Source organism: Dactylosporangium sp. NPDC000521 (assembly GCF_042898305.1).
Taxonomy (GTDB): domain Bacteria; phylum Actinomycetota; class Actinomycetes; order Mycobacteriales; family Micromonosporaceae; genus Dactylosporangium.
This window is the reverse complement of sequence record NZ_JBIAYW010000002.1, coordinates 330,787-384,924: the sequence shown is the minus strand read 5'-3', so window position 1 is coordinate 384,924 and position 54,138 is coordinate 330,787. Positions and strand designations below refer to the sequence as shown.

General features: G+C 71.1%; 58 protein-coding genes, 1 tRNA gene and 1 pseudogene (2 of these 60 cut by a window edge). 24 read left to right on the top strand and 36 right to left on the bottom strand.

Features of this window, described 5'->3' with window-relative positions; all coding sequences use genetic code 11:
* On the bottom strand, positions 1–543 hold the 5' portion of the coding sequence (gene nucS / locus ACFY3L_RS07545; RefSeq protein WP_389319704.1) for an endonuclease NucS. The gene continues 117 nt to the left of window position 1, outside the view; 543 of the gene's 660 nt are visible here — the first part of the coding sequence; its start codon is at positions 541–543; its stop codon lies off the left edge, out of view.
* A gap of 65 nt (positions 544–608) precedes the next feature.
* On the opposite strand from nucS, the gene ACFY3L_RS07540 reads away from it, so the two are divergent.
* Positions 609–1,238 carry a DUF4126 domain-containing protein gene (locus ACFY3L_RS07540; RefSeq protein ID WP_389319702.1) on the top strand — a complete coding sequence of 210 codons (630 nt, stop codon included), beginning with the start codon at positions 609–611 and terminating at the stop codon, positions 1,236–1,238.
* A gap of 12 nt (positions 1,239–1,250) precedes the next feature.
* Here the strand turns inward: ACFY3L_RS07540 and ACFY3L_RS07535 are convergent, their stop codons facing one another.
* Genes ACFY3L_RS07535 through ACFY3L_RS07525 form a run of 3 tightly spaced genes read right to left on the bottom strand, consistent with a single transcriptional unit; the run spans position 1,251 to position 4,552 of the window.
* Positions 1,251–2,027 carry a hypothetical protein gene (locus tag ACFY3L_RS07535; protein ID WP_389319700.1) on the bottom strand — a complete coding sequence of 259 codons (777 nt, stop codon included), beginning with the start codon at positions 2,025–2,027 and terminating at the stop codon, positions 1,251–1,253.
* On the bottom strand, positions 2,024–2,512 hold the full coding sequence (locus tag ACFY3L_RS07530) for a SigE family RNA polymerase sigma factor (RefSeq protein WP_389319698.1): 489 nt from the start codon (positions 2,510–2,512) through the stop codon (positions 2,024–2,026). The genes ACFY3L_RS07535 and ACFY3L_RS07530 overlap by 4 nt, the downstream gene beginning before the upstream one ends.
* Positions 2,513–2,569: 57 nt before the next feature.
* The gene (locus tag ACFY3L_RS07525) at positions 2,570–4,552 is read right to left on the bottom strand and encodes a protein meaA (RefSeq protein ID WP_389319696.1); all 1,983 of its coding nucleotides are present in this window, start codon (positions 4,550–4,552) and stop codon (positions 2,570–2,572) included.
* An 89-nt stretch (positions 4,553–4,641) separates the two neighbouring features.
* Here ACFY3L_RS07525 and ACFY3L_RS07520 point away from each other — a divergent pair, with 89 nt between their 5' ends.
* The 3 genes from ACFY3L_RS07520 to ACFY3L_RS07510 are packed head-to-tail and all read left to right on the top strand — an operon-like array spanning position 4,642 to position 8,532.
* On the top strand, positions 4,642–5,484 hold the full coding sequence (locus tag ACFY3L_RS07520) for an ABC transporter ATP-binding protein (RefSeq protein WP_389319694.1): 843 nt from the start codon (positions 4,642–4,644) through the stop codon (positions 5,482–5,484).
* A complete protein-coding gene (locus ACFY3L_RS07515; protein WP_389319692.1) occupies positions 5,481–6,266 on the top strand; it encodes an ABC transporter permease in 786 nt (261 codons plus the stop codon). Before ACFY3L_RS07520 ends, ACFY3L_RS07515 begins: the two co-directional genes overlap by 4 nt.
* A gap of 43 nt (positions 6,267–6,309) precedes the next feature.
* Positions 6,310–8,532: an ATP-binding protein gene (locus ACFY3L_RS07510; RefSeq protein ID WP_389321115.1), complete on the top strand. Its 2,223-nt coding sequence runs from the start codon at positions 6,310–6,312 to the stop codon at positions 8,530–8,532.
* On the opposite strand, the gene ACFY3L_RS07505 is transcribed toward ACFY3L_RS07510, so the two are convergent.
* On the bottom strand, positions 8,517–9,368 hold the full coding sequence (locus ACFY3L_RS07505) for a 3-hydroxyacyl-CoA dehydrogenase family protein (RefSeq protein WP_389319690.1): 852 nt from the start codon (positions 9,366–9,368) through the stop codon (positions 8,517–8,519). The two genes, ACFY3L_RS07510 and ACFY3L_RS07505, sit on opposite strands and share 16 nt — an antisense overlap.
* Before the next feature lie 88 nt (positions 9,369–9,456).
* Here ACFY3L_RS07505 and ACFY3L_RS07500 point away from each other — a divergent pair, with 88 nt between their 5' ends.
* On the top strand, positions 9,457–9,768 hold the full coding sequence (locus ACFY3L_RS07500) for a hypothetical protein (protein ID WP_389319688.1): 312 nt from the start codon (positions 9,457–9,459) through the stop codon (positions 9,766–9,768).
* A 253-nt stretch (positions 9,769–10,021) separates the two neighbouring features.
* Here ACFY3L_RS07500 and murA read toward each other — a convergent pair whose 3' ends face one another.
* A complete protein-coding gene (murA, locus tag ACFY3L_RS07495; RefSeq protein ID WP_389321112.1) occupies positions 10,022–11,305 on the bottom strand; it encodes a UDP-N-acetylglucosamine 1-carboxyvinyltransferase in 1,284 nt (427 codons plus the stop codon).
* Between the two features lie 28 nt (positions 11,306–11,333).
* Here murA and ACFY3L_RS07490 point away from each other — a divergent pair, with 28 nt between their 5' ends.
* Positions 11,334–11,915 carry a cob(I)yrinic acid a,c-diamide adenosyltransferase gene (locus ACFY3L_RS07490; RefSeq protein ID WP_389319687.1) on the top strand — a complete coding sequence of 194 codons (582 nt, stop codon included), beginning with the start codon at positions 11,334–11,336 and terminating at the stop codon, positions 11,913–11,915.
* On the opposite strand, the gene ACFY3L_RS07485 is transcribed toward ACFY3L_RS07490, so the two are convergent.
* From ACFY3L_RS07485 to ACFY3L_RS07435, 11 genes are all read right to left on the bottom strand, one after another.
* Entirely contained in the window at positions 11,903–12,829 is a 927-nt protein-coding gene (locus ACFY3L_RS07485) for a discoidin domain-containing protein (protein WP_389321109.1), read from the bottom strand. The genes ACFY3L_RS07490 and ACFY3L_RS07485 overlap by 13 nt on opposite strands.
* 80 nt (positions 12,830–12,909) lie before the next feature.
* Positions 12,910–13,365 (bottom strand): DUF2550 domain-containing protein, encoded by a 456-nt coding sequence (locus ACFY3L_RS07480; protein ID WP_360560368.1) that lies wholly within the window; start codon positions 13,363–13,365, stop codon positions 12,910–12,912.
* 16 nt (positions 13,366–13,381) lie between these two features.
* Entirely contained in the window at positions 13,382–13,666 is a 285-nt protein-coding gene (locus tag ACFY3L_RS07475) for a F0F1 ATP synthase subunit epsilon (protein WP_360560367.1), read from the bottom strand.
* A 254-nt stretch (positions 13,667–13,920) separates the two neighbouring features.
* On the bottom strand, positions 13,921–15,348 hold the full coding sequence (gene atpD / locus ACFY3L_RS07470; RefSeq protein ID WP_389319684.1) for a F0F1 ATP synthase subunit beta: 1,428 nt from the start codon (positions 15,346–15,348) through the stop codon (positions 13,921–13,923).
* Complete coding sequence (locus ACFY3L_RS07465; RefSeq protein WP_389319682.1) at positions 15,348–16,274, bottom strand: F0F1 ATP synthase subunit gamma; 927 nt, start codon at positions 16,272–16,274, stop codon at positions 15,348–15,350. The genes atpD and ACFY3L_RS07465 overlap by 1 nt, the downstream gene beginning before the upstream one ends.
* Positions 16,275–16,277: 3 nt before the next feature.
* On the bottom strand, positions 16,278–17,915 hold the full coding sequence (atpA, locus tag ACFY3L_RS07460; RefSeq protein WP_389319680.1) for a F0F1 ATP synthase subunit alpha: 1,638 nt from the start codon (positions 17,913–17,915) through the stop codon (positions 16,278–16,280).
* Positions 17,916–17,955: 40 nt separating this feature from the next.
* Positions 17,956–18,777, bottom strand: coding sequence for a F0F1 ATP synthase subunit delta (locus ACFY3L_RS07455; protein WP_389319678.1), 822 nt, complete (start codon positions 18,775–18,777; stop codon positions 17,956–17,958).
* A complete protein-coding gene (locus tag ACFY3L_RS07450) occupies positions 18,774–19,325 on the bottom strand; it encodes a F0F1 ATP synthase subunit B (protein ID WP_389319676.1) in 552 nt (183 codons plus the stop codon). Before ACFY3L_RS07450 ends, ACFY3L_RS07455 begins: the two co-directional genes overlap by 4 nt.
* A gap of 40 nt (positions 19,326–19,365) precedes the next feature.
* A complete protein-coding gene (gene atpE, locus ACFY3L_RS07445) occupies positions 19,366–19,590 on the bottom strand; it encodes an ATP synthase F0 subunit C (RefSeq protein WP_033362324.1) in 225 nt (74 codons plus the stop codon).
* Between the two features lie 94 nt (positions 19,591–19,684).
* Entirely contained in the window at positions 19,685–20,458 is a 774-nt protein-coding gene (gene atpB, locus ACFY3L_RS07440) for a F0F1 ATP synthase subunit A (RefSeq protein ID WP_389319674.1), read from the bottom strand.
* A 34-nt stretch (positions 20,459–20,492) separates the two neighbouring features.
* The gene (locus ACFY3L_RS07435; RefSeq protein WP_360560358.1) at positions 20,493–20,708 is read right to left on the bottom strand and encodes an AtpZ/AtpI family protein; all 216 of its coding nucleotides are present in this window, start codon (positions 20,706–20,708) and stop codon (positions 20,493–20,495) included.
* Positions 20,709–20,928: 220 nt separating this feature from the next.
* Here ACFY3L_RS07435 and ACFY3L_RS07430 point away from each other — a divergent pair, with 220 nt between their 5' ends.
* On the top strand, positions 20,929–21,390 hold the full coding sequence (locus tag ACFY3L_RS07430; protein ID WP_389319672.1) for a hypothetical protein: 462 nt from the start codon (positions 20,929–20,931) through the stop codon (positions 21,388–21,390).
* Positions 21,391–21,400: 10 nt separating this feature from the next.
* On the opposite strand, the gene ACFY3L_RS07425 is transcribed toward ACFY3L_RS07430, so the two are convergent.
* Positions 21,401–21,799: a hypothetical protein gene (locus tag ACFY3L_RS07425; protein ID WP_389319671.1), complete on the bottom strand. Its 399-nt coding sequence runs from the start codon at positions 21,797–21,799 to the stop codon at positions 21,401–21,403.
* Positions 21,796–23,046 carry a serine hydroxymethyltransferase gene (gene glyA, locus ACFY3L_RS07420; protein WP_389319669.1) on the bottom strand — a complete coding sequence of 417 codons (1,251 nt, stop codon included), beginning with the start codon at positions 23,044–23,046 and terminating at the stop codon, positions 21,796–21,798. Before glyA ends, ACFY3L_RS07425 begins: the two co-directional genes overlap by 4 nt.
* Before the next feature lie 44 nt (positions 23,047–23,090).
* Here glyA and ACFY3L_RS07415 point away from each other — a divergent pair, with 44 nt between their 5' ends.
* On the top strand, positions 23,091–24,578 hold the full coding sequence (locus ACFY3L_RS07415; protein ID WP_389319667.1) for an SDR family oxidoreductase: 1,488 nt from the start codon (positions 23,091–23,093) through the stop codon (positions 24,576–24,578).
* Positions 24,579–24,670: 92 nt separating this feature from the next.
* Here ACFY3L_RS07415 and ACFY3L_RS07410 read toward each other — a convergent pair whose 3' ends face one another.
* The 3 genes from ACFY3L_RS07410 to prmC are packed head-to-tail and all read right to left on the bottom strand — an operon-like array spanning position 24,671 to position 26,762.
* A complete protein-coding gene (locus ACFY3L_RS07410) occupies positions 24,671–25,240 on the bottom strand; it encodes a phosphotyrosine protein phosphatase (protein ID WP_389319665.1) in 570 nt (189 codons plus the stop codon).
* A 6-nt stretch (positions 25,241–25,246) separates the two neighbouring features.
* Positions 25,247–25,885 carry an L-threonylcarbamoyladenylate synthase gene (locus tag ACFY3L_RS07405; RefSeq protein ID WP_389321106.1) on the bottom strand — a complete coding sequence of 213 codons (639 nt, stop codon included), beginning with the start codon at positions 25,883–25,885 and terminating at the stop codon, positions 25,247–25,249.
* 7 nt (positions 25,886–25,892) lie between these two features.
* Positions 25,893–26,762, bottom strand: coding sequence for a peptide chain release factor N(5)-glutamine methyltransferase (prmC, locus tag ACFY3L_RS07400; protein WP_389319664.1), 870 nt, complete (start codon positions 26,760–26,762; stop codon positions 25,893–25,895).
* A 55-nt stretch (positions 26,763–26,817) separates the two neighbouring features.
* Here prmC and ACFY3L_RS07395 point away from each other — a divergent pair, with 55 nt between their 5' ends.
* The gene (locus tag ACFY3L_RS07395) at positions 26,818–28,356 is read left to right on the top strand and encodes a diguanylate cyclase domain-containing protein (protein ID WP_389319662.1); all 1,539 of its coding nucleotides are present in this window, start codon (positions 26,818–26,820) and stop codon (positions 28,354–28,356) included.
* Positions 28,357–29,289: 933 nt separating this feature from the next.
* Here the strand turns inward: ACFY3L_RS07395 and ACFY3L_RS07390 are convergent.
* The 4 genes from ACFY3L_RS07390 to ACFY3L_RS07375 form a co-directional block, all read right to left on the bottom strand.
* Positions 29,290–29,550 (bottom strand): hypothetical protein, encoded by a 261-nt coding sequence (locus ACFY3L_RS07390; RefSeq protein ID WP_389319660.1) that lies wholly within the window; start codon positions 29,548–29,550, stop codon positions 29,290–29,292.
* Positions 29,551–29,625: 75 nt separating this feature from the next.
* The gene (prfA, locus tag ACFY3L_RS07385; RefSeq protein ID WP_389319658.1) at positions 29,626–30,732 is read right to left on the bottom strand and encodes a peptide chain release factor 1; all 1,107 of its coding nucleotides are present in this window, start codon (positions 30,730–30,732) and stop codon (positions 29,626–29,628) included.
* Positions 30,733–30,844: 112 nt separating this feature from the next.
* Positions 30,845–31,066 (bottom strand): 50S ribosomal protein L31, encoded by a 222-nt coding sequence (gene rpmE / locus ACFY3L_RS07380; RefSeq protein ID WP_389319656.1) that lies wholly within the window; start codon positions 31,064–31,066, stop codon positions 30,845–30,847.
* Positions 31,067–31,157: 91 nt separating this feature from the next.
* Positions 31,158–31,790: a DUF998 domain-containing protein gene (locus tag ACFY3L_RS07375; RefSeq protein ID WP_389319654.1), complete on the bottom strand. Its 633-nt coding sequence runs from the start codon at positions 31,788–31,790 to the stop codon at positions 31,158–31,160.
* On the opposite strand from ACFY3L_RS07375, the gene ACFY3L_RS07370 reads away from it, so the two are divergent.
* The 3 genes from ACFY3L_RS07370 to ACFY3L_RS07360 are packed head-to-tail and all read left to right on the top strand — an operon-like array spanning position 31,773 to position 34,294.
* A complete protein-coding gene (locus tag ACFY3L_RS07370; RefSeq protein WP_389319652.1) occupies positions 31,773–32,300 on the top strand; it encodes a sensor histidine kinase in 528 nt (175 codons plus the stop codon). The genes ACFY3L_RS07375 and ACFY3L_RS07370 overlap by 18 nt on opposite strands.
* 33 nt (positions 32,301–32,333) lie before the next feature.
* Positions 32,334–33,392, top strand: a complete 1,059-nt coding sequence (locus tag ACFY3L_RS07365) for an RNA ligase (RefSeq protein ID WP_389319650.1) — start codon at positions 32,334–32,336, stop codon at positions 33,390–33,392.
* Positions 33,392–34,294: an AAA family ATPase gene (locus ACFY3L_RS07360; RefSeq protein WP_389319649.1), complete on the top strand. Its 903-nt coding sequence runs from the start codon at positions 33,392–33,394 to the stop codon at positions 34,292–34,294. The genes ACFY3L_RS07365 and ACFY3L_RS07360 overlap by 1 nt, the downstream gene beginning before the upstream one ends.
* Here ACFY3L_RS07360 and ACFY3L_RS07355 read toward each other — a convergent pair.
* The 3 genes from ACFY3L_RS07355 to thrB all read right to left on the bottom strand — a co-directional run bounded on the left by ACFY3L_RS07355 (position 34,291) and on the right by thrB (position 38,034).
* Positions 34,291–34,482: a DUF2945 domain-containing protein gene (locus ACFY3L_RS07355; RefSeq protein ID WP_389319647.1), complete on the bottom strand. Its 192-nt coding sequence runs from the start codon at positions 34,480–34,482 to the stop codon at positions 34,291–34,293. The two genes, ACFY3L_RS07360 and ACFY3L_RS07355, sit on opposite strands and share 4 nt — an antisense overlap.
* A 60-nt stretch (positions 34,483–34,542) precedes the next feature.
* Positions 34,543–36,795, bottom strand: coding sequence for a transcription termination factor Rho (gene rho / locus ACFY3L_RS07350; RefSeq protein ID WP_389319645.1), 2,253 nt, complete (start codon positions 36,793–36,795; stop codon positions 34,543–34,545).
* 291 nt (positions 36,796–37,086) lie between these two features.
* Complete coding sequence (gene thrB, locus ACFY3L_RS07345) at positions 37,087–38,034, bottom strand: homoserine kinase (protein ID WP_389321103.1); 948 nt, start codon at positions 38,032–38,034, stop codon at positions 37,087–37,089.
* Positions 38,035–38,075: 41 nt separating this feature from the next.
* Here thrB and ACFY3L_RS07340 point away from each other — a divergent pair, with 41 nt between their 5' ends.
* The 3 genes from ACFY3L_RS07340 to ACFY3L_RS07330 are packed head-to-tail and all read left to right on the top strand — an operon-like array spanning position 38,076 to position 40,360.
* Positions 38,076–39,272, top strand: a complete 1,197-nt coding sequence (locus ACFY3L_RS07340; RefSeq protein WP_389319643.1) for an MFS transporter — start codon at positions 38,076–38,078, stop codon at positions 39,270–39,272.
* Positions 39,273–39,302: 30 nt separating this feature from the next.
* Positions 39,303–40,136 carry an SPFH domain-containing protein gene (locus ACFY3L_RS07335; protein WP_389319641.1) on the top strand — a complete coding sequence of 278 codons (834 nt, stop codon included), beginning with the start codon at positions 39,303–39,305 and terminating at the stop codon, positions 40,134–40,136.
* Between the two features lie 11 nt (positions 40,137–40,147).
* Complete coding sequence (locus ACFY3L_RS07330) at positions 40,148–40,360, top strand: hypothetical protein (protein WP_389319640.1); 213 nt, start codon at positions 40,148–40,150, stop codon at positions 40,358–40,360.
* Positions 40,361–40,568: 208 nt separating this feature from the next.
* Here ACFY3L_RS07330 and thrC read toward each other — a convergent pair whose 3' ends face one another.
* The 4 genes from thrC to argS are packed head-to-tail and all read right to left on the bottom strand — an operon-like array spanning position 40,569 to position 45,951.
* Entirely contained in the window at positions 40,569–41,618 is a 1,050-nt protein-coding gene (gene thrC / locus ACFY3L_RS07325; protein ID WP_389319638.1) for a threonine synthase, read from the bottom strand.
* A gap of 4 nt (positions 41,619–41,622) precedes the next feature.
* Positions 41,623–42,894, bottom strand: coding sequence for a homoserine dehydrogenase (locus ACFY3L_RS07320; RefSeq protein WP_389321100.1), 1,272 nt, complete (start codon positions 42,892–42,894; stop codon positions 41,623–41,625).
* 8 nt (positions 42,895–42,902) lie between these two features.
* A complete protein-coding gene (gene lysA / locus ACFY3L_RS07315) occupies positions 42,903–44,288 on the bottom strand; it encodes a diaminopimelate decarboxylase (RefSeq protein ID WP_389319637.1) in 1,386 nt (461 codons plus the stop codon).
* A gap of 4 nt (positions 44,289–44,292) precedes the next feature.
* Positions 44,293–45,951 (bottom strand): arginine--tRNA ligase, encoded by a 1,659-nt coding sequence (gene argS, locus ACFY3L_RS07310; RefSeq protein WP_389319635.1) that lies wholly within the window; start codon positions 45,949–45,951, stop codon positions 44,293–44,295.
* A 174-nt stretch (positions 45,952–46,125) separates the two neighbouring features.
* On the opposite strand from argS, the gene ACFY3L_RS07305 reads away from it, so the two are divergent.
* From ACFY3L_RS07305 to ACFY3L_RS07270, 8 genes and pseudogenes are all read left to right on the top strand, one after another.
* Entirely contained in the window at positions 46,126–47,061 is a 936-nt protein-coding gene (locus ACFY3L_RS07305; protein WP_389319633.1) for a DUF3105 domain-containing protein, read from the top strand.
* A gap of 43 nt (positions 47,062–47,104) precedes the next feature.
* Positions 47,105–47,692 (top strand): DUF305 domain-containing protein, encoded by a 588-nt coding sequence (locus ACFY3L_RS07300; RefSeq protein ID WP_389319631.1) that lies wholly within the window; start codon positions 47,105–47,107, stop codon positions 47,690–47,692.
* A 44-nt stretch (positions 47,693–47,736) separates the two neighbouring features.
* Positions 47,737–47,808 (top strand) — tRNA-Arg (locus tag ACFY3L_RS07295).
* 225 nt (positions 47,809–48,033) lie between these two features.
* The gene (locus ACFY3L_RS07290; protein WP_389319629.1) at positions 48,034–48,642 is read left to right on the top strand and encodes a hypothetical protein; all 609 of its coding nucleotides are present in this window, start codon (positions 48,034–48,036) and stop codon (positions 48,640–48,642) included.
* A 282-nt stretch (positions 48,643–48,924) separates the two neighbouring features.
* Positions 48,925–49,248 (top strand): carboxymuconolactone decarboxylase family protein, encoded by a 324-nt coding sequence (locus ACFY3L_RS07285; protein ID WP_389319627.1) that lies wholly within the window; start codon positions 48,925–48,927, stop codon positions 49,246–49,248.
* 88 nt (positions 49,249–49,336) lie between these two features.
* Positions 49,337–49,528 (top strand): annotated as a pseudogene (locus ACFY3L_RS07280) (alcohol dehydrogenase catalytic domain-containing protein); the annotation flags it as partial.
* A 27-nt stretch (positions 49,529–49,555) separates the two neighbouring features.
* Positions 49,556–49,960 carry a zinc-binding dehydrogenase gene (locus tag ACFY3L_RS07275; protein WP_389321097.1) on the top strand — a complete coding sequence of 135 codons (405 nt, stop codon included), beginning with the start codon at positions 49,556–49,558 and terminating at the stop codon, positions 49,958–49,960.
* 77 nt (positions 49,961–50,037) lie between these two features.
* A complete protein-coding gene (locus ACFY3L_RS07270) occupies positions 50,038–50,907 on the top strand; it encodes a hypothetical protein (RefSeq protein ID WP_389319625.1) in 870 nt (289 codons plus the stop codon).
* Here the strand turns inward: ACFY3L_RS07270 and ACFY3L_RS07265 are convergent.
* From ACFY3L_RS07265 to ACFY3L_RS07255, 3 genes are all read right to left on the bottom strand, one after another.
* On the bottom strand, positions 50,904–51,335 hold the full coding sequence (locus tag ACFY3L_RS07265) for a hypothetical protein (RefSeq protein ID WP_389319624.1): 432 nt from the start codon (positions 51,333–51,335) through the stop codon (positions 50,904–50,906). The two genes, ACFY3L_RS07270 and ACFY3L_RS07265, sit on opposite strands and share 4 nt — an antisense overlap.
* 13 nt (positions 51,336–51,348) lie before the next feature.
* Positions 51,349–52,503, bottom strand: a complete 1,155-nt coding sequence (locus tag ACFY3L_RS07260; RefSeq protein WP_389319623.1) for a hypothetical protein — start codon at positions 52,501–52,503, stop codon at positions 51,349–51,351.
* Positions 52,504–52,691: 188 nt separating this feature from the next.
* Positions 52,692–53,510: a MerR family transcriptional regulator gene (locus ACFY3L_RS07255; protein ID WP_389319622.1), complete on the bottom strand. Its 819-nt coding sequence runs from the start codon at positions 53,508–53,510 to the stop codon at positions 52,692–52,694.
* A 225-nt stretch (positions 53,511–53,735) separates the two neighbouring features.
* Here ACFY3L_RS07255 and ACFY3L_RS07250 point away from each other — a divergent pair, with 225 nt between their 5' ends.
* Positions 53,736–54,138: the start of a GTP-binding protein gene (locus ACFY3L_RS07250; protein ID WP_389319620.1), read on the top strand. It continues 1,565 nt past the right edge of the window; only the first 403 of its 1,968 coding nucleotides appear in the window; it begins with the start codon at positions 53,736–53,738; its stop codon lies beyond the right edge, outside the window.

Genomic DNA, 54,138 nt, shown 5'->3' with positions numbered 1-54,138 from the left:
GGCGAAGATGCCGCGGACGGGGGCCAGCAGCGGATCGCGGCCGAGAAGCTCCAGGTAGCGGGTCAGCTGCTCGACCCCGTCGATCTCGCCGCGGCGCTTGATCTCGACGGCGACGGAGGCGCCCGTGGCGTCCTTGCAGAGCAGGTCGACGGGGCCGATCGCGGTCATGTACTCGCGGCGCACCAGCGTGTAGCCCTCGCCGAGGGTCTGCGGGGCGGCCGCGAGCAGCACCTGCAGGTGCGCCTCGACGCCGTCCTTCACCAGGCCGGGATCGATGCCGAGGGTGTGTGCGCCGTCGTGCAGGATCTCCTCGACGGTGATCTGCAGCTCCTCGCCGCCCTTGTTGACCACTCTCCAGAGGCCTTCGGACTCCTCCAGGCGGCAGGGCGGAGTCATCCACATCAGTGGCTTGTAGCCACCGGTGTCGGAGTGCACCAGGACCGAGCCGTCGGACTTGACCACGATGAGGCGGATGGCGGGCGGCAGGTGGGCCGTGAGCCGGCCGATGTAGTCGACCGAGCACTTGGCGATGACGAGACGCACGCGCGACAGCCTAGCCGGGCCCGGACAACAGCGCCGAAGTGGCGGGTCGATGTCATGCTAGGGACGTGCTTGAGTCATTGACGGGGCTCGGCCTGGCCACGTCGGCCGGGCTCAACGCCTACATCCCGCTGCTCGCCATCGGCGTGCTGGCGAGATACACCGATCTCATCACGCTGCCCGGCAGCTGGTCGTGGATGGAGAACGGCTGGACGATCGCGATCATCGCCGCGCTGCTGGCGATCGAGCTCGTCGCCGACAAGGTGCCGGTGGTGGACCATGTCAACGACGTGCTGCAGACGTTCGTGCGGCCGACCGCCGGCGGGCTCGCGTTCGGCGCGGCGTCCAGCTCGGAGACGGTGACGGTGACCGATCCCGGCTCGTTCTTCAGCAGCCATCAGTGGGTGCCGCTGGTGGTGGGCGGGGCGATCTCGCTCGGCGTGCACGGCCTGAAGGCCGCGTCCAGACCGGTGATCAACGCCAGTACTGCGGGCTTCGGCGCGCCGGTGGTGAGCACGATCGAGGACATCGCGAGCGTGGCGATGTCGCTCGTCGCGATCATCCTGCCGGTGCTGGTGCTGCTGTTCATCGTGCTGCTGTTCGTGGCGTTCTGGTGGCTGATGCGACGCCGCAAGCGGCGCAAGGAGGAGAAGGCCGCGGCCAGGTGGGCCCAGTCCCAGGGCTACCGCCCGACCTGACCGCGAGCCGCCTCATTGCGCCTGGGTCACCAGGGCGGTGACGATCGGGATCAGCTGCTCGAGCTGGAGCGGCAGCTCCGGCTGGGGCAGCGGGTCCGCGGACGCACCGGTCTGGTTGGTGACCAGAATGGACACCGCCCGGCCGCCGGGCACCGTGCAGCGCAGCTCCCAGCCGGGGTGGGTCAGCCCCAGCGAGGGCCGGACCGCGGCGTCGACGCGGCCGCACAGGGGCTCGCTCTCGACCAGGCCGAGGCACGTCTCCTTGAGGCGGCTCTCGTACTGCGCGCAGCCGTCCGGGTCACTGAGGGGCATCTCGGTGCAGCCGTCGAGGCCCTGGCAGCCGGACGCGGCGTCCTGGCCGTGCGGCCAGACCGTGATCACGATCGTGCCTGCGCGTCCGGCGGAGACGATGCCGGCCCGGGCGATGGTGGTCGTGCCTCCGGAAGGGGGCAGCACGATGTGCGGCGGCGGACCCACCCACTGCGCGCCGGGCTGCAGCCAGTTGCGCATCGCGTCGTCGATGAAGTGGTCCAGGTCCGGCGGCGGCCCGCCCGACGCGGACACCGAAGGGCCGGCCGACGGGGCGACCGAGGGCCCGCCGACCTGCGTGTCCCCGCGCTGCAGCAGGAAGAGCGGCGAGACCGTCGCAAGCACCGCCAGTGCCGCGAGCCCGGTGACGCCCGCGCGGAGCAGCCGGCGCCGGCCCGTCGTGCGGCGCACGATCGCGTCGACGTCCACGGTGGACGGCGGCGGCGTGCCGATCATGTCGTCGAACAGTTGCTGTGTCATCGCTGGTCCCCCGATGCGGCGAGATTGCGCAGCGCCTCCAGGGCGCGCGCCGACTGGCTCTTGACCGTGCCGATGGAGATGCCCAGCAGATCGGCGGTCTCCTCGACGGAGCAGTTGAGGTAGAAGCGCAGCACCAGCACGGCGCGCTGGCGCGGGCCGAGCGAGCCGAGCAGGTCGTCGAGCTCGGCCCGGTCGTCGACGCGGGCGTGCGGGCTGTGCGAAGGCTCCGGCAGGCGGGCGCTGGCCCGCTCCCGCGACCAGGGCCGGCGGCGTTCGTCCAGCCAGGTGCGGGTCAGCACCCGCTGGGCGAACGCGTCCCGGTTGTCGGCGCGGCTGACCTTGCCCCAGTGCCAGTACAGCTTGCCGACCATGATCGACACGAGGTCGTCGGCGGCGTGCCAGTCGCGGCACAGCAGAAACGCGGTGCGGCGCCAGCGGTCCATCCGTGCCGCGACGAAGTCGCGGAATTCGTCGTCCTGTGCCATGGACCTCCCCCATTCTCCGCGCTACGACGGCACGAATGCGGGAAAGGTTGCACGACGTCAGGGGAGCTTGTGCGCCTCCCGGACGACGGTCACCAGCTCGTCGACGACGTCGGTGATCGCGAAGTCCTTCGGGGTGAAGACCCTGGCCACGCCGGAGGCGAGCAACGAGGCGGCGTCGGCGGGCGGGATGATGCCGCCGACCACCACCGGGAGGTCGTCCAGGCCTTCGGCGCGCAGGCCCGCCAGTACCGACGCGACCGCCGCCAGATGTGAACCTGACAGGACCGAGAGGCCGACGAGGTCGACGTCCTCCTCGACGGCCGCCGCGACGATCTGCGCCGGCGTGAGGCGGATGCCCTGGTAGACCACCTCGAAGCCGGCGTCGCGGGCGCGGACGGCAATCTGTTCGGCGCCGTTGGAGTGGCCGTCGAGGCCGGGCTTGCCGACCAGCATCCGCAGCCGGCCCGCGCCGAGCTCCTCCGCGGTGCGCCGGACCCGCTCGCGGACCGCCACCAGCGCGGAGCCGGGCGCGGCGGAGACGGCGCCGGTCAGCCCGGTGGGGGCGCGGTACTCGCCGAAGACGTCGCGCAGCACCGACGCCCACTCGCCGGTCGTGACGCCGGCGCGGACGCAGTCGAGGGTGGCCTCCATGAGGTTCCCGGTGCCGCCCGCGACCTGCCGCAGATGCTCGAGCGCGTTGTCGACGTCGGCGGGTGTACGAGCGGCGCGCCAGGCGAGCAGCGACTCCACCGCGGCGCTCTCCACCGCGGGGTCGATCTGCTCGATCGCGGCGGCGCCGGCGGCGACCAGCGGCGACGGCTCGGTCTCGGGGAAGCGGTTGACGCCGACCACGACGTCCTCGCCGCGCTCCATCCGGCCGCGCCGCTCGGCGAGCGACGCGACGAGGGCGCTCTTGAGGTAGCCGGACTCGACGGCGGCGACGACCCCGCCCATCTCCAGGACCCGGTCGAGCTCCGCGGTCGCGCCGGCGACCAGGTCGTCGACGAGGGCGGTCATGACGTGCGAGCCCTCGAACAGGTCGGGGTACTCCAGCAGGTCGGACTCGAACGCGAGGACCTGCTGCATACGCAGCGACCACTGCTGGTCCCACGGGCGGGGCAGGCCGAGGGCCTCGTTCCACGCCGGCAGCTGCACGGCGCGGGCCCGGGCGTCGCGCGACAGCATCACGCCGAGCATCTCCAGCACGATGCGCTGCACGTTGTTCTCGGGCTGCGACTCGGTGAGGCCGAGGCTGTTGACCTGCACGCCGTACCGGAACCGCTTCGCCGACTTGTCGGAAATTTCGTATCTGTCGGTGAGCAGGCGGTCCCACATCAGGCCGAAGGCCCGCATCTTCGCGGTCTCCTCGACGAAGCGGACCGACGCGTTGACGAAGAAGGAGATCCTGGCCGCGACGGCACCGAAGTCGGCCACCTGCCCCGAGTCGCGCACCGCGTCCAGCACGGCGATCGCGGTGGCGAGCGCGAACGCGACCTCCTGCACGGGCGTCGCGCCGGCCTCCTGCAGGTGGTACGAGCAGATGTTGACCGGGTTCCACTTCGGGCAGTTCGCCACGGTCCACGCGATCGTGTCGGTGGTCAGGCGCAGCGACGGCCCCGGCGGGAAGATGTGCGTGCCGCGGGACAGGTACTCCTTGACGATGTCGTTCTGGGTCGTGCCCGCCAGCGAGGAGAGCGGCACGCCCTGCTCGCGCGCCACCGTCACGTACAGGCCGAGCAGCCACATCGCGGTGGCGTTGATGGTCATCGAGGTGTTGGCGAGACCGAGGTCGATGCCGTCGAAGAGCGTGCGCATGTCGCCGAGGTGCGCGACCGGCACGCCGACCCGGCCGACCTCGCCGCGCGCCAGCTCGGCGTCGGGGTCGTAGCCGGTCTGTGTGGGCAGGTCGAACGCGACCGACAGGCCCGTCTGACCCTTGCCGAGGTTGCGCCGGAACAGCGCGTTGGACGCGGCCGCCGACGAGTGGCCGGCATAGGTGCGCATGACCCACGGGCGGTCGCGCTCGGGGAGCTTCGCCATACGTGCACCTTACTGAACGGTAATTTGGCCGGGGTCGCCTCGAGTCGGTGAAAATCCTCACCGGAGCCCTGGTGCCTATAGTGAAGGCCGTGACGGAAGCGATCACCGTGCGAGGCCTACACAAGCGGTACCGCGGACATGTCGCCGTCGACGGCGTCGACCTCGATGTGCACAGCGGTGAGGTCTTCGCGCTGCTGGGCCCCAACGGCGCGGGCAAGACGACGACGGTCGAGATCCTCGAGGGGTTCCGCCGGCGTACGAGCGGCGAGGCGACCGTGCTGGGCGTCGACCCGCACAACGCGGACGCGGCGTGGCGGCAGCGGGTCGGCGTCGTGCTGCAGAGCACCGGCGAGTTCGACGACCTGACCGTGCGCGAGGTCGTGCACCACTTCGCGCTGTACTACCGCAACGCCGACGACCCGGACGCCGTCATCGATCGGGTCGGGCTCGCCGGCAAGCGCGACGCCCGGACGCGCGTCCTGTCCGGCGGGCAGAAGCGCCGCCTCGACGTGGCGCTCGGCATCATCGGCCGGCCCGAGCTGCTGTTCCTCGACGAGCCGACCACCGGCTTCGACCCGGAGGCGCGGCGCGAGTTCTGGGGGCTGATCCGGGCGCTCGCCGCGGCCGGCACCACGATCCTGCTCACCACCCACTACCTGGACGAGGCCGAGAACCTCGCCGACCGGGTCGGTGTGCTCGTCGGCGGCAGGCTCATCGCCGTCGACACCCCCGCCCGGCTCGGCAACCGCGGCACCTCCGCCGCGACCGTCACCTGGGACGAGCCGGACGGCCCCCGCCAGGAGCAGACCGACACCCCGACCGCCGTCGTGGCCCGGCTCGCCGCGCGGTTCGGCGGCGAGGTCCCCGGCCTGACCGTGACCAGACCCAGCCTCGAGGACGTGTACCTGCGGATGATCGGCGCCGGCGAATGACCACGTTGCGGCTCGGACTGGCCCGCGGCGGGCTGGAGATCAGGCAGTTCCTGCGCAGCCGGGAGTCGGTGATCTTCACGCTCGTCTTCCCGCTGCTGCTCCTCGTCATCTTCGGCGCGGTCTTCGACGCCGAGATCGCCCCGGGCGTGTCGTTCGCGCAGTACTTCGCGGCCGGCATGCTCGCCGCCGGGCTCTTGACCACCGGGTTCCAGGCCCTCGCCATCCAGATCCCGATGGAGCGCGAGAAGGGCATCCTGAAGCGGCTGCGGGGCACGCCGATGCCGCGGACCGCGTACTTCATCGGCAAGGTCGTCATGGTCCTGGCGATCGGCACGGCGGAGGCCGTGGTGCTGCTCGCGACCGCGGTGGCCTTCTACGACCTGCCGCTGCCCTCGACGGCGGCGAAGTGGGGGACGCTCGCGTGGGTCGGGGTGCTCGGGATCAGCGCCTGCACGCTGTGCGGGATCGCGTTCTCCTCGCTCGCCCGCAGCGGCCGCGGCGCGCCCGCGATCGTGACCCCCGTCGCGCTGGTGCTGCAGTTCATCTCCGGCGTGTTCTTCCAGTACACGAGCCTCCCCGACTGGATGCGCACGATCGCGTCCCTGTTCCCGCTGAAGTGGATGACGCAGGGCATGCGCTCGGTCTTCCTGCCGGACTCGTTCGCGGCACAGGAGGTCGGCGGGTCCTGGGCACTCGGGCAAGTGGCCGTGGCGCTCGGCGCCTGGGTCGTGATCGGCCTGGTGCTGTGCGTCTTCACGTTCCGCTGGACCGACCGGGGGTAGTTTCACTCAGGGTTGCCAACCGGTTGCCGATCAGTGCGGGGTGATGGGGCGGCTCGGCACGGCGGTCCGGCATGCCGGCACGGCCGGCATCCTGGCGATCCTGCTGGTCCTCGCCCTCGGGCTGGCGGCGTCCTGGAACGCGGCCGCCTCCCTGCGGAGCAACCAGCAGGCCCGGGCAAACGCCGTCATGGACCGCGACACGTCGCTCGCCGAGGCGGCCGTGCGCACCGAGGTCCACCGGTACCTGGACTCGCTGCGCGTCGTCGCCGCGGCCGTCGGATCGCACGAGACGCTGACCTTCGACGACTTCGCCACGACCACCGCCCCGCTGCGCGACGCCGGACTGCCCGGTGCCACGTCCCTGGTCTTCGTCGTGCCCGCCGGGGACTCCCAGTTGGAGGAGGTCCAGGGGTACTGGCGGGACCGCGGCGTCACGGGGCTCGACCTGACCGCCAAGGGCAGCGGGCGGGAGCACCTGTTCGTCATCTTCTCCCGGCCGCTGGACGGGGTGCCCACGACCGCCCCCGGCACCGACCTGTCGCAGTCCGCCGAGCCGGCCGCCGCCCTCAACGAGTCCCGCCGCTCCGGCGCGCCCGCCGTGTCCGACACGTACGTCCTGCTGCGCGACCGTTCCCTGCCCATCGCGAAGCAGCAGCTCTCGTTCGCGCTCGCCGCGCCCGTGTACGGCAACCCGACGCCCGCCGGCACGAAGACGTTCAAGGGCTGGGTCGTGCTCGGCCTGCGCGGGCAGAACTTCGTCGGCGGCGTGCTGGACGCTGCCACCCAGGGCAAGGTCGACGCGGACCTGTGGGCCGACAACGGCGTCGGCCAGGACACCCGGGTCGCGTTCCTGCACCGCATCCCCGACACCGATCTGCGCCGCGAGGTGACGATCCCGATCGCGAACCGGCACTGGCGGCTCGTCCTGGCCGCCGAGTCCGGCCGGCTCGCCGGGCTGTCCGGCCCGGCCAACACCGCCCCGCTCGCGGTCGGCGCCGGCGGCACGCTGCTGACCCTGCTGGTCGTGGTCATGCTGTGGGCTCTCGCCGGCGGCCGGGCCCGCGCCGAGAACCGGGTCATCGCCGCCACCGCCGAGCTGCGCGAGGCCGAACGCACCGCCCGCCGGCAGGTCGCGCTGCTCAACGGCATCCTCGACCGGATCAGCGACGGCGTCGGCGTGGTCGACGAGCACGGCGCCTTCCTGGTCCACAACCCGGCCGCCAAGGCGATGCTCGGCTTGGACGCCGACGCCACCGGGATGGACGCCTGGCAGTCGCACTACGGCATCTACCGGCCCGACGGCCGGACCGAGTTCCCGACGGCGGACCTGCCGCTGGTGCGCGCCCTCGACGGTGAGTCGACCGACGGCATCGAGATGGTCATCCGCAACGCCGGCCGCCCCGACGGCACGCTGCTGTCCGTCAGCGGGCGGCCCCTCGACGTGGACGGACGGCGCGGCGCCATCGCCGTCTTCCACGACATCACCGAGATCCGGGAGCGCGAGGGCGATCTGACCGCCTTCGCGGGCATCGTCGCCCATGACCTGAAGAACCCGCTGACGGTCATCGCCGCCCACGCCGAGATGGCGCACGACGCCATCGCCGCGCTGCAGTCCTCGGCCCCGCTCGCCGACGGCGCCCGGGACGCGCTGGTCGCGGGTCTTCGCGACGCCGGCGCGAGCCTCGAGCGGGTCAGCGCCGGAGTGGTACGGATGCGGCGGCTGATCGACGACCTGCTCGCCTACACCACGGCCCGCGACGCGCCCCTGCGAACGCAGCCGCTCGACCTGGGCGGGCTCGTCGCCGAGGTCGTCGCCGAACGGGTCAACCACCTCGCCGTCCGCCCCGACATCTACGTCGGCCCGCTGCCGTGGGTCGACGCCGACCCGGTGCTGCTGCGGCACGTGCTGGACAACCTGATCGGCAACGCCCTCAAGTACGTCCGGCCCGGCCGCGTTCCGAAGGTCGACGTCAGCGCGTCACCGGCCGGACCGGGCTGGGTCAGGGTCGAGGTCGCGGACCGGGGCATCGGCGTGCCCGACGCCGACAAGCCCCACGTCTTCGAGTCCTTCCACCGGGCGCACACCGGCCAGGCGTACGGCGGCACCGGCCTCGGGCTGGCCATCTGCCGCCGTGTGATCGACCGGCACGGCGGCTCGATCACCGTGGTGGACAACCCCGGCGGCGGGAGCCGCTTCAGCTTCACCCTTCCGGGGGCCCCTGTCGCGCTGGAGCCCCCGGCGCAGCTCGCTCAGGCGTACTTGTAGAAGCCCTGCCCGGTCTTGCGCCCCAGATCCCCGGCGACGACCATCCGCGCCAGCAGCTCCGGCGGGAAGAACTTCGGGTCGGCGGTGTCCGTGTGGATGTTCTTCGCCGCGTGGTACAGCACGTCGACACCGGTCAGGTCGGTCGTCGCCAGCGGGCCCATCGCATGGCCGAAGCCGAGCTTGCACGCCAGGTCGAGGTCCTCGGCGCTCACCACGCCGCTCTCGACCAGCTGCACCGCCTCGACCACCAGCGCGGCGATCAGCCGCGTGGTGACGAACCCGGCGACGTCCCGGTTGACCACGATGCACGTCTTGCCGATCTCCTCGGCGAACGCCCGCGCCGTCGCCAGCGTCTCGTCGCTGGTCTTGTAGCCGCGCACCAGCTCGCACAGCTTCATGACCGGCACCGGGCTGAAGAAGTGCGTCCCGACGACCTGCTCGGGCCGCTGCGTGGCGGTCGCGATCTGTGTCACCGGGATCGCGGACGTGTTCGTCGCCAGCACCGCGTCCGCCCGGCAGATCTTGTCCAGCGTGCCGAACAGCTCCTGCTTCACGTCCAGCCGCTCGAACACCGCCTCCACCACGATGTCGGCCTCCGCCGCCGCCTCCAGGTCCGTGGTGGTGGTGATCCTCGCGAGGGCCTGCTGCACATCGCCCTCGGCGATCACGCCCTTGCTCGCGAACTTCGTCAGCGATTTCTCGATGCCGTCCACACCGCGCCGTATCGCCTCATCGGTCAGATCCCGCAGCGTCACTTCCCACCCGGCCTGCGCGGCGACCTGGGCGATGCCAGATCCCATCAGCCCTGCTCCGATGACCGCCAGTCGACCCGCCATGTGACTCCCTTTCGCATCGTTGCTACCCGCTGACCCTATCCGGCTCCAAAGGGTGATCTTCTAGTGGCAGACTGTCAGCGTGCCCCTCATGTACCTCGCAGGATGGGCGGCGTCGGCCGGCGCACTCGCCACCCTGATCCTGATCATCCGGCTGCTCCGCCTCGGCGAACGATGCCCAGGCCAATCCGGCGTCTGCATGCCGGATCCCGGCAGCGCCCCCGACTACGGCCTGCTCCGGTCGGTTTCGCTCATCGGCGACCTGGCCTTCGCCCGCGATGTCCGCGACCGCCTCCGCCGCAACGGCGTCCGCGCCACCCTCGCCACCGGGCCCGACGGCATGGTCCGCGTCCTGGTCTTCGCCGGCGAGTACGACCGCGCCCGCCTGCTCCTGGCGCAGTAGGTCCCTGCCGCGTCGGGGCCGGTGGAAATTCTCACCCGACCGCTGTTCTCCCAGCCCACGGCCGGCGCGGCGGGCCCAATGGAAATTCTCACCCGGCACCGCAGGGCCCGCGGCTGCGCCGCATCCGGTGGCCGCCCGCCGCCGTGGCTGGGGTCTGGCCCGCCATGATCCCGAATGATTGCGGTAGCCCGGGCTACCAGAACCGCACAGGATCATGCGACCCCCCGCCGCGCCGGCGGTGGGGAGTCGCAGCTCAGAAGTCGAACTGGTCGGGGGGCGCGACGGCGCGTTCGACCTCGACGCCCAGTCCGCGCAGGTCCGACTCGAAGCTCGGGTAGCCGCGGTCGATGTGGTGCACGTGGCGGATCTCGGTGATGCCGTCGGCACACAGGCCGGCGATGGCCAGGCCGGCGCCGGCGCGGATGTCGGTGGCGGTGACCGGGGCGCCGGAGAGGCGTTCGACGCCGCGGACCACCGCGTGGTGGCCGTCGGTGCGGATGTCGGCGCCGAGGCGGGACATCTCGTTGATGAACATGAAGCGGCCGTCGAAGATGTTCTCCGTGATGAGGGACGAGCCCTCGCTGACGGAGGCCAGGCCGACCGCCATGGGCAGCAGGTCGGTGGCGAAGCCGGGGAACGGCAGGGTGACCACGTCGACGGCCTGAGGGCGGTCGGTCATGCGGACCCGGAAGGAATCCGCGAAGGTGTCGACCTGGCCGCCCGCGGTGGCGACCTTGTCCAGCGCGATCTCCAGGAAGCTCGGGTCGATGCCGTGGACGGTCACGTCGCCGCGGGTCATGGCGGCGGCGAAGGCCCAGGTGCCGGCGACGATGCGGTCGCCGACGGTGCGGTGCGAGACGGGGCGCAGCTCGGGGACGCCTTCGATGACGAGGCGGGAGGAGCCGGCGCCGGAGATGTCGGCGCCCATGTCGGTGAGCATGCGGCAGATGTCGACGATCTCCGGCTCGCGGGCCGCGTTGTCGATCTCGGTGCGGCCCTTGGCGAGGACGGCGGCCATGAGCAGGTTCTCGGTGGCGCCGACGCTCGGGAAGTCGAGCCAGATGGTGGCGCCGTGGAGCTTGGGGGCGGTGGCGATGACGAAGCCGTGCTCGCCGGAGATGTCCGCGCCCATCCGGCGCAGGCCCTCCACGTGCATGTCGAGGCCGCGCGAGCCGATCGCGTCGCCGCCGGGGTGCGCGACACGGACGTGGCCGCAGCGGGCCAGCAGCGGGCCGAGGACGCAGATCGAGGCGCGCAGCCGGCGCACGAGGTCGTAGTCGGCCTCGGTGCCGAGCTGCTCGGGCACGTCGATGGTGACGCGGTCGTCGTCCTGCTCGACCTCGCAGCCGAGGCGGCGCAGCACCTCCGCCATGATGGCGATGTCGGTGATGCGGGGCACGTTGGTGAGCACCGAACGCCCGGTCGCCAGCAGCGCGGCGGCCATGAGCTTCAAGGCGGAGTTCTTGGCGCCGACCACCGACACGTCACCGGCGAGCCTGGCGCCGCCCATCACACGGATCACGTCCACGACCGCCATCGTAGGGGCATTCCGTACGGTGAAGCCCATGGCCATTCACCTCACCCGCATCTACACCAAGACCGGCGACACCGGCACGACCGGATTGGGCGACTTCTCCCGGGTGCCGAAGACCCATCCACGCATCGGCGCGTATGCCGACGTCGACGAGGCCAACGCCGCGCTCGGGGTCGCGGTCGCGATGGGTGAGCTGACCGACGAGCTGCGGGCGGTGCTGACCGTCGTGCAGAACGACCTCTTCGACGTGGGCGCCGACCTGTGCAACCCGATCACGGCGGAGCCCGAGTATCCGCCGCTGCGGGTCACCGAGGAGTACCTGACCCGCCTTGAGGCGTGGTGCGACGAGTTCAACGAGCGCCTGCCGAAGCTCGACTCGTTCATCCTCCCCGGCGGCACGCCCGGCGCGGCGCTGCTCAACGTGGCGAGGACGGTGACGCGCCGGGCCGAGCGCAGCGCGTGGGCGCTGGTGGAGCTCGACCCGGAGCACACGAACGGGCTGGCGGTGAAGTACCTGAACCGGCTGTCGGACCTGCTGTTCATCCTGGGCCGGATCGCGAACCCCGACGGCGACGTGAAGTGGGTGCCGGGGGCCAACCGTCAGGTGCCGTAGACCCCCGGCCCCTCGACGTTCCACCGCTCGGCGCCGGTCATGGCGTCGAACGCGTGGATGAAGCCGATCCGCGTCCCGGCGTGGACGAGGCCGTTGCCGACGGTCCCGCCGGTGGTGTGGCGCAGCGCGGGCTCGGTCGCCGGCGGCGTGGTCCAGCGCACCGCGCCGGACGCCACGTCGATGGCGGCGAACTGCAGGGTGCCGGCCTGACCGTAGGCGACGCCGCTGGCGACGACCGGCGCCTCGATGTTGACGCCGGCCAGTCGCAGCCGGCGCAGGGTCTCCACGTTGGCGGCGCCCAGCGTCCGCTCCCCCACGTTGACGCCCGCGTGCCCGGAGCCGCCGCCCCAGGTCGGCCACGCCGCCGGGGCGGCCGGGGGCACCACCGCCGGGTGCGCCGCGAGCTCGAACAGCGAGTAGCCGTATCGGGTGGCGCGGATCAGGCGGGTCAGGCGTACGTGCCGGGCGGCCGTCGTGGCGGCGACGGACAGCGTCTGTGTCCCGCCGGTACCAGTGGCCGCCGGCACCAGGTCGAACCAGGCGGTGCCGTTCGACGAACCCTGCAGCGCGAACGTACGGGCGTAGGCGGCCTCCCAGCACAGCACGCCCCAGCACAGCACGCCCCGGCACAGCCGCCGGGCGGCACCGAGGTCGACCTGCAGCCACCGCGGGCCGCTGAACGCGCTGGACCAGCGGGTGGCCCTGTCACCGTCGAACGTCTTCGCCGGCAGCAGGCTGCCGCTCTCGGACGGCGAGGCGGTGGCGGGCCGGTTGAGCGCGGCGCCGGTGCCCCCGCAGGTGGCAGCGGCAGAAGCAGAAGCGAGGGCCGCGACAAAGCAGAAGCAGGAGCGGGCACCGCGAACAGCACCGCCATGGAAATCACCACGGCAGCGAGCATTCTGGACATACGGGATTTTCCTACGGGTGACAGCTACTGGAGCGCTCTCAAACCGCGCCAGTTCCCCACCCGAAGAAAGAGAATCGTCAATTCTGCTTAGTTTGTGCGATACCTGTACGGCCGGGTCTCCGGGGTCGATTCACCCGGAGGCGCCGCCTCTACCCAGGACAGGAACCCGGTCAGTGCCCGCTCGGCCATCGCGATCTCGACCGGCGACTGCCGGCTGACGCACCGCACGATCACCCAGTCCGGCGGGAGCACCAGCAGCTCGGCCGGGTCCGGGGTGCGCCGGCGGTCGACGGAGAGCCCACGCCGGGACAGCACCCGGCGTGGGCCGGGCCAGAAGCTGAAGATGCGATACCACTTCAGCTCGTCGCCGGCGAAGCGGGCCAGGCCCGCGGACCAGCCCCGGCCGGGCACCATGGTGCTCAGCCGGACACCCAGCTCGATCGTGCCGCCCTGCCGGGCGATGACCACACGGCGCAGGAAGAGCAGCGCCAGAGCGGCGAGCAGGATGAGGACCCCGATGCCGATTCCCTCGACGATCCTCACCGACGCCGCCCGCCGGTCAGTGCGCGGCTTGCGCGGAGGCGGGGGTGCAGCTCTCGGCGAGCACCGTCACCCCGGTCGCCGTGACGGAGAGGAACCCGCCCGAGACGTCGAAGGCGATCTCCTGCCCACCGGAGTGCTTGATGCGCACCTGACCGGGCTCGGCCAGCTGACCGAGCAGCGGCGCGTGACCGGGAAGCACACCGAGCTCGCCCTCCGTCGTGCGCGCCATGACCATGTCGGCGTCACCGGACCAGACTTTTTCCTCGACGGCTACGAGCTCGACGTGCAGCTGCCTCGCCACGCTAGTTACTCCTCGTGTGCGCGATTGGTTTTGCCGAGTGTAGTCAATGATCCGACGCGACGAGCAGTGGGCCTCGCCACGTTGGCACAACTCCTGAATTGCCCGTGAAGTGGCGGTCCACAATCGCGCTGCAGATGGCCATCCACCACTCCAGAGCGTGACGTATGTCACGCCATCATGGCGGCCATTTCCTGAAAACCAAGCAGAAAGGGCGCCCCCCGAGAACCGGGAGGCGCCCTTTTCGTGCAGAGACGTCAGTCCTTCATGAGCTCGTGCGCGTTGCGCTCGAGGTCCTCGAGACCGCCGCACATGAAGAAGGCCTGCTCGGGGAAGTGGTCGTACTCACCCTCGGAGATCTTCTTGAACGACTCGATCGTCTCCTTGAGCGGGACGGTCGAACCGGGGACGTTGGTGAACTGCTCCGCCGCGTAGGTGTTCTGCGACAGGAACCGCTCGATGCGCCGGGCACGGCCGACCGTGACCTTGTCCTCTTCGGACAGCTCGTCCATACCGAGGATGGCGATGATGTCCTGCAGGTCCTTGTACTTCTGCAGGATCCGCTGCACCTCGCGGGCGACCGTGTAGTGCTCGATGCCGACGTACTCCGGCGCGAGGATGCGCGAGGAGGACGCCAGCGGGTCGACGGCCGGGTAGATGCCCTTGTCCGAGATCGACCGCTCGAGGTTGGTCGTCGCGTCCAGGTGGGCGAACGTGGTGGCCGGCGCCGGGTCGGTGTAGTCGTCGGCGGGCACGTAGATCGCCTGGAGCGAGGTGATGGCCTTGCCCCGGACGGAGGTGATGCGCTCCTGCAGCTGACCCATCTCGTCGGCCAGGGTCGGCTGGTAGCCCACGGCGCTCGGCATACGGCCGAGCAGCGTCGAGACCTCCGAGCCGGCCTGCGTGAACCGGAAGATGTTGTCGATGAAGAGCAGCACCTCCTGGTTCTGCACGTCACGGAAGTACTCGGCCATGGTCAGCGCGGCCAGGGCGACCCGCAGACGGGTGCCGGGCGGCTCGTCCATCTGGCCGAAGACCAGCGCGGTCTTGTCCAGAACGCCACCCTCGTCCATCTCCAGGATGAGGTCGTTGCCCTCACGGGTGCGCTCGCCGACGCCGGCGAACACCGAGGTGCCACCGAAGTTCCGGGCGACCCGGATGATCATCTCCTGGATCAGAACGGTCTTGCCGACGCCGGCACCGCCGAACAGGCCGATCTTGCCACCGCGCACGTAGGGCGCGAGCAGGTCGAGCACCTTGATGCCGGTCTCCAGCATCTCGGTCTTCGGCTCGAGCTCGGCGTACGCGGGAGCCTTGCGGTGGATCTCCCAGCGCTCGTTGATCTCGAGCTTCGACTCGTCGGCGTTGAGCACGTCGCCGAGGGCGTTGAACACGTGGCCCTTGGTCACGTCGCCGACGGGCACCGAGATGCCCTTGCCGGTGTCGATGACCTCGGCGCCGCGGACCAGGCCGTCGGTCGGCTGCATCGAGATGGCGCGCACCAGGTTGTCACCGAGGTGCTGCGCGACCTCCAGCGTCAGCTTCTTGGTGCCCTCGGAGAGGGTCACCTCGACGTTGAGCGCGTTGTAGATGTCGGGCATGGCTTCGCGCGGGAACTCGGCGTCGACGACCGGGCCGATGACCCGGACGACGCGGCCGACCGCGGTCTTCGCTGGTGCAGTCATCACACATCACTTCCCGCCGCCGCCAGCGCGTTGGCGCCGCCGACGATCTCACTGATCTCCTGGGTGATCGCCGCCTGCCGTGCGGAGTTCATCTCGCGCGTGTACCGCTTCAGCAGGTCGTCGGCGTTGTCTGAGGCGCTCTTCATGGCGCGCCGGCGGGCCGCCGACTCACTCGCCGCCGAGTCCAGCAACGCCGCGAAGATCCGCGTGTTGATGTACTTCGGCAGGAGCGCCTCGAGCAGCTCCTCGGCCTCCGGCTCGAACTCGTACGCCGGCAGCGGGCCGGTGACCTGCTGCTCCTCGACCTCCATCGGAGCGACGATGCGCGCGACGGGGGTCTGCGTCATGAGCGAGCGGAACTGGGTGTGGACCATGTACAGCTCGTCGACACCGTAGATGCCGTCCGGGCCGGGGCCGTCCACCGTGTCGTCGGCGCCGTTCACGAAGGCCTGGATCAGGGTCTCACCGATCTCCCGCGCGTTCTCGAACCGCGGCTGCTCGGAGAAACCGGTCCAGCTGCCCGCGATCTCGCGACCGCGGAACCGGTAGTACGCCACGCCCTTGCGTCCGGAGACGTAGAGCGCGACCTGCTTGCCGTCGGCGCGCAGCCGGGCGATGAGCTGCTCGGCCTGGCGGATCGCGTTGGCGTTGTAGCCGCCGCAGAGGCCCCGGTCACTGGTGACCAGCAGCACCCCGGCCCGGCGGACCGGGCTGCGCGGCACCAGCAACGGGTGGTCGACGTTGGTGTTGGTCGCCAGTGCCGTCAGCACGCCCGTGATCGCCTCGGCGTAGGGCAGCGACGCGGCGACCCGCTCCTGCGCCTTACCGATGCGGCTCGTGGCGACGAGCTCCTGCGCCTTGGTGATCTTCTTGGTCGACTTGACCGTGCGGATCCTCCGGCGCAGTGCCTGTACCTGACCGGCCATGGCTCAGCCCGACTTCCGGACCTGGCGGGTGACGGTCTCGCGAGCCTGCTCACCCTGCAGCGCCTTGGCCGGAGCTTCGTTGAGCGACGTGTCCGAGCCCTTGGCCGTGAACGTCTTCTTGAAGCTGGCGATCGCGTCGGTCAGGCCGTCGATGGTCTCCTGCGGCAGCTTCTTCGACTCCGCGATGGCGGCGATGAGCTCCTTGCGGTTGCTGCGGAGGTACTGCAGGAACTCGCTCTCGAAGCGGCGGATCTCGCTGACCGGCACGTCGTCGAGCTTGCCGGTGGTGCCGGCCCACACCGAGACGATCTGGTCCTCGACCGCGAACGGGGAGAACTGCGGCTGCTTGAGCAGCTCGACCAGGCGGGCGCCCTTGTCCAGCTGGGCCCGCGACGCCTTGTCCAGGTCGGACGCGAACGCCGAGAATGCCTCCAGCTCGCGGTACTGCGCGAGGTCCAGCCGCAGCCGGCCGGCGACGTCCTTCATGCCCTTGACCTGGGCCGAACCACCGACGCGGGACACCGAGGTGCCGACGTTGATGGCGGGGCGGACGCCCTGGTTGAACAGGTCGGACTCGAGGAAGACCTGGCCGTCGGTGATCGAGATGACGTTGGTCGGGATGTACGCCGAGATGTCGTTGGCCTTGGTCTCGATGATCGGCAGGCCGGTCATCGAGCCGCCGCCGAGCTCCTCGGACAGCTTCGCGCAGCGCTCCAGGAGCCGGGAGTGCAGGTAGAAGACGTCGCCCGGGTAGGCCTCGCGGCCCGGCGGGCGGCGCAGCAGCAGCGACACGGCGCGGTAGGCCTCGGCCTGCTTCGTCAGGTCGTCGAAGACGATCAGGACGTGCTTGCCGCCGTACATCCAGTGCTGGCCGATGGCCGAGCCGGCGTAGGGGGCCAGGTACTTGAAGCCCGCCGGGTCGGACGCCGGGGAGGCGACGATGGTGGTGTACTCCATCGCGCCCTGCTCCTCGAGGATGCCCTGGGTCGCGGCGATCGTCGAGGCCTTCTGACCGATGGCGACGTAGATGCAGCGGACCTGCTTCTTCGGGTCGCCGGACCGCCAGTTGTCGCGCTGGTTGATGATCGTGTCGAGCGCGACCGTGGTCTTGCCCGTCTTGCGGTCACCGATGATCAGCTGGCGCTGGCCCCGGCCGATGGCGGTCATGGCGTCGATCGCCTTGATGCCGGTCTGTAGGGGCTCCTTGACGGGCTGGCGGGCCATGACGTTGGGCGCCTGGAGCTCCAGCTCGCGGAAGCCCTCGTTGGCGATCTCGCCGCGGTCGTCGATCGGCTCGCCGAGCGGGTTGACCACGCGGCCCAGGAAGGCGTCGCCGACCGGGACCGAGAGCACGCGGCCGGTCCGCTTGACCTGCTGACCTTCCTCGATGCGCTCGAAGTCGCCCAGGACGACGACACCGATCTCGCGGACGTCAAGGTTGAGCGAGACGCCGAGCGTGCCGTCCTCGAACTCGAGCAGCTCGTTGGCCATCGTCGAGGGCAGGCCCTCGACCTGGGCGATACCGTCGCCGGCGTACGAGACGACGCCGACCTCCTCGCGGGAGATCCGTGAATCAACGGACGACACGTAGCGCTCGAGTGCGCCCCGAATGTCGTCCGAGGAGATGGTCAGCTCGGCCATTCCTCAACCTTCTATCTGGAAGTGAATCAAGCTTCGGGGATTAGTTGGCGAGTGCCGTCTTCGCCTCGGCGAGACGCCGCGACACCGTGCCGTCATACAGGTCCGGCCCGACCTTGACCCGCACGCCACCGAGGATGCGCGGATCGACGTCGATCTTCAGGGAGACCTCTCGACCGTACAACTCGGCGAGACGACCGGCCAGGCGCTGCTCGTCAGCCTCGGTCAGGGGGACCGCGGTCGTGACGTAGGCCACCGAATGGTCGCGCTGCTTCGCGGCCAGCTCGATGAGGCGGGTCAGCGAGCTCTCGAAACTCCGGCCGCCGAATCCGCCGGCCGCCAGCTCCGCTAGCCGGACGGTGGCCGGCTCGGCCTTGCCACCGAGCAGGTCCTGGATCAGCTGGACCCGCGCCGGCAGCGGCGACGTGGTGTCGGCGAGTGCCCCGGCGAGGCTGCTGTCGCCGGAGACGACCTGACCGAACCGGAACAGCTCGTCCTCGACGTCGCCGAGGTTGCCGGCGCGGTCGACGCCGGACAGCAGTGCGGTGACCCCGAGCAGCTCGACGCCGTCCAGGAGCGCACCGGGGCCGGACCAACGGCCCGTGACCAGGGTCGCGAGGATGTCGACGGCCTCGGCGCTGACCTTGCCCGACAGAACCGAGCGAAGGAGGGCGGCGTGGTCGTCGCCGGAGCGACCCGGGTCGGCCAGGGCCCGGCGCAGCCGCCGCTCACGCTCCAGCAGACCGGCCACCGCGAGGATGTCCTCGCCGACGGCACCGATCCGCTGAACGTCAGCGCTCGCCGCGAATGCGGCGAGCTGGTCGGCAGCGGCTCCGTAGGACTCCCGGTTGATGGTGTCCATCAACGCCGCCCTGCGGTGCCGGCAGGACTGTCACCGATCTCGTTGAGGAACCGCTCGACCGTGCCACGACGGCGAGCCTCCTCCTCGAGCGACTCCCCGACGATCCGGCCGGCGAGGTCGACCGCGAGCGAGCCGATCTCGGCGCGCAGCTGACGGACGATGGTCTGCCGCTCGGTCTGCAGGGCCTCGCGGCCGGCCGCGATGATGCGGTCGCTCTCCTCGCGGGCCTTCGCGAGGATGTCCTCACGGATGCCCGTGGCGTCGGCGCGCGCCTCGTCACGGATGCTGGCCGCCTCGGTGCGAGCCTCGGCGAGCTGCTGCTTGTACTGCTCCAGCAGCCGGTTGGCCTCGGCCTGCGCCTCCTCGGCGCGCTTGATGCCACCCTCGATCGCGTCGACCCGTGCGCGGAAGGTCTCCTCCATGCGCGGGAAGACGAACTTCATCAGCACGAAGCACAGGATGCCGAAGGCGATCAGGCCGACGACGATCTCCTGCCAGATCGGGATGATCGGGTTGTGTTGAGCTCCCTCTTCAGCCAGGAACTGCAGCATGGGAAACCTCCCGCTCTAAAGGTTGGTGGAGGCGGGTGGCTTACTTGAAGACGAAGCCGAAGGCGATGCCGAGAAGGGCGAGCGCCTCGACCACGGCGAAGCCGAGGAACATGTACGTACGGGTCAGGCCGGCCGACTCGGGCTGACGGGCGGTCGCCTGGATGTAGGACGCGAAGACGATACCGACACCGATGCCGGGGCCGATGGCGGCGAGGCCGTAGCCGATGGCGCTGAGGCTGCCGTTGACTGCTGCCAGGTGGTCCATGTGGAATTCCTCCTGAGATCTCGCGTGACGTTCACGCGGGACAACTGAAAAAAGGTGGTGCGTTCGCTATCGATTCCGAAGCGGGGGGTGCGGCTCAGTGCTCGTCGGCGAGGACGCCCGCCAGGTAGTTGGCGGTCAGCAGCGTGAAGACATAGGCCTGCAGCGCCGCGATCAGCAGCTCGAAGAAGGTGAGGCCGATGGTCATCGCCCACGACACGAGCGAGATCGGCTTGAGGAAGAAGCTCTCCGCGTTGAGCAGCGCGAAGCCGCCGAGTGTGAAGACCAGCAGCAGCATGTGCCCGGCGAACATGTTGGCGAACAGACGCAGGGCGAGCGTGACCGGCTGGAGGACGAAGGCCTGCAGGAACTCGATCGGGATCAGCAGGAACTGCATGTACCACGGGGCGGGCAGATAGACGGCGTGCTTGATGTAGCCCGCGAAACCGTGCTTCTTGAAGCCCTGGAACAGGTACAGCACATACGTGCAGATCGCCAGGCCGGCCGGGAACGCGATGTGCGCCATCGGCGAGACCTGGATGAACGGGATGATCGAGAAGATGTTGCCGACGAGGATGAAGACGAACAGCGACGCGAGGTAGGGCGCGAACCGCAGCCCCTCGTGTCCGATGACGTCCTTCGCGACGCCTTCCCGCACGAAACCGTAGATCGACTCGGCGAGCCACTGCTTCTTGGTCGGGACGATCTTGGGGTCGCGGTAGGAGACCAGGAAGTAGATGAGCACCAGCGCCACGGCCAGCCACAGGAACAGGCTGAACTTGGTCAGCCACTCCACACCGAACAGGTGGGGAGGGAAGATGTCTTCCACGCTGGGCGGGAAAGGCGTCTCCGCCAGAACCAGACCGCTCACCACGTCCCTCTCGTTTATCAATTCAACCGGCGCGTCAGGCGCCAAGGCGCTTGACGACCAGGTAGATGCCACCAGCGGCGCCGAGCACACACCCGATCGCCGTGACGATTCCTCCGGCATTGAGCCACTCGTCGATCAGCCAGCCGACGAAGCCCCATACGGCGATGCCCGAGATGAGGTATCCGACGGCGGCCCAACCTTCGTTGGCACCACTCGATCCGGACTGCTTGGGTGTCTGGTTACCGGCCATGACGCGGTGACCATATCAGCCTGCCGGGAGCACCTGTGCATCGACCCCCGCGTGCTCATCGCGCGGGGGTTGCTCTAGGGGCCGGGTGCCATCAACCGACGGCCGTCAACGTTACTACGCCGAACGCCAGGCGAACGTCAACTACACGACTGATGCGTGAGTGAATGTTGCGCACGGTCACCCCCAGACGGTTAGCTGAAGGTCAAGGATAACAATGCGTATGGGGGTAATGACCTTGCGCAACGCCGTCATCGCGTTTTTCGTCATTCTGACCGCCGTCGTGATCACCAAGACGGGCCCCGGCGACAGGCCACGGACGGCCTCGAGCGGCGGTGACGGGAGGGTCGTGTGTTCGGTTTCACCGCAGCGGCCCACGGAGAAGGGCGGCAGGATCGTCGCCGCCGCCCAGTTCCGCTGCGACCCGCCCGGCCCCGACGGGCTGACCGTCACCGTCCGGCTGCAGCGCAACGACGGCGGCACCTGGGTCACTGTGGCCCAGGACACGTTCGTCAGCAATGTGGCCAACACGACCCGCGAGCGGTCCGCCGCGGACAGGACCCGGCAGGTCGGCACCGCCTGCGCGGACGGCACCTTCCGCACCCAGGTGGAGGCCAGCGTGTATGACAACCGGCGCAGCTCCGGGCTGTCCAACACCAGCGGCGAGCGCCGCAACCCCTGCTGAAGGCGCGCTGCTAGGACGGCTCGATCTCCACGTAGGGGATCTTCGCCCGCCACACCCAGACCGCCTGGGCCGCGACCCAGATCAGCGTGCCGGCGATCACCAGCGCGCCCAGCCACGGCAGGCCGCCCCAGCCGGTCTCCGCGACGATCCACATGACGACGCCGATGATCGCGAACTTGAGGATGTACGTGCCGAGCGCCACCGGCATCAGCAGGTGCCGGGCCCGCAGGTCGGTCACCGCGATGACCAGGCTCGACACGGTGTAGCTCAGCATGACGAGGGCCACGCCGGCGAGGGCGCCGAGCGCGCCGGTGCCGCCGTCACGCCACCAGGCGAGCGGCGCGGCGGCCACGAGCAGGCCACCCATCGCGATCAACGCGGTCGGCAGGTGCTGCAGTCGCTTCCTCACAGTGGAGCAGGATACGCCGGGAACCGCCCGACCAGGTCGGTCACCCGGTCGCCGACCCGCTCACCACGGATCGCGCCGCCGATCAGCGCGGCGATCTCGGCCATCTCCGCCTCGCCCATCCCCTGCGTCGTCACCGACGGCGTGCCGACCCGCACCCCGGAGGCGGTCATCGGCTTCTCCGGGTCGTACGGGATGGCGTTCTTGTTCAGGGTGATCCCCGCGGCGTCGCAACGCTCCTCGGCGTCGCGCCCGGTGATCCCGAGCCCGCGCAGGTCGATGAGGGCCAGGTGGGTGTCGGTGCCGCCGGACACCGGCCGCATCCCCTGCGCCTCGAGCCCGGCGGCGAGCGCCCGCGCGTTGCGCACGACCTGGGCCGCGTAGTCCGCGAACGCCGGCTGTGCCGCCTCGTGCAGCGCGACCGCCTTCGCCGCGACCGCGTGCATGAGCGGCCCGCCCTGCGTGAACGGGAAGACCGCCTTGTCGATGCGCTGCGCGAGGGTCTCCCGGCACAGCAGCATGCCGCCGCGCGGGCCGCGCAGCACCTTGTGCGTCGTGCAGCTGACCACGTCGGCGTGCTCGACCGGCGACGGGATCGCCTTGCCGGCGACGAGGCCGATGAAGTGCGCCGCGTCGACCATCAGGTAGGCGCCGACCTCGTCGGCGATCGCGCGGAAGCGGGCGAAGTCGATCAGCCGCGGGTAGGCGGTAGCGCCGCAGATGATCATCGCGGGACGGTGGCTGAGGGCGAGGTCGCGCACCTCGTCGTAGTCGATCAGCTCGTCCTCGCGGCGCACCGGGTACCCGACCGTGTTGAACCACTTGCCGGAGAAGTTGACCTTGCTGCCGTGGGTGAGGTGCCCGCCGTGCGGCAGCTCCATCGCCAGGACGGTGTCGCCGGGCATGAGCAGCGCCGCGTACGCCGCGAGGTTGGCGCTCGCGCCGCTGTGCGGCTGGACGTTGGCGTGCTCGGCGCCGAACAGCGCCTTGGCCCGCTCGATCGCGAGCTCCTCGGCCCGGTCGACGGCGGCGCAGCCGCCGTAGTAGCGACGGCCGGGGTAGCCCTCCGCGTACTTGTTGGTCAGCGTCGAACCCAGCGCGGCCAGCACCGCGGGCGAGGTGAAGTTCTCGCTGGCGATGAGCTGCAGGCCGCCGCGCAGGCGGTCCAGCTCGTCGAGGACGACGTCCGCGATCTGCGGGTCCGTCTCGCGGAGCGCGTCGAAGTCCGGCCCCCAGTAGGTGTCGCCCATGAAAACGAGTCTAGGGCGCATGAGCGCAGGGTAAGCATGAAGTCATGCGATGCCTCGTGACCGGTGCGACCGGCTATGTCGGCGGCCGGCTGGTCCCCCGTCTCCTCGCCGCGGGCCACGAGGTGCGCTGCCTGACCCGCGACCCGCGGCGGCTGCGGGACGTGCCGTGGGCGGACCGGGTCGAGATCGTGCAGGGCGACCTGGTGGAGGAGCAGGACGAGCGCCTCACCGACGCCATGCGCGACGTCGACGTCGTCTACTACCTGGTCCACGCGCTCGGGCAGGCGGCGTTCGAGGACGTCGACCGGCTCAGCGCGCTCAACCTCGCCGTCGCCGCGGTCGACGCCGGCGTGCAGCGGATCGTCTACCTGGGCGGACCGGTGCCGGACGACGGGACCGTCTCGCCGCATCTGCGCTCGCGCGGCGAGGTCGCCGACATCTTCCTGCGCAGCGGCGTGCCGACCGTCGTGCTGCGCGCGGCCGTCATCATCGGCTCCGGCTCGGCGTCGTTCGAGATGCTGCGGTACCTCACCGAACGGCTGCCAGTCATGGTCACCCCCCGCTGGGTGCACAACCGGATCCAGCCGATCGCGATCCGCGACGTCCTGCGCTACCTCGTCGCCGCCGCGACCGTCTTCCCCGTGCCGCTCAACCGGGCGTTCGACATCGGCGGGCCCGACGTGCTCACCTACGCCGAGATGATGCGCCGGTACGCCGTCGTCGCCGGCCTCCCGCCACGGGTCGTGCTGCCGGTCCGGGCGCTCACCCCGTGGCTGTCGTCGCATTGGGTCGGCCTGGTCACGCCGGTGCCCAACCGGATCGCCCGCCCACTCGTCGGCAGCCTCATCCATGAGGCGGTCTGCCGCGAGCACGACATCGCCGCGTTCGTGCCCGACCCGCACGACGGGCTCACCGGCTTCGACCTCGCCGTCCGGCTCGCGCTGCGCAAGATCCGCGACGCGGACGTGGAGACCCGCTGGGCCAACGCGGCCCTCCCGGGCGCGCCGAGCGACCCGCTGCCGTCGGATCCCGCGTGGTCTGGCGGCACGGTGTACCGCGACGACCGCAGCCGGATCGTCGAGGCCTCGCCGGACCAGCTGTGGCGCGTCATCGAGGCGATCGGCGGGCAGAACGGCTGGCACTCCTTCCCGCTCGCCTGGTCGGTCCGCGGCTGGCTGGACCGGCTCGTGGGCGGGGTGGGGCTGCGCCGCGGCCGCCGCGACCCGCACCGCCTCTACGTCGGCGAGGCCCTGGACTTCTGGCGGGTGGAGGAGATCGTGCCGGGCGAGCTGCTGCGGCTGCGCGCCGAGATGAAGCTTCCCGGGCAGGCCTGGCTCGAGATGCGCGCGGCGCTCGATCAGCGTGGGCGGCTGGTGTACGAGCAGCGCGCCGTCTTTCTGCCGCGCGGCCTGGCCGGCCACCTGTACTGGCTCAGCGTCGCGCCCTTCCACGCGATCGTCTTCGGCGGCATGGCCCGCAACATCGCCCGCTCCGCCGAACGCCTCCCCGCGCCGGCGACGGTCAGCGGCTGATCCGCAGCGCAGGCTCGGCGGCCGAGCAGGGCCGGGCCGGGCCGAGTCAGCGGCCGAGCAGGGCCTGGGCCAGCGGCCGAGCAGGGCCTGGATCAGCGGCCGAGCAGGGCCGCCGCGAGAGGGCGGGTCAGCGCCTGGACCTGGTCGGCGACGATGCCGAAGAAGTCGTCGGGGCGGCCCCACGGGTCGGCGAGGTCGTCCTCGTCGCGCACCGTGTCACGCGCCTTGTCCACCAGGTCGACCAGCGCGACGCCCCGGTCGTACACGTCGCCGGTCGCGGGCAGGTCCGCCGCGACCGTCGGCAACAGGCGCGCGAACTGGCCCCACACGAACGTCCGGGGCGCCGCGTCCGGTCGGAGGGACACCACGAAGTCGACCTGTTCGGCCGTCGCGGTCAGTACCAGATCCGAGGCGTCGACATGCTCGGCCAGGAGCTTGCGGGCGCGGAAGCCCGCGGTGTCGCCGCCCCGGGCGATCACCTGCCTGGCCGCCTGCGGGTCCATCGACTCGCCCGCGTGCCATCCGCCGGTGCCCGCGCCGTGGACGTAGATCAGGTCAGGTGACGCGCCGAGGGCGGCGAGGTCGGCGACGAGCAGCCGCTCCGCCATCGGCGACCGGCAGATGTTGCCCATGCACACGCACAGGACGCTGAACGGCGCCATGTGGTCTCAGTCCTCCAGGCCGATCAGGGTCGGCACGACCTCGCGCAGCTTCTCGATCGGGATCGCGCCGGCCCGCAGCACCCGGTGCTCGCTGTTGGTCACCGAGATGATCGTGCTGGCGACCGGCTCGGGGCACGGGCCGCCCTCCAGGTAGACGCTCACCGAGTAGCCCAGCTGGTCGCGGGCCTCGGCCGCGGTCTCCGCCGCCGGCTGGCCCTGCTTGTTGGCCGACGAGACCGCCATCGGTCCGGTTTCGCGCAGCACCTCCAGCGCGATCGGGTGCAGCGGCATGCGCACCGCGACCGTGCCGTCGCCGCCGCCCAGGTCCCACTGCAGGCTCGGCGCGTGCTCCACGACGATCGTCAGGGCGCCCGGCCAGAACGCGTCGACGAGGTCCCGCGCCGCCTGCGGCAGCCCGAAGACGAGCCCGTCGAGGGTGTGCCGGGAGCCGACGAGCACCGGCACCGGCGCGGTGCTGCCCTTGGCGTTGTTGAGCGCGGTGACCGACCAGGACTTGAACGCGTCGGCGCCGATGCCGTAGACCGTGTCGGTCGGCATGACGACCAGGTCGCCGCGGCCCACCGCCTCGATCGCTGCGGCGATCCCGCGGTCGCGCTCGGCAAGCTGACTGCAGTCGTAGAGCATCACGCGGCTAGTCTGCCACTCGCCGGGCGGTGACGAAGCGCGGGCGCCCGGCGAGATCACGGTGGTCCGTCACCTCGTCGAACCGACCGGTCGCCCGGATCAGCGCCGGCAGCGACTCGCCGTGGCTGTCGTCGTGCTCGATCCCCAGCCGTCCGCCGGGGCGCAGCAGCCCGGCCGCCCGCTCGACGAGCCCCGGCATGAGCGCCAGGCCGTCGCCGCCGGCGAACACGGCGTCGTGCGGGTCGTACACCGCGACCTCCACATCGACCGCAGCGCCCTCCGGGACATAGGGCGGGTTGCTCAGCACCAGGTCGACCGTGCCGTCGAGCTCCCGCAGGGTGGCCGGATCGGTCACATCGCCCTCGACCACGTGGACGTCGGGCGCCAGGCTCGCCACGTTGCGCCGCAGCCACCGCAGCGCGGCAGGGTTCTGCTCCACGCACCACACCTCGGTGTGCGCGTCCCGCATCGCGATGGCGATGGCCCCCGACCCGCCGCAGAGGTCCACGATCGTCGTTTTCGGCGTCGGTACGAGTCGCTGCCGCGCCTTGTGTGCCCACTCCACGAGCAGCTCCGTCTCGAATCGTGGGATGAAGACCCCTTCACCGACCGCGAGTTCGTGCCCGTAGAACGGCGCCGTGCCGGTCAGGTGCTGCAACGGAACCCGCGCACTCCGCCGGCGGACGAGATCGCTGATCTGTGCGCGTTGTCCCGCATCCGGCAAGGGTGCGGTCAGCAGCCGCGACCTGGGGATGCCCAGCACGTGGGCGGCGATCAGCTCCGCGTCGACCCGCGGCGACGCCACACCCGCCCGGTCCAGCACGCGGGTGGCGGCCGCGATCACCACGGAAAGCGTGGCGGTTTCGGCATCGGGCATGTCATCTTCGGTGCTGTGCACCCCATAATCATGGGGCGCGCGAAAGGAGGGCCCGATGGCGGTGGCAGACCGCACGTCGGAACTGACCCGCGCCCGGCGCTTGATCTTCGACGACCACCTCGACGAGGCGATGACGGTCATCGACCGCATCCTGGCCGGCGACCAGCCCCCGCACGACCGCGTCGAGGCGCTCACCCTGCGCCTCATCGCCCTGATCAACATGGGCCGCGCCGAGGACTACCCGGCCGCCCTCGACGCCGGCCTCGCCGCCGCCCGTCAGGTGCAGGACCCCGCGCAATACGGTGAGCTGCAGGCCCTCGCCGCGATCGTCGCCCTGCGCGCGGGCTCGCTGGACCGCTGCGTCCGCGCGCTCGTGCACGGCTCGCGGGCCCTCGGCGCCGTCGAGCTCACCGACGAGGCCACCGCGTGGGGGTGGCACAACCTCGCGATGGCCTACTCGTACACCGGCTTCCACGAGCACGCGAACGCCGCCATGGTGAAGGCCCGCGAGGTCGCCGCCGAGGTCGGGGTCACCACCGCCAACACCGACTTCGCCACCCCGCAGATCCGCCTCCTGCACGCCGTCGAGCTGGACCACCGCGGCGACAGCGAGGGCTGCCAGCGCATCCTGCGCGACGTCGTGAGCGACCTCGAGCGCAAGCACAAGGACAACGACCTCGACAAGCTGCGCCCCATCGCCCGCGGCGCGCTCGGCTACGCGGTGCTGCGCCTGGGCACTCTCGGCATCCAGGGCCTCGTCACCGACGTCGACCCGTGGCCGCTGCTGGAGTCCGCCGGCATGTCCACCCGCGCCCGCGACCTGCGCACCCTCGGCGCCGTCTGCAAGGCCATCGCCGAGCGCCGCCCGATCGAGGCCGTCGCCCGCCTGGAGACCGCCCACGTCAGCGACGAGTCCCTGGGCGCCGCCGAGCAGCACCGCCTCCGCGCCCTGGCGCACCTGGGCACCGGCGACTACCGCTCGGCGTACCACGCCGACCGCCACGCCTTCCACGTCGCCAACGTGCAGCCCGACCGCCTCCGCGACCTCTTCGTGGAAGGCGTCGCCGCGCTCCTGGACCACGAGGACCTGGTCCGCCGCGTCGACTTCCACCGCGGCGAGGCCCAGACCGACCCCCTCACCGGCCTGCCCAACCGCCGCTACCTCGAGGAGCACGTCACCAAGCTCGTCTCCGCCGGCGGCCACGCCGTCCTGGGCGTCTGCGACCTGGACGGCTTCAAGCAGGTCAACACCCGCCACGGCCACCTCTCCGGCGACCTCGTCCTGCAACGCGTCGCCGGCGTGCTCAACCGCGTCATGCGCAAGGGCGACTTCGTGGCCCGCTACGGCGGCGACGAGTTCGTCGTCGTCCTGCCCACCACCTCGGCCGCCGAGGCCCGCGAGATCCAGCGCCGCATCGTCGCCGCCGTCGCCGCCGAGGACTGGCACGCCATCGTCCCAGGCACCCCCGTCGGCGTCACCATCGGCTGGGCCGGCCTGTCGGGCGAGGACTTCGAGTCGGTCGCCGAAGCCTTCGAAGCCGCCGACCACGCCATGCTCCGCGCCAAAACCCCCCGCCCCCGCGCCGCCAGCTGAGCGCTGTAATTCCCCCACCGCTGTCGCGGCGGGTCCCGGCGGGGATTCCCACCCGACCGCTGTGTTTCCGCCCCACCGCTGTCGCGGCGGTCCCGGCGGGGATTCTCACCCGCACCCCAATGCGCCGCTCCGCGGCGCACTGCCCGCGCCGAGGCGCGTGGCAGGGCAAGCGGCGCATGCGCGCCGCATCCGGTGGTCGGCCGCCGTGGTAGCCGGGGTCGGGGTTCCCCATGATCCCGTGGCGTTTTGGTAGCCAGAGCTACCAGAACCATTCGGGATCATGAGGTGGTGTCGAGCACCGCTTGCCGGGGCTGATGCCCGCGCTCCGCACTGCCGTCGCAAGTACGAAATTTCCGGTGTGCGACGAGGCCCGCGTGCGGCCAACGGCCCGCATTGCGGAAGCGGTCCGCAGCGACTCATCTCAGGGCTGGTCTCGCCCCCAGTGATCCCGAATGGTTTCGGTAGCCCTGACTACCAGAACCGCACGGGATCATGGATAGCAAGCGCCACGCTACCGGGCACGAGTCTGCACCTCCCGGCACCGCGACAAGCCCGAAAACCGGCGGCGGGACTGGCCGATGCTCGACGCCCGCCCGGGCTGCGGAAGCCACCCTCCTCGTGATCCCGAATGGTTTCGGTAGCCCTGGCTACCAGAACCGCACGGGATCATGGGGAGGCGGTCTGCGGAGGTCGCTGAGTGAATCTCCTGGCCGCGCAAATCCGGAATGTTCGGCATGAGATGGCTCTTCGGCTGCTGCCGGTTTGTGATGGGCGTCGGCAAGAGTGTCGGAGTGCTGACATTGCGCCGCTGGCTGCCGGATTTGTCGGACTTGCGAAGAAGATGCGGCGGCATCAACCTTGCCGGGCCGCGGGGTGCGGGGACGGGGCAGCGGTGAGTGCTGACGCCCGCGTGAGGAAAGCTGAACGCCAGGGTCAGCGGACGGCGAGCAGGATGCGGGCGTTTTCCTCGCGGATGCGGGCGCGCTCCTGGTCGGCGCAGACGGCGGCCCAGGCGTTGGCCTTGGCGGTGGGCATGCGGTCGGCGCCGAGCATCGACAGGCCCACCTTGTAGATCAGGTCGGCTGCGGTGCCGACCACGACGCGCGGGGCTGCGGACAGGTCGACGGGCGACGATGGCATGGCGTCCCTCCGGGAGGCTCGGGTCGGCAGCTTGATCACGATCGGTAAGGTCATCCGGCTCGAAACGCTACCTGACTTTAGCCTGCCCCTGCACCGTTTCCGCTGTGTGACGTCTGCGTTAGACCCGCGTCACCCTCGGCTGAGCTGGTCGTCACCCGCGAGGCGGGCCTTGCGGTCGGCGTCGGCCAGGGCGTCCAGGACGCTGTCGAGGTCGCCGGCCATGGCCAGGTCCAGGTTGTACGCCGTGTAACCGATGCGGTGGTCGGAGATGCGGTTCTGCGGGTAGTTGTAGGTGCGGATGCGCTCGGAGCGGTCGACGGTGCGCACCTGGGAGCGGCGGGCGTCGCCTGCGGCGGCGGCGGCCTGCTCCTCGGCGAGGGCGGCCAGCTTGACCTTGAGCATGCGCATCGCGCGGTCCTTGTTCTGCAGCTGGGAGCGCTCATTCTGGCAGGAGACGACGATGCCGGTCGGCAGGTGGGTGATGCGGACGGCGGAGTCGGTGGTGTTGACGCTCTGACCGCCGGGGCCCGAGGAGCGGAAGACGTCGACGCGCAGGTCGTTGGCGTCGACCTCGATCTCGCCCGCCTCCTCGATCTCGGGGGTGACGAGGACGCCGGCGGCGCTGGTGTGGATGCGGCCCTGGGACTCGGTGGCCGGCACGCGCTGGACGCGGTGGACGCCGCCCTCCCACTTGAGCCTCGACCAGACGCCGTTGCCGGCGTCGGGGATGCCGCGGGTCTTGATGGACACGGCGACGTCCTTGTAGCCGCCGAGGTCGGACTCCTGCGAGTCGAGCACCTCGGTCTGCCAGCCGTGGCGCTCGGCGTACCGCAGGTACATCCGCAGCAGGTCGCCGGCGAAGAGCGCGGACTCCTCGCCGCCCTCGCCCGCCTTGACCTCCAGGATGACGTCCTTGGCGTCGTTGGGGTCGCGCGGGGCGAGCAGCTCGGCCAGGCGCTCCTCGATGTGCGGGATGCGCGCCTCCAGCTCGTCGGCCTCGCCGCCGAACGCCGGGTCCTCGGCGGCCAGCTCGCGGGCCGCCGCGAGGTCTTCGCGGGCCGAGTCGAGCTCGCCGGAGGTCTTCGCGATCGGCGACAGCTCGGCGAAGCGCCGGCCGGTCTTGCGGGCCAGGGTCTGATCGGCGTGGATGCTCGGGTCGGCGAGCTTCTGCTCGAGCTCCTGGTATTCGGCGAGGAGCGCCTGCAGTCGCTGCCCTGAAGAGGTGTCGGTGCTCATTGTCTCGCGCCCCACAAGAGAACCCCACGAGGGGAAAAACGGCCAAGGACGAAGTCGGCGCCCGCACCGACCCCCATGTCGGACGAGGGTGGTGCGGGCGCCGGAGGCGCAGCTAGGCCTTCTTGGCCTGGACCTTCGCGTACTTCTGCTGGAACTTCGCGACCCGGCCGGCCGTGTCGAGCACACGCTGCTTGCCCGTGTAGAACGGGTGGCAGACGGAGCACGTCTCCACGTGGATCGTGCCGCCCTTGGCGGTGCTGCGGGTGGTGAACGAGTTACCGCAGGAACAGGTGACCTCGGTGGTCGCATACTGCGGGTGAATGTCAGGCTTCATGGCCGCGGGTCCTTTCGTCGTGGTCGCCGGGTCGCCGTGTGGCGTGAACCGGAACCTGGTCTGGCCGTCGGTCAAGTCTGCCATGACCGGGTCACGGCACCTCAACCGGTCTCTGCAACGCCGGCCCACCCGCCGGCATTCCCGCCGCCCGGACCCGCGCGGTGAGCGGGCCCACGGCGATGACCCAGCCGAAGAGGACCAGCACGAAGAGCCGCTGGAGCAGACCGGACGCGCCGGGGACCGCGCCGCCGACCATGGCGGCCATCGTGACGAACGACACCACGCCCACCGCGATCGACGGCCAGACGAGCCGCCGGGCGCCGTTGCGGGCGGCCGCGCGGGCAAGCGTGAACACCGCGATGATCAGCAGCAGGAACAGCAGCACCGAGACCAGGTTGTGCACGACGTGGCGCAGCGGGACGGTGCCGGCCGCCTCGGCCGCCTGGCAGGCGCCGATCCAGTCGGAGCAGGCCGGCCTGGCCAGGCCGGCGACCACCAGCAGCGCGCCGGCGACGAGGGTCAGGACGCCGGCCGTCTTCGCGGCGGCACCGCTCGGCAGCTGCCTGAACAGGCCGAGACCCGCGCCGCGGAGCTGCGGGCGCGGCTGGAGCAGCTGACCGAGAGCCGGGCCCGTCCCGCCACCGCCCAGGTCGAGGAGCGCCGGCGCCTGGAGCGTGACATCCACGACGGAGCCCAGCAGCAGCTCGTGGCGCTGGCCGTACACCTGCGGAAAGCCGAAGAGACCGCCGGCACCGACGAGGCGAGGGCGGCCATCGCGGCCTGCCGGGCCGAGCTCGGCACCTGCGTCGACGATCTGCGCGAGCTGGCCCGCGGCATCTATCCGCCGGTGCTCGCCGCGCGGGGGCTCGCGGCCGCGCTCAAGGGCAGGGCCCGCTCCGGCGCCGGCGACCTGCGCATCACCGTGCGCTCGACGGTGGACGGCCGGCGGTTCGGCCCCGCGGTGGAGCTCGCCGCGTACTTCACGGCGCTGGAGGCGCTGCAGAACGCGGCGAAGCACGCGCCCGGCGCGACCGTGACGGTCAGCCTGGACGCCACGGAGACCGCGCTCGAGCTGCGGATCGCCGACGACGGGCCGGGGTTCGTCACGCCGGCGAGCGGCGGGACGGGGCTGCTCGGGATGGCCGACCGGATCGGCGCGGCCGGCGGCACGTTCGCGATCGACTCCGCGCGGGGGGCGATCATAACCGCGCTGCTCCCGTTTACACCTGAATAAGGCGAGCACGGCTCACCTACCCTGACCCGTGCTATGAGCCTTCACATCGACGCATTGTGTGACCCGGCGCTGCTGGCCGAGATGGCCCGCGGCGGCTTCGTGCGCACGCAACGCCACCCCTCGCTGCCCCTGCTGATCCACAACTACACCGAGAAGGCGCAGTACGAGAACGTCTGGAACGCAGCCACGCTCGCGTGCCGGGGCCTCGTCGTGCACGCCGGGACCGGCATGGTCCTCGCGCGGCCGTTCACGAAGTTCTTCAACCACGGCCAGCCGGGCGTGCCCGAGATGGACTTCGACGGCCCGGTGCGCGTCACCGACAAGGCCGACGGCTCGCTGGGCATCATGTACCCGACGCCGGACGGCTGGGCGTTCGCGACCCGCGGCTCGTTCGACTCGGAGCAGGCCCGGCACGCGACGGCGCTGTTCCGCGAGCGGTACGCCGGCCGCTTCACGCCGCCTGAGGGCCTCACGGTGCTGGTGGAGATCATCTACCCGTCGAACCGGATCGTGCTCGACTACGACGGCCTCGACGACCTCGTGCTCCTCGGCGCGGTCGAGATCGCCACGGGCCGCAGCCACGGCCCGGAGGCGGTGCCCGGCTGGCCCGGCCCGGTCGTCGACACGTTCGACCACGCGACGCTCGCCGATGCGCTCGCCGCGCCGCCGCGCGACAATCGCGAGGGTCTCGTCGTGCACTTCACCGGCACCGACACCCGGTTGAAGATCAAGTATTCGGAGTACGTGCGGCTGCACCGCATCGTGACCGGGCTCAACGCGCGGGTCGTGTGGGAGGCCGCCGGCGCCGGCACGCTCGACGCGCTGCTGGAGCCGCTGCCCGACGAGTTCCACGCGTGGGCGACGAGGATCGCCGCCGGGCTGCGCGAGGAGGCGGCGGCGCTCGCGGCCGAGGTCGAGTCGGCGTACGAGGCGACCGTCGCTACGCTGCCCGACGGCTGGGGGCGCAAGGAGTTCGCGCTCGCGGTCGCGAAGCACCCGGCGCGCAGCTGCCTGTTCCTGCGCCTCGACGACAAGGACTACCGGGGCCTGCTCTGGCAGCGGGTCCGGCCCATGGTGACGGAGGAGAGCTGATGGCGTCGCTGACCATCACCCGCGGGCTGCCCGCCTCGGGCAAGACCACCTGGGCCCGGGGCCAGTCCGGGCTGGTCCGCGTGAACCGCGACGACCTCCGCGCGATGCTGCACGGCGGCCGGGTCGCCGACGAAGCGCTGCGCGGCCGGGCCGAGAAGGAGGTCACGCAGGCGCACCACGCCGCGATCGACGCGCTGCTGCTCGGCGGCGCCGACGTCGTGTGCGACGACACCAACCTGCGGTCCCGGGTCGTGCGCGAGCTGGCGGAGCTGGCGGCGAAGCACGGCGCGGCCTTCACCGTGCGCGACTTCACCGACGTGCCCGTCGACGAGTGCGTCCGGCGCGACGCGCTGCGCGAGGGCCCCGGTCACGTCGGCGAGGAAGCGATCCGGTCCATGCATCAGCGGTACCTGGCGGGCCGCGTCCTGCCCCTGCCGCTGCCGGTGCTCGACACCAGCTCCGGTGTGACGTACGAGCCGCCGCCGGACGCGCCGCGGGTGGTGCTCGTCGACATCGACGGCACGGTCGCGCTGATCAACGACCGCAGCCCGTACGACGTCAGCCAGGTCAGCTCGGACCTGCCCAACGCGCCCGTGATCGCGGCGGTCCGGGCGATGCACGCGGCGGGGCACGAGATCGTGTACTGCAGCGGCCGCACCGACGACTGCCGCGACGACACGGCGGCGTGGCTGGCCGAGCACGTCGGCGTCCCGTATGCGGGCCTGTTCATGCGCGTCACCGGCGACCAGCGCCGCGACAGCATCGTGAAGCAGGAGATCTTCGACAAGGAGATCCGCAGCCGGTATCACGTGGTCGGCGTCTTCGACGACCGCCAGCAGGTGGTCCGGATGTGGCGGGCCCTCGGCCTGACCGTCTTCCAGGTCGCGGAAGGGAACTTCTAACTCAGCGCCTCGGGCTTGTGCACGGCCTCCCGGCCGGTCTTGTCGCTCTTCACGACGAACTGCGGCTCGTCCTTGGAGGCCGCCACGGTCCGGCCGGCGGCCTCCGTGCGGCCGGTGATCTTGCGGATGACGGTGCCGTTGACGGTCCTGCCGTGCGACCGCCAGCGCACCTTGTCGCCTCGTTTCATGGTGTACGGATACCCGAAGGCCCCCGTAGGACACGTTCCTACGGGGGCCTTCGTGCCGCTTTACTCGCCCGGTGTGGTCTGGGCGATCTGCATCAGGAACTCGACGTTGGTCCGGGTCTTCTTCAACCGGTCCAGCAGCAGGTTGAGCGCCTCCTGCGAGTCGAGCGCGTGCAGCACCTTGCGCAGCTTGATGACGATCGCGAGTTCGTCGGGCGCCAGCAGGATCTCTTCCTTGCGGGTGCCGGACGGGTCGATGTCGATCGCCGGGAAGATGCGCCGGTCGGCGATCTTCCGGTCGAGCTTGAGCTCGGCGTTGCCCGTGCCCTTGAACTCCTCGAAGATGACCGTGTCACCGGTCGAGCCGGTCTCCACCAGCGCGGTGGCGATGATCGTCAGCGAGCCGCCGTTCTCGATGTTGCGGGCCGCGCCGAGGAACCGCTTCGGCGGGTAGAGCGCCGTCGAGTCGATACCACCGGACAGGATGCGGCCGCTCGCCGGCGACGCGTTGTTGTACGCGCGGCCGAGGCGGGTGATCGAGTCGAGCAGCACGACGACGTCGTGGCCCAGCTCGACGAGGCGCTTCGCCCGCTCGATCGACAGCTCGGCGACCGTGGCGTGGTCCGTCGGCGGCCGGTCGAACGTCGAGGCGATGACCTCGCCCTTCACCGACCGCTGCATGTCGGTGACCTCTTCGGGCCGCTCGTCGACCAGGACCACCATCAGGTGGCACTCCGGGTTGTTGCGGGTGATCGCGTTGGCGATCGACTGCAGCACCATCGTCTTGCCGGCCTTCGGCGGCGACACGATGAGCGCCCGCTGGCCCTTGCCGATCGGCATGACGAGGTCGATGACGCGGGTGGTGAGGATGTGCGGCTCGGTCTCCAGCCGCAGGCGGTCCTGCGGGTAGAGCGGGGTCAGCTTGTAGAACTCGGGGCGGCGCTTGGCCTCCTCCGGGTCCATCCCGTTGACCGTGTCGAGGCGCACGAGCGGGTTGTACTTGTCGCGCCGCTGCTCGCCGTCGCGGGGCTGGCGCACGGCACCGGTCACGGCGTCGCCGCGGCGCAGCCCGTAGCGCTTGACCTGCGACATCGCGACATACACGTCGTTGGAGCCGGACAGGTAGCCGGTGGTCCGCACGAACGCGTAGTTGTCGAGCACGTCGAGGATGCCGGCGACCGGCACGAGCACGTCGTCGTCGCTGACCTGCGGCTCGTTGCCACCGCGGGCGCCCGCGGCGCCGGTCGGCTGCACCTCGCCGTCGCGGTCACGGCCACGGCGGCGGTCCCGGAACCGGCTGCGGCGGCCGCGGCGGCCGGTGCCGTCGTCGTCGCCGTCCTCGTCGTTGAAGTTGCCGCGCTGGTTGCGGTCGCCACCGGCACGCTCGCCGCGCTCGCCACCGCTGCGGTCGGCGCCGCTGCGGTCGGCGCCGCTGTTGCGGTCGCCGCGCTCGGTGCGGTCGCCGCGGTCGTTGCGCTCGGCCCGTTCACCACGCTCGGCCCGCTCGGCCCGCTCGGCCCGCTCGGTGCGGTCGGTGCGGTCGCCACGGTCCGTGCGCTCGGCGCGCTCGGTCCGCTCGGTGCGGTCCGTCCGCTCGCCGCGCTCGGCGCGCTCGGTCCGGTCTCCGCGCTCGGTCCGCTCCGGGCGCTCGGTCCGCTCCGGGCGCTCGGTCCGCTCCGCACGCTCGGTCCGCTCCGGGCGCTCGGCCCGCTCGGCCGAAGCCGGGGCGGCGGTAGCGGCGGCCCGGGAGCCGCGGGTGCGGGTCGGCCGCTCGGTGGTCTCGGCGGCCGGCTCGACGGCCTTCTCCACCGCGGCCGGAGCCTGCTCGGCGGCGTGGGCGGCGGCCGCGGGCGCCTCGGTTGAGGCGGTCGCGGAGGCGGCGGCCGCGCGGGGCTCCGGCGGCCCGGCGGCCCGGGTGGCCCGGCGAGGGGAACGCGTGACGGGCGCCTCGGCCGCGCCCTGGGTGGCGGACGGCCAGTCCTGCTCCGACGGCTCGGCGGCGCGCGCCCCGGCACGCGCCCCGGCGCGGACCCGCCCAGTGACGGCGGGAGCGGCCTCGCCGGCAGTCGCGGCGGCGGCCGGGCGGGACTCGCCGGACTGACGCTCCTGGATGGCTGTCACCAGCTCACCCTTGCGCATCCGCGCGGTGCCGGAGATGCCCAACGAGGCGGCCAGGCTCTGCAGCTCGGGCAGCAGCATGCCGGACAAGCCAGTGCCAGAGCGGCGCCGACGCGTCGCCCCGGCCTCGGCGCCGTCGGCCTCGACCGCGGCGCGGTCGCTCGAGACATCCGACGTGACGTCGGTGGTGTCGCTCAATGGATTCCTTCCCTCGTTAGGCCGGGACACCCGGAGACGAGACACGGTGGCCGGGCGGCCCGGGGGCTCCCACCTCGCTGCCTGGCAGCGGTGCGGGAGGTGTTGCAGCGCTGTGCGGTGAGCCGGGCGCCACCATCTGCGGCCTGGCCCAGCCGTGCGCGCGCGACCACAGGAGACGCGGGTTGGCGGCCGGGCGTGCGCAAAGGGGTGCCACGGGAATCGGAGCACGCCGCCCCGCATGAGATCGCCGCACGGAGCGGCTGCTGTAGGACTAGAGAGTAATCAACTCGCCTAGCCAGCGGCAACAGGGTCCCGATCGGCGTGTTCCAGCGTACCCCATACCAGGTCAACACCGACGAGGGCACCCACCAGATCCACGTCGAGCGGCAAAACACGCCAGCCGGGCACCGCGGAGGGTGTCCAGTCGCCGCCGGTCAGCGCCAGGACGCTCGGTCCCGCGCCCGAGATGACGGCCGCGACGCCCTCGGCCCGCAGCGACGCGACGAGGTCCGCACTGCCAGGCATGGACGGCGCCCGATACCCCTGGTGCAGCCGGTCCTCCGTGGCCGCGAACAGGTGCGACGGATCGATGGTGATCGCATGAACAAGCAGCGCGGCCCGTCCGGCGTTGAGCGCGGCGTCAGCGTGCGGCACGGTCGCCGGCAGCGCGGCCCGCGCCACCTCGGTCAGCCCGCGCGACTCCGGCACGAAGACGAACGGGCGGACCGCAGCGGCGGGATCCACCCGTACAGCGGCGGCACCGGCAGTCTCGGTCCAGGCGATCGTCACCCCGCCCAGCAGGCACGGCGCCACGTTGTCCGGGTGTCCTTCGAGCTCGGCGGCGATGCGCAGCAGGCCCTGCTCGTCGAGCCGCTCCGCGCCGCCGCTGACCAGCGCCCGGGCGAGGACCACCCCGGCCACGATCGCGGCCGACGACGAGCCCATGCCGCGGGCCTGCGGAATGCGGTTGTTGCAGCGCAGCGCCAGCCCGGCGGGCCGCTCCCCCAGCTCGTCGAACACGCGCCGCATGGCCCGCACGACCAGGTGGGTCTCGTCGCCGGGCAGCTCGCCGGCGCCCTCGCCGATCACCTCGACAGTCACCCCGCGGCCGGTCACCCGCGCCTCGACCTCGTCGTGCAGCGACAGGGCCAACCCCAGCGCGTCGAAGCCGGGTCCCAGGTTCGCGCTCGTCGCGGGCACGCGGACGGTGACCGGAGTGGACAGCAGGGCCATGCCGATAATGAGATCACGCCCGTCCCGGCTCACCCTAGGGTGGGCCGGTGCCGCCCACACTGTCGATCCTGGTCCGTAACCGCGACTTCCGCCGTCTGTTCACCGCGGACCTGATCGGCCTCGGCGCCGACTGGTTCGTGCAGATCCCGCTGCTCACCCTGCTGCTGCAGCTGACCGGCTCCGGGCTGTGGGGCGCGCTGGTGCTGGCCGCCGACGTCGGCGTGATCGCGCTGCTGCAGCCGTACGCGGGGGTCATCGCCGACCGGTTCGACCGCCGCCGGATCCTCATCTCGGCCGAGGTCGCGATGGCCGTCGCCACGCTCGCGCTGCTGCTGGTGCGCACCGCGGCGGCCGCATGGCTGGCGGTCCTGTTCATCGGCGTCATCGCGGTGGCGAAGGCGTTCTTCGTCCCGGCCGCCTCGGCGGCCCTGCCCAACGTCGTCGACGCCGACGACCTGCCCACCGCGAACGCGCTGTCGGCCGCCGCCTGGGGCACCACGCTCGTCGTCGGCGCTTCGCTGGGCGGCATCGCGTCAGCCGTGGTCGGCCCGTACTGGTGCTTCGCCCTCTCCAGCGCCCTGTGCTTCCTCTCGGCCGTCCAGATCGTCCGCGTCCGCCGGCCGCTGCAGGTCACCGTCGCGGCGGTGAAGCCGGAGATCGGGGAGGCGCTGCGGTACATCCGCAAGCGCCCGCGGGTGGCCTCGCTGGTGACGGTCAAGGCGGCGGCCGGCCTCGGCAACGGGGTGCTGACCACCTTCCCGCTGCTCGCCGCGGCGCACGGGTTCGGCTCGACGGGCGTCGGGCTGCTCTTCGCGGCGCGCGGTCTCGGCGCGCTCGTCGGCCCGTTCGTGCTGCGGCGGGTGCTCAGCCACCCCTCGTGGCTGCTGCCGGGCATGGCGGTGTCGATGTCGCTCTTCGGGCTGATGTACCTCGCCGTCGGTGCCGCGCCCTGGTTCGCGCTGGTCCTCGCCTGCGTCACCCTCGCGCACCTGGCCGGCGGCGGCAACTGGACGATGTCCAACTACGCGCTGCAGTCCGAGGTCCCCGACGCGCTGCGGGGCCGGGTCTTCGCCACCGACGTCATGCTCGCGCTGCTGTCGGTCGCGGCGTCGCAGCTGATCGTCGGCGCGTTCATCGACCGGGTCGACCCGCGCCTGCTCGCCGCGATCTGCGGCGCCGTGACGCTCGTCTACGCGGCCGGCTGGACGGCGGTCACCCGGCGGCTCCGCCGTGCGGTATCGTAGTGATATCACTTCGATAGCTGGGAGGCTGTCATGGAGAGACGTGCGTTCCGCGTGTCCGGGTTCCTGGTCCTGCTCGTGCTGGTCGCCGCGGTCGGTGCGGCAGCCGCGGTCGACCGCACCGGCGTGCTCGTCGCCATCGTCGCCACGGTCGCCGTGCTGCTCATGACGGGCTTCACCGTCGTCAACCCGAACCAGTCGCGGGTCGTGCAGTTCTTCGGCCGCTACGTCGGCACGATCCACGCCGCCGGCTTCCACTGGACCGTCCCGCTGAGCTCGAAGCGCAGCGTCTCACTGCGGGTGCGCAACTTCGAGACCGCCCGCCTGAAGGTCTCCGACGCCGACGGCAACCCCGTCGAGATCGCCGCCGTCGTGGTGTGGCGCGTCGTCGACACGTTCAAGGCGTCCTTCGGCGTCGACGACCACATCTCCTACGTCGCCGTCCAGGCCGAGGCCGCCGTCCGGCATCTGGCGACGAGCTACCCGTACGAGACGCACGACGACGGCCGGACCTCCCTCCGCGAGGGCACCGCGGTCAGCGAGGAGCTCACGGCCGAGCTGAGCGAGCGGGCCGCCCTCGCCGGCGTCGAGGTGCTCGAGTCGCGCATCACCCACCTCGCGTACGCCCCGGAGATCGCCCAGGCCATGCTCGCCCGCCAGCAGGCCAGCGCCATCGTCGGCGCCCGCTACAAGATCGTCGAGGGCGCGGTCGGCATGGTGCAGAGCGCCCTGGAGCGCCTGAAGGAGCTGGAGGTCGTCGAGCTGGACGAGGAGCGCAAGGCCCAGATGGTGGCCAACCTGCTCGTCGTCCTCTGCGGCGACCGCAACGTCCAGCCGGTCGTGAACACCGGCTCGCTGTACAGCTGAGGATCTGGGCCGTGCCCGAACGCAAGAAGCTCCTCCTGCGCCTCGACCCCCAGGTCTACGACGCGGTCGCCCGCTGGGCCGCCGACGACCTGCGCAGCGTCAACGCGCAGATCGAGTTCGCGCTCCGCCTCGCTCTCCGCCAGGCCGGTCGCACCCCCCGCTCCGCGCCCGACCCGCCGGCGGACCCATCCACGGATCCCGGCTCCGCCGACGGCTCGCCGTGATCCGGAAGATCTTGCATACCCCTTGGGTGCACAGACTCTTCCGGATCATGGACTGTGGGTGTTCACGGCCGGGACGGCCGTGGCGGGGAAGTGGACGCGGACGGAGAGGGCCAGGGCCCGGCGTCAGCTGGGCCCCGGCCCGGAGACCGCGGGAGCAACGGTCCGCACCACCGCGGACCTTGGCCATGAAGTTGGCCATGAAGAAGGATCAGGCCAGGTCGAGGGCCTTTGCGGCGGCGAGCGGGTCCGCGGGGATCGTCGTCGGCGCCGGGGCGGTCGAGATGGCCCACTCGGGGTCCTTCAGGCCGTGGCCGGTGACGGTGCAGACGATCGTCTGGCCGTGCTCGATGAGGCCCTGGGCGCTGGCCTGGAGCAGGCCGGCCACGGAGGCGGCGCTGCCGAGCTCCACGAAGACGCCGACCGAGCGCGCCAGCAGGCGGTAGGCCTGCAGGATGTCGCGGTCGGTCACGGCCTGGATGACGCCGCCGGACTCGTCGCGGGCGTCGACGGCCTTGGTCCAGGAGGCGGGGTTGCCGATGCGGATCGCGGTGGCGATCGTCGACGGCTCGCGGACGACGGCGCCGTTGACGATCGGGGCGGCGCCCGAGGCCTGGAAGCCGAACATGCGCGGGCGGCGGGTGGCGTTGCCGGCCTCGAAGTCCTCCTGGTAGCCCATCCAGTACGCGCTGATGTTGCCGGCGTTGCCGACGGGCAGGCAGTGGATGTGCGGGGCGTCGCCCAGCCCGGCGACGATCTCGAACGAGGCGGTCTTCTGCCCCTGGAGGCGGTCCGGGTTGACCGAGTTGACCAGGGAGACCGGGAAGTCGAGTGAAAGTTTCGAGGCGAGCGCCAGGCAGTCGTCGAAGTTGCCGGAGACCTGCAGGAGGCGGGCCCCGTGCACGAGGGCCTGGGCCAGCTTGCCGAGAGCGATCTTGCCGGTCGGGACGAGGACGGCGCACGTGATGCCGGCGCGGGCGGCGTACGCGGCAGCCGAGGCCGACGTGTTGCCGGTGGAGGCGCAGATGATCGCCTTCGCGCCCTCCTCGACGGCCTTCGAGACGGCGACGGTCATGCCGCGGTCCTTGAAGGAGCCGGTCGGGTTGGCACCCTCGACCTTCAGGTACACGTCGCAGCCGGTGCGGGCGGACAGCTCCGGCGCCGGCAGCAGGGGCGTGTTGCCCTCGTGCAGCGTCACCACCGGGGTCTGCGGTCCGACCGGTAACCGGTCACGGAACTCTTCGATCAATCCACGCCACATGGCGCTACTCCCCTTCGACACGCAGGACGCTCGCCACGGCGCGAACGATGTCCAGGGCCCGCAGCTCGGCGACGGTGGCCGCGAGGGCGCGGTCCGCGGCGGCGTGCGTGACGATGACCAGCACGGCCTGGTTGCCGCGGCCCGACTGGTTGACGGTCGCGATGCTGACCCCGTGTTTGGCGAAGACGCCGGCGACGGCGGCGAGGACGCCTGCCTTGTCCGCGACGTCCAGCGAGATGTGGTAGCGGGTGAGCGCGTCGCCGATCGGACGGATCGGAAGGTCGGCGTACGCGCTTTCCGAGGCCGCGTGTGTACCGGCGAGCCGGTTGCGCGACACGGCCACCAGATCGCCGAGCACGGCGCTCGCGGTGGGCGCGCCGCCGGCGCCACGGCCGTAGAACATGAGCTGGCCGGCTGCCTCGGCCTCGACGAAGACGGCGTTGAACGCGTCGCCGACGCCGGCGAGGGGGTGGGTCCGCGGGATCATCGCCGGGTGCACGCGCACGGAGACGGCGTCGTCCAGCTTGGTGGCGATGCACAGCAGCTTGATCGTGCAGCCCATCGCCTTCGCGCTGGCCACGTCGGCGGCGGTGACCTCGGTGATGCCCTCGCGGTGCACGTCGGCGGCGGTGACCCGGGTGTGGAACGCCATCGACGCGAGGATCGCGGCCTTCGCGGCGGCGTCGAAGCCTTCGACGTCGGCGGTCGGGTCGGCCTCGGCGTACCCGAGCGCGGTCGCCTCCTCAAGCGCCTCGGCGAAGCCGGCACCGGTGCTGTCCATGGAGGACAGGATGAAGTTGGTGGTGCCGTTGACGATGCCGGTGACCCGGGTGATGCGGTCGCCGTGCAGCGAGTCGCGCAGCGGGCGCAGCAGCGGGATCGCGCCGGCGACGGACGCCTCGTAGTACAGGTCGGCGCCGGCCTCGGCGGCCGCCTTGTGCAGGGTCGCGCCGTCCTCACCGAGGAGCGCCTTGTTGGCCGTCACGACGCTCTTGCCGCCGTGCAGCGCCTCCAGCAGCCAGGTGCGGGCCGGCTCGATGCCGCCGACGACCTCGACGACCACGTCGACGTCGTCGCGCTTCACCAGGCCGAGCGCGTCGGTGGTGAACAGCGACGGGTCGATCGGCAGGTCGCGGACGCGACCGGGGCGCCGCACGGCGACCCCGACGAGCTCCAGCGGCGCGCCGATGCGGGCCGTCAGGTCCCGCTCGTGCTCATGGAGGAGCCGGACGACCTCCGCGCCGACGGTCCCGCAGCCCAGCAGCGCCACCTTCACACTCATGGTCACCCCACGTCCAGTTTGAGCAGGTCGTCCTCGGTCTCCCGGCGGACGATCACCCGCGACTCCCCGTCAACCACCGCCACGACCGGCGGACGGGGGACGTGGTTGTAGTTGCTCGCCATGCTGCGGCAGTATGCCCCCGTGCCCGGCACCGCAAGAAGATCTCCGGCCTGAACGTCGGCCGGCAGGAACTCATCCTTCACGATGATGTCCCCGGCCTCGCAATGTTTTCCCACCACGCGGGCGAGAATCGGCGGCTCGGCCGAGGCGCGGCCGGCGACCGTCGCGGAGTAGGCCGCGTCGTAGAGCGCGGTGCGGATGTTGTCGCTCATGCCGCCGTCGACGCTCACGTACGTGCGGATCCCGTCGACGTCCTTGACCGTGCCCACCTCGTAGAGGGTGAACATCGCCGGTCCGACGATCGCCCGGCCCGGCTCGATCGACAGGTGCGGCACGCTGAGGTGCAGCGCCGCGCACTCCTGCTTGACGATGCGCATCAGGTTCGTCGCGAGGTCGGCGGGCTCCGCCGGCGTGTCCTGGGTGGTGTACGCGATGCCGAACCCGCCGCCGAGGTCCAGCTCGGGCAGCTCGATGCCGTGCTGCTCGTTGATCTGTGCCTGCAGCGACAACAGCCGCCGGGCGGAGACCTCGAAGCCCGACGTGTCGAAGATCTGCGAGCCGATGTGCGAGTGCAGGCCGCGCAGCTCGAGGACGTCGTCCTTCAGGATCGTGTCGACGGCTTTCGCGGCGGCACCACCGGACAACGAGAAGCCGAACTTCTGATCCTCGTGCGCCGTGGCGATGTACTCGTGCGTGTGCGCCTCGACGCCGACGGTGACGCGGACCATCACCTTCGGCCTGGTGTTCGTGCGTTTTGCGATGGCGCTCAGACGCTCGATCTCGTCGAACGAGTCGACGATGATCCGGCCGACGCCGGCCTCCACGGCCCGCGTGAGCTCGGCGACGGACTTGTTGTTGCCGTGCAGGCCGATGCGCTCCGGCGGCATGCCGCCCCGCAGCGCCACCGCCAGCTCGCCGCCGGTGCAGACGTCGAGGGACAGGCCCTCCTCGACGAGGATCCTGACGACGTGGGTGGCGATGAACGCCTTGCCGGCGTAGAAGACCTCGGCGCCGCCGAAGGCATCCTTGAACTTGCGGCAGCGCTCACGGAAGTCGGCTTCGTCGAAGATGTACGCGGGGGTGCCGTGCTCGTTGGCGATTTTCCGGATATCTACTGATCCGACCTCAATTGCGCCGTCCTGTGTGCGTTTGACCGTTTTCGGCCAGAGCTGCGGGACGAGGGCGTTGACGTCGTCCGGGGTCCGCAGCCAGGACGGGCCGCTGGAGCCCAGCTCCCCGTGCAGCGCTCCGGCTTCATGTGCGCGCATTGCTTTACATCCGTTCCGGTGCTGAGACGCCGAGCAGGTCGAGCCCGTTGACGATGACCTGACGCGTCGCGTCGTTGAGCCACAACCGGGCCCGGTTGGTCTCGGTGATCGGCTCGTCGCCCTGCGGCAGCACCCGGCAGTTGTCGTAGAAGCGGTGGTAGGCGCCCGCAAGCTCCTCCAGATAGCGTGCCACGCGGTGCGGCTCCCGCAGCTCAGCCGCGGCCGCGACCACGGCCGGAAAGTCGCCGAGCGCCTTGAGCAGGTCGAGCTCCTTCTCGTGCACGAGCAGCGCCGGGTCGTACGTGTCGGTCCGGTGCAGCCCGAGCTCGGCGGCGTTGCGGGCGACGGACGCGGTGCGGGCTCCCACGTACTGGACGTAGAAGACCGGGTTGTCGTTCTTCTGCCGCGTGATGACCTCGATGTCCAGGGTCAGCGGCGAATCGGTCGAGGAGCGCGCGAGGGAGTACCGCGCGGCGTCGACGCCCACGACCTCGATCAGCTCGTCGAGCGTGATCAGCGTGCCGGCGCGCTTGCTCAGGCGCACCGGCTCACCGCCGCGCAGCAGGCTGACCAGCTGGCCGATCAGCACCTCGATGTTGCGCTGCGGGTCGTCGCCGGCGCACGCCGCGATCGCCTTGAGCCGCCCGATGTACCCGTGGTGGTCGGCGCCCAGCATGTAGATGCAGCGGTCGAAGCCCCGCTCGCGCTTGTTGATGTAGTACGCGGCGTCGGCGGCGAAGTAGGTCTTCTCACCGTTGGACCGGATGAGCACCCGGTCCTTGTCGTCGCCGAAGTCCGTGGTGCGCAGCCAGATCGCGCCGTCGGCCTCGAAGATGTGCCCCTGCTTGCGCAGCTCGTCGAGGGCGTGCTCGACCGCGCCGCCGTCGTGCAGGGTCTTCTCGGAGAACCAGACGTCGAAGTGCACGCCGAAGCGCTCCAGGCTGTCCTGCATCTCCTTGAGCATGGCCTTGTAGCCCTCCTGTTGGAAGGCGATCTGCTGCTCTTCTTCGGTTTTGTGCAGGATGTCCGGGTTTTCCGCGACGATCCGTTGCGCGATGTCCTGGATGTACTCGCCGGGGTAGCCGTCGGGCGGCGTCGGCCGGCCGTTCGCCGCGGCCTGCACCGACTCGCCGAACCGGGCCATCTGCACGCCGGCGTCGTTGATGTAGTGCTCGCGGGTCACGTCGGCGCCCGCCGCGGACAGGATCCGGCCGAGCGCGTCGCCGACCGCCGCCCACCGGGTGTGGCCGAGGTGGACCGGCCCGGTGGGGTTCGCCGACACGAACTCGAGATTGACCTTCTCCTTCGCGAGGGAGTCGCCGCGCCCGTACGAGCGGCCCGCCTCCACCACGATCCGCGCCAGCTCGCCGGCGGCGGCCGCGGACAACCGGACATTGAGGAACCCCGGTCCGGCGATCTCCACCGCATCGATCCCGGGAATTTCCTGCAAGTTTTTCGCGACGGCCGCGGCCAGCTCCCGTGGGCTCAGCCCGACCTTCTTGCCCAACTGCAGGGCGATATTCGACGCATAGTCACCATGCTCCGGGTTTCGCGGTCGCTCCACGCTGGTCGTCGCAGGAAGAACGGACGCGTCGAGGTCACGCTCAGTAAGTGCCGCCCTGGCGGCTTCGAGGACTGCTACGGCGAGTTCAGCGGGAGTCACCGACAAATGCTATCGGGGGTAGACTCCGGTACTTGGCGGAGGCCCGTTCTGCTGGTCACAATGCGGGACGGCCGCTCCGGCGGTGTTACGACCCCGCGTCCCGCCCGACCCCCGACCGTTGACCAGACGAGGCCCGATGAGCGAGCACCACGCTGAGCGTTGCGAGGCGACGACATGAGCATGAGCACCCAGCACGGCGGCGGCAACCGCAAGCCGTCGACCAAGCCCGTTGCCGGCGCCAAGCCGAAGCAGGGCGGCGACGAGGTCGAGGACGACCTGGAGGACGAGGCCGCTCCGGTCTCGCTCGGCAAGGAGTCGGACTCGGCGTCGACCTCCGCCTCGGGGAAGCAGAAGGCGAGCCCACGCAAGTCCGCCCCGCCGCGCAAGACGGCCCCCGCCGGCAAGCGCCCCGCGGGCCGTCCGGCGGCCAAGAAGGTCGCTCCGGTGAAGGTGAAGCAGGGCGCCGCCTGGGGCCCGATCATCCTCTTCTCCGTGGTCGGCCTGCTGGCCCTCGGCATCGTGGGCTTCGCCGTCTACCAGGTCCGTGAAAACGGCCTGACCGTCCGCGAGCGCGCCGACCGGATCGACGGCATCAAGGACTTCTACAAGATCAACAAGGAATACACCGAACAGCGCAGCCACGTGTGGGGCCCGCAGAAGTACGACCTCTCGATCGCGAACCCCCCGGTCTCCGGCAACCACAACCAGAACTGGCAGCGCTGCCTCGGCGACGTCTACGCGGCGCCGATCGCCACCGAGCACGCCCTGCACGCCCTGGAGCACGGCGCCGTCTGGATCACGTACCAGCCGAACCTGCCGGCCGACCAGGTCGAGGCCCTGGCCAAGAAGGTCAAGGGCAAGGACTACCTGCTCATGAGCCCCTACGAGGGCCAGGCCAAGCCGATCTCCCTGCAGGCGTGGGGCTACCAGCTGCAGGTCGACAAGGCCAGCGACGCCCGCATCGACGAGTTCATCAAGACCCTGCGGCAGAGCGCCAGCCTCGAGCCCGGCACCCCGTGCTCCCAGGGCGACATCATCACCGAGACCGGCACCACCCCGCGCGACCTCGGCAAAGACGGTGGCGGCACCGGCATGACCTCGGGCGGCTGACCTGTTCGCACAACTCACGGCCCGAGCACGCCTGACCCTGGGCGTGCTCGGCGCCGTTCTCCTCCTCGCCGTGGGCGTCAGCGCCGGGTTCCTCATCCCGACGCTGCGCGCCCCCGGCGACGACTCCGTGGACGCCGGCTTCGCCCGCGACATGAGCCTCCACCACACCCAGGCCGTCGAGATGGCGATGTTCGCGTACCGCCTCGGCTCCACCGACGACATCCGGACCCTCGGCTACGACATGGCCCTCAGCCAGCAGTGGCAGATCGGCCAGATGCAGACCTGGCTCACCGAGTGGCACCTGTCCACCAACTCCGACCGCGCCCCCATGGCCTGGATGCCCGACGGCAAGAACGCCCTCCAGCCAGACGGCCGCATGCCCGGCATGGCCTCCGACGACGAGCTCAAGAAGCTCAAGTCCTCCACCGGCAAGGACTTCGACGCCCTCTGGTGCCAGCTCATGCTCCGCCACCACCTGGGCGGCATCCACATGTCAGAAACCGCCGCCCAGAAGGCCTCCACCACCGAGGTCCGCGACGCCGCCGAGAAGATCCGCGTCTCCCAGCAGTACGACATCACCGCCCTGACCGAGAAACTCCAAGACCTGGGCGCGCAACCCCTCCCCTCCTGACTCAGGAGCCACAGGCGGTCTGTTATCCTTTGCGAGGCCGCAAGGCCCCCGTAGCTCAGGGGATAGAGCACCGCCCTCCGGAGGCGGGGGCGCAGGTTCGAATCCTGCCGGGGGCACACTTCTCGAAGTGGCTCTCATCAGCACAAACGAAGCCCTGGACCAGCGTGAATGCGGTCCAGGGCTTCACTCGTTCGTACGGCTGGATCCCGCCATGATCGGCCGTATACCCCGGACTTCGGGCGCGGACTCGCTTGCAGCGTGAAGCGCCTCAGCGGCGAAAGTTCGTGGAGATTCAGTGCATGGTCTCGAACTGAGCCTGGTCGGGTCGACAGGATGCCAGCATGTCGGACACCGCAACAAGCGACGGCGCTTTGCCGAAGACTGGGCCTGGCCGGTGGTGGATCTGGGCGTTTCACCTGGTCGTCGTTGCGGCGGCGGGGGGCGTGCTGTGGTCCGTGAGCTACCCGGGCAGCAACTTGTCCCTGTTCGCGAGCAGCGGCTGTGCGTCTCTGCTCGCTGGCTGTTTCTGGCTCGGCTGGACCATCCGCATCGCCGGTGCCACCGGCACGTGCAGAAGATGGTTCCCGATCGGACCGGTCATCGGCGTGCTCACCTTGGTGCTGCTCTGCACCGGCGCGCCGTTCAAGATGCGGTGGGCGGCCAGCCGGGGCGCGTTCGCCGCCATCGTCGCCGGACACCCTCTTCCGCCTCCGGGCAGCGAGTGGGAACGATTCACCGTGCCGCGCCGGTTGGGCCTCTACACCATCGTTGAAGCCGGCTGGGTGCCCGGCGGCGCGGTCTTCTACGAAGCTCACGGCGATGTCTTCTACCACGCCGGCTTCGCCTATCTGCCTGGCGGGCCGACCAGGGACGTCGAGACCGCCATGATCGAGCTGGCAAGCTTCCACCACCTCGGCGGCGGCTGGTACCGCTGGAGCGCCACCTCGTAGCGGACACCTGGCGGCAGGCAGCTGCGGGGCTGGATCGGGGCGGCGCCGTCGGCGGGGTGCAGATCGCTGTCGAGCCCCATGACAGGCACTGCGGGGTTGAGTTGCGGTCTGGGTGGTATGTGGTGGTGATGGCCTGTGGGTGCGCTCCGGCTGCGGCGCGCCGGCGGGGGCTGGTGCCGCCACGCCTGCTCGCAGCCGCACGGCCGCATCCGGGGCCAGCCTCGGACGCGAGGTCCGAGCCGCCGCAGTAGTCCTGCGGCTCACCACCGAGGAGATCTTCCTATGACTGACGAGCAGCCGTCCGGCGCGGAGAAGGCGTTCGGGGACTTCGCCCCCGCGCTTGTCGATCTCACCGACGAGGTGTTGTTCGGGCAGGTCTGGGAACGCCCCGAACTGGCCAAGCGGGACCGCAGCCTGATCACCGTGGCCAGCCTGCTGACCAGCGGCAGCACCGAGCAGCTTGTCTTCCACCTTGCTCGTGCCAAGGAGAACGGGGTCACCGAGGCTGAGCTGATCGAGGCGATCACGCACCTCGCGTTCTACGCCGGCTGGCCCAAGGCGATGTCCGCCATGGCGGTCGCCAAGCACGTCTTCCGCGACCAGTGACCGTCCGAATCACCGTCAACCGCAAGGAGTACCGCCGTGCGTCAGACAGTCCCGTACGACCCCGGCGACGTGCGCGTCGAAGCAGCCGTCGCCGATGAGCCATGAGTATGTCGGCGTCGTCGAGGGGGTCGGCAGCGACGTACGCACCGTCAAGCCCGGCCAGTTCGTTGTCGGCACGTTCTTCGCCAGTGACAACACGTGCGAGATCTGCCAGGCCGGCTACCAGACCCACTGCGTCAACCGGCAGCCCGGCTGCACCGGCTCCCAGGCCGACTACACGCGCATCCCGCTGGCCGACGGCACCCTCGTGGCGACCCCCGGCCAGCCGCCGGCCGACCTGATCCCGAGCCTGCTGACCGCCTCCGACGTGCTCGGCACCGGCTGGTTCGCCGCGGTCGCCGCCGAGGCCGGCCCCGGCAAGATCGTCGCCATCGTCGGCGACGGCGCGGTCGGCCTGCTCGGTGTGCTCGCGGCCAGGCAGCTCGGCGCCGAGCGGATCATCGCGATGAGCCGGCACGACGCCCGGCAGAAGCTCGCCCTGGAGTTCGGCGCCACCGACATCGTCGAGGAGCGCGGCGACGAGGGCGTCGTGCGAATCAAAGAGCTCACCAACGGCCTCGGCGCGCACTCGGTCATCGACGCCGTCGGCACCCAGCAGTCGATGATGCAGGCCATCCGCGCGACCCGCCCCGGCGGCCACGTCGGCGGGTAGGTCGCCGAGGCGGCGGGGCCCACGGTGGGCCGATCCTGACCGTATGCTTCGCCCGACGTCCGGCCGAGGAGCGCAGCATGTCCGACCCATCCCAGCCCTTGCCACAGCAACCTTCCTACCCGCCGGGCGCGCCTTCTCCGTTGCCGCCGCAGCAGGTGTACGAGCAGCCACAATTCGTTCAACCACAACAGCCACAATTCGCTCAACCACAACAGCCGCAATACGGGCAGACGCCGTACGGGCAGCCGCAATACGGTCAACCGCAGCAGGCGCAGTACGGGCAGCCGCAGCCCCAGTACGGACCGGCGCAGTACCATCATCCACAGTGGACACCGCCGCCCGCCAAGAACCGGACGGCGCTGATTGTCAGCATCGTCGCAGGCGTCGTCGTCCTGCTGTTCGCCGCGGCGGTGACGGTCGCGTACAGCCTCACGCGCGACGACGAGCCGGCCGCGACCGCCTCCGCGGCGAGCACGGCCGGTGGCAGCGGCGAGAAGCGGCTGCGCCTGACGGCGCCGGCCGCCGTCGGGCCGTGGAAGAAGGCGACCAGCCAGGAGCTCGCCGGCAAGATGAGCGCCGCCGGCACCGTCGGCCTCATCGACGAGCCGTTCGCGGCCCAGTACGACAACGGCGGCCTCACCGCGGTGCTCTGGGGCGGGACCGGCAAGGACATCCGCTATGACTCGGCGCAGGAGCTGTTCACGGCGTTCGTCAAGGCAGCGCTGACGATCACCCCCGGCACGCCCGGGACGACGACGCCGGTCGACCCGGGAATGATCGGCGGTCAGGCGTACTGCGTGCCGATCAAGAGCAGCGGCGCCAGCTCGTCGGCCTGCCTCTGGTACGCGGATCAGCTGGTGGTCGGGTTCGTCTTCACCGGAGGCGAACCGGACGCCGCGGGCCCTGCCGTGAAGGAGATGCTGTCGGGTCTGGTGGTCTTCGGCTAGCGGTCCGGCCCGCCGAGGTTCAGCTCGGCGGTGGCGAGCATGCGGGCGATCTCGATCCGCGGCTGCCGGAACTCCGTCGCCACGACCTGGAACGGGTCGACGACGTGGGTGGCGCCCTGCGCGTCGGTGGTGCTCAGCACGTACCGGTAGCCACGCGGCGCGTTCGGCGCCGGCCGGACCTCCCAGGCCGCGCCGAGGCGGGCCGCCATGACGCGCGCGACGAACGACACGAGGTCGGCGTGCAGGGTGACCCAGTCGTCGGTCTGGAACTCCGCCAGGGGCAGCCGGTTCACGTACACCTGCAGCAACGGCACAACGGACACCGGGTCGCGCTCCGCCTCGTCCGCCGGGGCACCGACGAGCGCGGCGACGGCGGCGAAGTTCTTCCGCGAGCCGGCGGCCCAGTCCTCCAGATCGGCGTCGGTCATGATGGGCAGCCTTTCACCGGTTGCGCAGCCGGGCGAGGAACGATCGCGGTGCCGGCCGCTGCCCCACAACGGCCGCCGGCCGCTTGACGGCGGACGAAGACCCGGACGAGGGCTTGGACGAGGACCCGGACGAGGGCGCCGTGATCAGGCCACGGGTGCGCAGCTCGGCCCAGATCCACGGCGGGCACAGCCCCCGGTAGCTGCGGAACTCCTCCAGCGGCACCCGGGTCGGCCGCAGCTCCAGCCAGCTCTCCTTGCTCAGCACGCCGCGGCACCGCTCCAAGGGCAGGGGTAAGTAGTCGTCGAAGCGCGACTTGTCCTGACTGGTGATCTTCAGTACGTCGGCGCCGCCGGCGTCCGCGCTCAGCACCAGCACCGGCCGGTCCTTGCCCTCGTCGTCGTCCTCCTCGAAGGTCACGAACGCGTTCCACACCTCGTGCGTCTTGGGCACGCGGGCGGCCGGGTCGCGGGTCGGCCGCGGGGCCACATCGGGACGGAAGCGGCGCAGCACCGCGACGGTCAGGACGGCCGCGGCGAGGGCGAGCAGCGGCAGGGTCAGCAGCATGATCGCCACCGTGGTGGTGGAGGCGGTGCGGGGGTCACCCGCGACGGGCACGTGGTTGACGGCGGCCCACGCACCGACCAGCCCGACGGCCGCGAGCACCACACCGGCCCGCACGAACAGGTGCACGACGCCGTCGATGTCCGTGAACTGCCAGACCGCGATGCACACCACCAGCGCGCCCAGGGTCACGGCGCCGCCGGTCCAGAAGTCGAAGACCCGGAAGCCGAGCGCGTAGGCGACGCACTTGGCGACGATGCAGGCCGCGAGCAGAATGCCGGCGCGAACGAAGATCTGGCTCGCGGTGTTCTCGCCGGGCGTACGGAAGCGGCGGCCGAGAACAAGAGCCACGATCGGCGACGCGACCAGCCCGGGCCAGATCGCGCCGGCGTCGCTGTGGCCGAGCAGCACGTCGGCGGGCAGACCGATGACGGCGGCCCCGCCGAACCAGGCGGCCACCACGATCGGCAGCAGCACCCAGCCGAGCGGCGTGAGGAACAGGGACCGCGACTCCCACGCGACGACGCACACCAGGCCGAACCCGATCGCCGCGGCGATGAAGAGCAGCGCCCCGGTGCCGTTGAGCAGCCCGTCAGCGACGGCCATGCACGCTCCTCCCCCACGCGGTCGGCATCAGCCTGCCATAGACCATTGTGTCGCCGGTACGGCCGGCGCGGGCCCGGCAATTCGCACCGTCGTCACCGCGCGACACTCGGCCACCGCGACCAGCCTGCCGCCCAGGCCGACAGGTGCCCACCACCGCGCGTAGTGGGCACCGCGTCCGTACAGGTGGATCAGGCGAGAGGAAAGGCGATGTCGCAGACCTCGTCCGACGGGGCGGCGGCGGCGAAGTCGGCGAAGTAGACCTCGCGGGGTGAGGAGCTGACCGGCAGGCCCTGGGCGGAGACCCACTGGGCGACCGCGTCGAAGGCGGACAGGATCTGCGGGTACCCGACCTGGGCCTTGATGATGCGGGTGTACGCCTCGCGGTGGGCGGGTTCGACGCGGACGGCGCTGTCCAGGGGGCCGGACGGGTCGACCGGCAGGCAGATCTCGACGGGGCCGTCGCTGTCCTCGTTGACCTCGCCGTGGTAGATGATGAAGCAGGGGCCGGTCATGCCGTCGCCGTGGCCGGTGGCGGCCTTGAGCAGGCGGCCGATGGCCTCGTCGATCCAGGCCGGCAGCTCCTGGGCCTTCACGTGCCGCTGTTCGGTCAGCACCGTCTGTTCGGGCACGTCGCGGATCTGCACTTCGTACATGGTGAGTCTCTCCCGATCGTCGAGCAGCCGGCTGCGCAGGTGGGTGACGAGCTCGCGGCGGACGGCCGTCGCGTGCTCCTGGGCGGCCCAGTAGTCACCGAGGAGGTCGGCCCGCGTCCGCGGGTCGGGGGCGGCGACGATCGCGGCGACGGTCGTGAGGGGCATCTCGAGGCGGCGGAGCCGGGCGATCAGCCTGGCCGTCTCCAGCTGCTCCTCGCGGTACCAGCGGTAGCCGTTGTGCTCGTCGACGGCGGCGGGCAGGAGCAGGCCCTGCCGTTCGTACAGCCGCAACGCCTTCGGGGAGAGCCACGACCGCCGTGCGAACACCCCGATGGTGAGCAGCTCCTCGTCCACCTGCGCTCCTTCCGGGCCGGGCGGACCGCCCGGCACGACTCAGGGTCGGCCTTGCCCAAGGGACAAGGTCAAGCCGCGCCGCCGGCGGCCGAAATGCCGGTGCGTCCGCCGGCCGGTTGAGCCAGTATGGGGCGAGGACCACGTCGACGACTCGAGGAGCGGACATGCGCGCAGGGATCACGTCCATCCGGAAGGGAGTCATCGACGCTGGAGGCCTGACCCTGCATGACCGTCCTCAACCTCGGCATCGTCGCGCATGTCGACGCCGGTAAGACCAGCCTGACCGAGCGGCTGCTGTTCCGCGCCGGCGTCATCGACCGGATCGGCAGCGTCGACGACGGCAGCACGCAGACCGACTCGCTCGCCCTCGAACGGCAGCGGGGCATCACCATCAAGTCCGCGGTGGCGTCGTTCCCCGTCGGCGGCGTCACGGTCAACCTGATCGACACGCCCGGCCACCCCGACTTCATCGCCGAGGTGGAACGCGCGCTCCGCGTCCTGGACGGCGCCGTCCTCGTCGTCTCCGCGGTCGAGGGCGTCCAGGCGCAGACCCGGATCCTGATGCGGACGCTGCGGCGGCTGCGCGTACCGACGCTGATCTTCGTCAACAAGATCGATCGTCGCGGGG

What these genes read in the sequence shown, in the direction of transcription:
- ACFY3L_RS07535 (WP_389319700.1), bottom strand. Translation starts at nt 2,027, where the DNA reads ATGACACAGCAACTGTTCGACGACATGATCGGCACGCCGCCGCCGTCC.
- ACFY3L_RS07530 (WP_389319698.1), bottom strand. Translation starts at nt 2,512, where the DNA reads ATGGCACAGGACGACGAATTCCGCGACTTCGTCGCGGCACGGATGGAC.
- ACFY3L_RS07525 (WP_389319696.1), bottom strand. Translation starts at nt 4,552, where the DNA reads ATGGCGAAGCTCCCCGAGCGCGACCGCCCGTGGGTCATGCGCACCTAT.
- ACFY3L_RS07515 (WP_389319692.1), top strand. Translation starts at nt 5,481, where the DNA reads ATGACCACGTTGCGGCTCGGACTGGCCCGCGGCGGGCTGGAGATCAGG.
- ACFY3L_RS07510 (WP_389321115.1), top strand. Translation starts at nt 6,310, where the DNA reads ATGGGGCGGCTCGGCACGGCGGTCCGGCATGCCGGCACGGCCGGCATC.
- ACFY3L_RS07505 (WP_389319690.1), bottom strand. Translation starts at nt 9,368, where the DNA reads ATGGCGGGTCGACTGGCGGTCATCGGAGCAGGGCTGATGGGATCTGGC.
- ACFY3L_RS07500 (WP_389319688.1), top strand. Translation starts at nt 9,457, where the DNA reads ATGTACCTCGCAGGATGGGCGGCGTCGGCCGGCGCACTCGCCACCCTG.
- murA (WP_389321112.1), bottom strand. Translation starts at nt 11,305, where the DNA reads ATGGCGGTCGTGGACGTGATCCGTGTGATGGGCGGCGCCAGGCTCGCC.
- ACFY3L_RS07490 (WP_389319687.1), top strand. Translation starts at nt 11,334, where the DNA reads ATGGCCATTCACCTCACCCGCATCTACACCAAGACCGGCGACACCGGC.
- atpD (WP_389319684.1), bottom strand. Translation starts at nt 15,348, where the DNA reads ATGACTGCACCAGCGAAGACCGCGGTCGGCCGCGTCGTCCGGGTCATC.
- ACFY3L_RS07465 (WP_389319682.1), bottom strand. Translation starts at nt 16,274, where the DNA reads ATGGCCGGTCAGGTACAGGCACTGCGCCGGAGGATCCGCACGGTCAAG.
- atpA (WP_389319680.1), bottom strand. Translation starts at nt 17,915, where the DNA reads ATGGCCGAGCTGACCATCTCCTCGGACGACATTCGGGGCGCACTCGAG.
- ACFY3L_RS07450 (WP_389319676.1), bottom strand. Translation starts at nt 19,325, where the DNA reads ATGCTGCAGTTCCTGGCTGAAGAGGGAGCTCAACACAACCCGATCATC.
- atpE (WP_033362324.1), bottom strand. Translation starts at nt 19,590, where the DNA reads ATGGACCACCTGGCAGCAGTCAACGGCAGCCTCAGCGCCATCGGCTAC.
- ACFY3L_RS07435 (WP_360560358.1), bottom strand. Translation starts at nt 20,708, where the DNA reads ATGGCCGGTAACCAGACACCCAAGCAGTCCGGATCGAGTGGTGCCAAC.
- ACFY3L_RS07430 (WP_389319672.1), top strand. Translation starts at nt 20,929, where the DNA reads ATGGGGGTAATGACCTTGCGCAACGCCGTCATCGCGTTTTTCGTCATT.
- glyA (WP_389319669.1), bottom strand. Translation starts at nt 23,046, where the DNA reads ATGGGCGACACCTACTGGGGGCCGGACTTCGACGCGCTCCGCGAGACG.
- ACFY3L_RS07415 (WP_389319667.1), top strand. Translation starts at nt 23,091, where the DNA reads ATGCGATGCCTCGTGACCGGTGCGACCGGCTATGTCGGCGGCCGGCTG.
- ACFY3L_RS07410 (WP_389319665.1), bottom strand. Translation starts at nt 25,240, where the DNA reads ATGGCGCCGTTCAGCGTCCTGTGCGTGTGCATGGGCAACATCTGCCGG.
- ACFY3L_RS07405 (WP_389321106.1), bottom strand. Translation starts at nt 25,885, where the DNA reads ATGCTCTACGACTGCAGTCAGCTTGCCGAGCGCGACCGCGGGATCGCC.
- prmC (WP_389319664.1), bottom strand. Translation starts at nt 26,762, where the DNA reads ATGCCCGATGCCGAAACCGCCACGCTTTCCGTGGTGATCGCGGCCGCC.
- ACFY3L_RS07395 (WP_389319662.1), top strand. Translation starts at nt 26,818, where the DNA reads ATGGCGGTGGCAGACCGCACGTCGGAACTGACCCGCGCCCGGCGCTTG.
- ACFY3L_RS07390 (WP_389319660.1), bottom strand. Translation starts at nt 29,550, where the DNA reads ATGACCTTACCGATCGTGATCAAGCTGCCGACCCGAGCCTCCCGGAGG.
- prfA (WP_389319658.1), bottom strand. Translation starts at nt 30,732, where the DNA reads ATGAGCACCGACACCTCTTCAGGGCAGCGACTGCAGGCGCTCCTCGCC.
- rpmE (WP_389319656.1), bottom strand. Translation starts at nt 31,066, where the DNA reads ATGAAGCCTGACATTCACCCGCAGTATGCGACCACCGAGGTCACCTGT.
- ACFY3L_RS07365 (WP_389319650.1), top strand. Translation starts at nt 32,334, where the DNA reads ATGAGCCTTCACATCGACGCATTGTGTGACCCGGCGCTGCTGGCCGAG.
- ACFY3L_RS07360 (WP_389319649.1), top strand. Translation starts at nt 33,392, where the DNA reads ATGGCGTCGCTGACCATCACCCGCGGGCTGCCCGCCTCGGGCAAGACC.
- ACFY3L_RS07355 (WP_389319647.1), bottom strand. Translation starts at nt 34,482, where the DNA reads ATGAAACGAGGCGACAAGGTGCGCTGGCGGTCGCACGGCAGGACCGTC.
- ACFY3L_RS07335 (WP_389319641.1), top strand. Translation starts at nt 39,303, where the DNA reads ATGGAGAGACGTGCGTTCCGCGTGTCCGGGTTCCTGGTCCTGCTCGTG.
- thrC (WP_389319638.1), bottom strand. Translation starts at nt 41,618, where the DNA reads ATGTGGCGTGGATTGATCGAAGAGTTCCGTGACCGGTTACCGGTCGGA.
- lysA (WP_389319637.1), bottom strand. Translation starts at nt 44,288, where the DNA reads ATGCGCGCACATGAAGCCGGAGCGCTGCACGGGGAGCTGGGCTCCAGC.
- ACFY3L_RS07305 (WP_389319633.1), top strand. Translation starts at nt 46,126, where the DNA reads ATGAGCATGAGCACCCAGCACGGCGGCGGCAACCGCAAGCCGTCGACC.
- ACFY3L_RS07290 (WP_389319629.1), top strand. Translation starts at nt 48,034, where the DNA reads ATGTCGGACACCGCAACAAGCGACGGCGCTTTGCCGAAGACTGGGCCT.
- ACFY3L_RS07285 (WP_389319627.1), top strand. Translation starts at nt 48,925, where the DNA reads ATGACTGACGAGCAGCCGTCCGGCGCGGAGAAGGCGTTCGGGGACTTC.
- ACFY3L_RS07270 (WP_389319625.1), top strand. Translation starts at nt 50,038, where the DNA reads ATGTCCGACCCATCCCAGCCCTTGCCACAGCAACCTTCCTACCCGCCG.
- ACFY3L_RS07265 (WP_389319624.1), bottom strand. Translation starts at nt 51,335, where the DNA reads ATGACCGACGCCGATCTGGAGGACTGGGCCGCCGGCTCGCGGAAGAAC.
- ACFY3L_RS07260 (WP_389319623.1), bottom strand. Translation starts at nt 52,503, where the DNA reads ATGGCCGTCGCTGACGGGCTGCTCAACGGCACCGGGGCGCTGCTCTTC.